Origin of the sequence: Bacillus sp. UNCCL81, assembly GCF_900112535.1 — a bacterium.
GTDB classification, from domain to species: Bacteria; Bacillota; Bacilli; order Bacillales; family Bacillaceae_G; genus Gottfriedia; species Gottfriedia luciferensis_B.
Map to the genome: position 1 here is coordinate 1 of NZ_FOMF01000015.1, position 57,671 is coordinate 57,671.

The following is a 57,671-nucleotide window of genomic DNA, read 5'->3' on the forward strand; positions in this document are numbered from 1 at the left end:
AAAAACAACCTTGTCAATTAAATTACCAAATTTCCGTAAAAGGCGTAGAATGATGTTGATTTCCATTACAGGATGCTCGCTTTCCATGGGGCGGGATTCTTTAGCCTCCTCGGCAAGCCTGCGGGGTCTCAGCCTTCCCGCTAATCCCATAGGAGTCGAGCACCCCTCCATTCCAATCAACTTTTTCATCAAAAAAAGTATGCAATAAATCCTAATCAAATAGCCTTTACTTAGAGTAATCTAGCAGTTTTAATTAATCAGTTTGTAGTTTTATTAAAATCGAACATTAAACTAAATTAATCAAATGAATTTGTTTTTCTAAGAATAAGCTCATAATTTTTTAACTTCTGAAAAAAGATGTCTATTGTTATTGGAATCATAAAATTGCTCGAACATATTAACATTTAAAACCATTAAAAGAACATCCAAGAAAATGATAATTTCATCATTATTAAATGTTCATTTAATGTCCGTTTTCCCTATTGACCATTTTATATTTCAACACTCTGCAAAAATCCTTCCATAAAGGAAGGATTTTTTGCCTTTTCTATTTGAGATCCAGTTTATTTATTTGCACAAAGTCTTTCATATACACTCTGTTTGGTCTTTCAAGCATAACTGCCATTTGTTCTGTCCATCGGTCTTTTCTTTTACCGCCGGTTCTTTGTTCATAATAACTTGAGACTACTTCATCGAACTCTTGTAACTGCTTTACATAGACTTCTTTATCTTGCTGATATTCGTTCTCATGGTAAATATGTTCGAACGGCAATCTCGGTTTGTGGTCTGTAATTTGTTTCGGATATCCCACTGCAATTCCAAACAAAGGTAAAACTCGCTCAGGCGTTTTTAACAATGTTTTCACTTCTTCAAGGTTATTTCGGATTCCTCCAATATAACAAATTCCCAGCCCCATGGATTCTGCTGCAATTGCAGCATTTTGTGCAGCTAAAGATGCATCGATCAATGCAACCATAAAATTCTCAGTGCTTTCTATTGATGGAAGGACATTTTTCTTTTCATTTTCTCCTATAACGGAATGGCGGTAAAGATCGGCGCAAAATACGAAAAAGTGACCATTTTTCTCAACATACTCCTGGTTACCAGCTAGCTCAGCTAACTTTTTCTTACAGAGTTTATCTTTTACACCGATGATTGAGTATGCCTGCATATAACTAGAAGTTGCGGCTGATTGAGCACAAGAAACAATCGTTTTTATTTGTTCATCCGATAGAGGCTTATCCTCAAAATAACGGATAGAACGGTGTTCAATTATTGTCGATATAACATCATTCATGGAATAATACTTCCTTTCTGATTTGAAAATGATTATTAAGTTAAGTTATCTATTTAAATCTTTCGACCATCATTAAACAGTAACTTTTTTCTAATATTTACTGATGCATCAGGTATTTCTTCCATTTGTATTCTTATGTCTTTTGTAAAACTCTAGATGTTTTCTGTAAAAATTCTGATGAGCAGGATAACTCCTTCCTTAATGCTTCATAAAATTGATCTACAGTTTCAATAAATACTTTTTCTTTATAAATTAGTAGTCTTGTGGGGTTATGCAAAAACACTGTTTACTGTGATTAATAAGATTAAAACAGTAATAGGTAGCTTTCTTCCTTGTTAGTTGGATATTCATAATCACCCCAGTATTAAACTATACCTCAAACTTTAATCAATAATTATAATAACTAATCTGTCCCAAACTACATTTTTTAATAACAGTTTGGTTCTCAATAGAAAGATTGTGACGAAATATACTTAAAATTTATTCTCAAAAATTAATCATATAAAATTACTAAAGTGAGTAATTTATATTTTAAACTACTTTAACAATTTTGGAGGTAACCACGTGGGATACTACGTTAATGTAGATCAAGGTGTGAATTTATATGTGGAGGATATAAATCCTGGGGGGAGCAAGACTATAGTATTTTTACATGGTTGGCCATTAAGCCATAAACAATTTGAATATCAGTTTAATGTTCTGCCCTCATTTGGATACCGTTGTATAGGAATAGACTGGAGAGGTTTTGGCAATTCGGATAAGCCATTTCACGGGTACACACTGGACCGACTGGCAGACGATATTCGCAATGTGATCGACGTACTTCAATTAAATAACTTTATACTTGCTGGGCATTCTACAGGAGGAGCAATAGCAATTAGATACATGGCTCGACACAACAGCTACGGAGTATCTAATCTTGTTCTTATAGACGCTGCAGCTCCCGTTGGTTTTGCGAATAAAGATCATGCTAATCAAATGCTTAATCAAGCATTAAATGACCGGCCAAAGCTGATGCGGGAAATAACAGAAACCTTTTTCTTTCAGTATATAACAAATCCATACTCAGACTGGTTTTTTCAATTGGGTTTACAGGCAGCAGGTTGGTCAACTGCTGCAATCGTAGTTATGCTAAGGGATGAGAATGTATATGATGACCTGCCGAAAATATCGGTTCCAACCTTAATCGTTCACGGAATACACGACAATGTGATTCCATTTTCGCAAGCTCAGGAAGTTAATCAAAAAATAAGAAATTCACAACTTGTCCCATTTCAAAACAGTGGTCATGGTTCATTTTGGGAAGAACGGGATAAATTTAATCAACTATTAAACCAATTTATTAGATAATAAACATTATTAATCCAAGTTTGAAAGTAGCTCGAGTGTCGTTAATCGAATTTTCTGACAGACTTATTAAATTTCGAAAACAATCAATTCAATCATCTTTTCGTATAGAAAAACTTATTAAGAAACATGCACTAGAAAAAATATAAATCATATATAGGTGATATCCCGTTTGAATGCTTGAGGAGGATATTATGAAACCTATGTTACCTAGTGAAAAATATTTCGGTAATTTAGAACTAGTTTATGCTTTTTATGGAGCTATGCCTACAGGTGTTACTGTTTCAGAAACCGGTCGTATTTTCATTTGCTTTCCGAAATGGGGAGACGATGTTAAATTTACGGTGGGGGAAATTGTAGAAAATAAATTGCAGCCTTATCCTAATTTACAAGCCAATTTGGTTAACCCCGAGAATATCACAATGACTTTCATCAGTGTCCAAAGTGTAGTTGCTGATGGAAGGGGAACACTTTGGATATTAGATACAGCGGCACCCAATTTTTCTGAACCAATTAAAGGAGGGGCAAAATTAGTCGCTGTAGATTTAGAAACTAATACAATTAGTAAAGTATATACCTTTACAGAAGAGGTTGTACTGCCTACAACTTATCTGAATGATGTCCGCTTTGATTTTCGTGTTGGAAAAGCAGGTTATGCTTATATAACGGATTCATCTTCAAGAGGACCAGGAGCTATTATCGTCGTAGATTTATCAAATGGAAACGCGTTTAGACGGTTAAATGGGGCAAATTCAACTTCACCTGATCCCTATTTTTTACCGAAAGTAGAAGGTCAAATTTTAATGAATCGAAACAAAGACGGTTCAACTTCTCCATTTAGATTGGCTTCTGATAGTCTTGCCATTTCTCCCGATGGAAAGATATTATTTTTTGCTCCACTAACCAGTCGTCACTTGTTCTCGATTTCAACAGAAACCCTGAGAGACAGAACGATACCGGACATGGATATATCTTATCATGTGAGGCATTGGGGAGAAAAAGGTGCATCTGATGGAATGATCACAGATGCAAAGGGAACTGTTTATGCTGGAGATTATGAAAACAACTGTATCCGTAAGATATTTCCAAATGGAATAATGGAAACTATCGCACATGATCCGAGAATTTTGTGGCCAGATACTTTTTCAATAGGTCCGGATCAATATTTGTATTTCATTGTAAACCAGTTACATCGACAGCCTAGATTTCATTATGGAGAAGACTTACGACAAAAACCTTATAGTTTACTTCGTATCAAAATTGATGAATTCCCTGCTCCGACATTTTCATAATAAAAATAGTGAATTAATTTGTAAAACAAGCACGAGTAAACATGAAGTATTAATTGTATTTACTTCTGCTAAATAAACACAAAATGAAAAATAGGAACAGTTTATTTGGTAAGTGTTTAACTGTTCCTGGAAACTTTTTATAATGTTGGTAAGTTCAATGCTGTATTGATATTATTTAAATCCAAACTGATCTGTTCGTTTGTATCCCATGCATAGTACCACCCTTTTTCTGCCATATATTTGGATATTTGTTCATGCATATCAAGAGCTTCTACTAAATGGCGAGTGAGCATATCCTTAATCTCCGGTGTTCCTGCCTCTGTAACTGCCATGGCATAATTTCTAATACCACTTTTAGCTGAAATGAGTAGATCCATTGCAACCACTTGATCCGTTATTGCGTCCATGCCAGTTAAAGTTTCAATAATTGGATTCATGTTTATTCATCTCCTAATTTACTTCTTAGCGTTGGAAAGGATTGAAGCATATTCTTGTAATTGTCTAGTAGATAGATCAATGTCTTGCTGCATAATATCTTTTAATAGCTGATCTGTGACTAACGCTTTCATCGTTTTGGATTTAGTTAAACAAGTGGTTTTAAATGCAGCTATCTCATGGACCTCAAGAACTTCATGTAAGGCGTAGTTCATTTTTATACCTCCTTCCTCAAGGTTTCAACAGGACTTTTATACAATTATCCATTTTTGTGTCAAAAATCTCATAGCCACGCTTTGCTTCACTAAGTGGCAGTACATGACTTACGACATCACCTGGGTCAATTTTCCCGGTCGTCACTAATTCAAACATATATGGCATATAATGAATCACAGGTGCTTGTCCGGATCGAATATTGACGTTTCGGTTCATAATATCTCCCATTGGGAATCCATTATATTTCCCACCGTAAACACCAGTAACTTGAATTGTCCCGCCTTTACGAACTGCTTGTGTAGCCGTGATAAACGCACCTAATGCTCCACCATGAAGTTTCAATCCGCTTGCCAGGAACTCTAAATCAGTCATTTTACCGTCCATTCCAACTGCATCTATGACAACATCAGCGCCGCCCTTTGTTATTTCTTTCAAATGCATTCCTACATTTTCAAAGTGTTCGAAATTTACAATCTCCACTTTGTTGGTACGTTTGGCGTGTTGCAAACGATAGTCTACATAATCTACGGCAATGACACGCTTCGCTCCTTTTAGCCAACAAAATTTTTGAGCAAAAAGACCAACTGGACCACAGCCAAGAACAATAACTGTATCTCCACCCTTTACGCCTGCATTGTCAACACTCCAAAAACCAGTAGTCATCGCATCGGCAATAACTGCTAACTTTTCATCTGGTTCTTCACAAGACTCTGGAATTTTGAAATGGGTAAAGTTGGCAAATGGAACTCTTAAATATTCGGCTTGCCCACCTGGATAGCCACCCGTCGTACCAGAATATCCGAAATAGGCACCCATATCACCATTATCATTAGAATTATCACATTGGCTTTCCAAATTTGTTTTACAGTAATGGCATTCACCGCACGCTATATTAAAAGGGATAATTACTCGATCTCCCTTTTTTAGGTTAGTCACACCTGGGCCTATTTCTTCTACGATTCCCATCGGTTCATGGCCTATAATATAATTTTCCTGCAGGTTAGGAATCATGCCATGAATTAGGTGAAGATCAGACCCACAAATAGCTGTACTTGTTACTTTTATAATCATGTCATCTGGTTTTTCAATCTTCGGATCTGGAACTTCTTTCACTTCTACATTTTTAATACCTTGATAAGTTACTGCCTTCATTGGTTACAAGCCTCCAGTGTTAATGTTCATCAGGTGTTCGGTCAAACAAGCCTTTTCTATTGTTATCAGCAGGAAATAGATCCATTTTGCCAATCATTAATGTATTGTTGGCAGACAGCTGATCTAATTGGTATTGTTCACTTAGTTCGTATGGATGGAACCATTTTTTACTAATCATTAGATCTGTAATTTCTTGGTGCATAGCAATCCCTTGCATTAAATGGCTTCGTAAGAGCGTTCTAACATCAGGTGATGCTGACTCTGTTAATGCGACCGCAATATTGCGAACACCTTCTTTAGCGCGAATAAGAAAATCCATCGCAAATGTGGTATCTGCTAGCTCAGGTACATGTAGCGAGTTTATTGGGTCTAAATAGTCATTATTCAATGAATTTGCCTCCTTTTAATCTATTATTGGTGTTGGGCGGTTTTGAGGAACAGGAGCTTCAAAAGGTGCACGTTGATAAATTGACTGTAATTCTCCTAGTGCTTGCATGGATTGTTCAACATCTTTTTGCATTAATGCTCTCAAATCATCATCAAATACCAATCCTTGCATTAGTTTTGATTTCGCTAAACAAAGGGTTTTAAAATTAATAACTTCATGTAAATCCAATGATTCATGATCGGCTAATTTTTGATTATCCATTTGGGTCCCACCTTTTTGATTAACTAAAGAAATACAAAGGTATTATTCCAAATATACAATGAATCATTCTTTAATCGTTTTTTTAAAGAGGTAGGAAAAACGATTAAATGGCTGGACTAATCATAATGTATTGAAAATTCATACATAAGTTATCGCTAATAAATATGTATATTTTGATTAAAAGGGCATAGCGTTAACCCATACAACTTAGGAAAAGAAAATGAAAACATCAAGTTGTATCTATTTAAAAGTGTCTATTATTGGGGTCCCGCCGACAAAACTGGTATATTATACGCTAAAACATTTTTGGGAAGGAAAAGCCGCTGATTTTCTTATGCTAAGCAGAAAAATCAGGGCTTTTTTTATGTTCTGAGTGCTTCATATCCATAAACGACCGTTTTCGGTGCTTATAAAAAAAATCAGTAGGTTATTTAGGTTAATGTAGAGAAAAAATAGTGGATAATTGAAACAAATATGCAGATTTAATCATTCTCGAAATGTTCCTATATTCTTTTTGACTCTTATTGTTGATTAACAACCTCCATCTAAGAAAAATCGTAAAATAAAAAAGTTCTTCTATTTTTTTTATTAATAAATGGAGGGGCGTTACCTATTGCATTTTTTATGGCAACGTAATGCTTGATGAAGTCATGGGGATGCTGAGTTTAACTCTATGTTTATGATGATTCAAGGAATACCTCTTATCTTACTTGCTATCAGCTTTTTATTAATATTGTTTAGTAAGCCAAATGATTCAGGTCAGTTACAAATAAACCTTTTTAAGTAAACAAACGTAAAGCAGCTCTTCCAACGATTTATCATATAACCGCTCACTATATAACTCATTATATATACAGTTTGAGCTACTACCACTTACAATTTAATTAGCACTAAAAAAAGAGAGTGTCCTTAAAAAGTCGCCCCTTTAAGACACCCTATGCTTAACCAAAAATTTCTTATCCAAGTCCTCGAACCGATAATCCACCGTCACTAGAAATGACTTCACCAGTAATCGCACGTGACTGATCAGATGCTAAAAGTACATATGCTGCAACATGATCTTCAGGCATTTGTGCTAATTGAAGAGGATTTCTTCTTTTTATATTGCTTGCTTTCGTATCATTATCAACAGATTTAGTAAAATTACGTAAAGGTGGGATGACAGTTAGTGCCGTTAAAGTCCCTCCTGGCGCTACTGCATTTACTCGTATATTTGGTGCTAGTTCAAAAGCAAGCTGACGCATTAAGCCGATTTGAGCATGCTTACTAGCCGTGTACCAAACTCCACCGCCGTCTGGGTAGAAGCTTGCGCCTGATACAGTAAAAATAATTTTAGTTATTGTAAAAATTTGGATAAATATGGTATTATATTGTAGTTTGGCTCAACGAACTAATTTTTCGTGCTTCAATATTTTTATTTTACAGGGGGAGAAATATATGATTTTTAAAAAAAATAAAACTACTATGCTATTAGCAGCTTTCACGCTTTTCGCCGTATTAATTGTTCAACCTTTTAATAACAATGTACAAGCAGCTAGTTCAGGATATGTAACAAAAGGCGGTGTAACAGCTGAAGTTTACACAGATCGTTCAGGTGATTATCCTTCTAGTGATACATATATAGGGGTTACAGGAGCAAAAACATCCGCTGGCGGAACAGTTTATTACAGTATGTTACTTGAGCAATATAAGAGTGGAAGTTGGTTGTTGGTTGATCATGAAGACGGATATTTCTCTAGTCAAAGTCCAATGAAAAAATTTTATATAGATAATCTTTTAGCTAAAGGTACTAGTGGTACTTTTAGGGTTGAGATGGTGCTTCGCAATGACCCTAATTCGGACTATGGTGAGCTAGGTAGTTGGTATACACCATCTTTCAAAGTTTACAATTAAATGTAGCTAAGGAACATTAACTTAGAAAAGATACATAAAATATAATTTATGTATCTTTCTATTTTTCTATTAACCTTTTTCTAAATTAAGATAACAAAGGACTAGTTTGGAGAAATTATTTAATAAAATAAGAGTGATTGTGTCATATGCTGCGGCGCGCCTCTCTCAAACGATTTTTCATATAACCACTATCTAATAATTCTTCAAATATACGGTTTGAACTACTACCACATACAATTTAATTAGCATTAATAAAAAAGAGAGTGTCCGTAAAAAGTAATCCCTTTAAGACACCCTATGCTTTATCATATATTTCTTATCCAAGTCCTCGAACCGATAATCCACCGTCACTAGAAATGACTTCACCAGTAATCGCACGTGACTGATCAGATGCTAAAAGTACATATGCTGCAACATGATCTTCAGGCATTTGTGCTAGTTGAAGTGGATTTCTTCTTTTTATATTGCTAGCTTTTGTATCATTATCCACGGATTTAGTAAATGTACGTAAAGGTGGAATGACAGTTAGTGCTGTTAAAGTCCCTCCTGGCGCTACTGCATTTACGCGTATAGTTGGTGCTAGTTCAAAAGCAAGTTGACGCATTAATCCGATTTGGGCATGCTTACTAGCCGTGTACCAAACTCCACCACCGTCTGGGTAGAAGCTTGCACCAGATACTGTAAAAATAATATTACCATTTGTTTTTTGTAATTCTTCTAAAGCTGCTTTTGCACCAAAAAATGATCCTTTTACGTTTATATTTAAAAGATAATCATATGCATCTGATAGGGCATCGGGTGTCACATCAGCGAATTTTGCAAATCCATCGAAAACGCCTGCATTCGCAATAAATACATCTAGTTTACCAAACTGTTCAACAGTCGCTTTTACAGCGCGCTCGTTGTCTTCATATTTGCTTACGTCACCTTGAATGATAAGGAGATTGTCATTAAATTCTTCTTTCATTTGTTCTAGTGTTTCAAGTGAGCGACCTATAATACTTACCTTTGCTCCTTCTTGAATGAATCGTCTTGTAACGGCCGCTCCTATTCCAGATGCGCCTCCTGTAATTAACACTACTTTATCTTTTAATAACATCACTTTGCCTCCTTTTTCTTCTATTAAACAAAGATTGCAAGATTTCTAGTATTAATTGTTGTTTGATCTACAATAAATACCCTCTTGGAAAGCTTCCACTTCCCATCTTCATATGTAAACTCGTCATGACGTTCTCCGGAAATTAGATCATGATGAATATCTGTGCTACGGCTACGATAGATTAGTAAATAACTATTAACTACTGCCTTCTCTTCTTTAACTAGCTCTTTTACGCTAATATTGCTTACAAAACGGCGGGTTCTTGAAGGAGGAATTTCAGCCCATGCATAATCGGTTTTCAATCGATCTACTCGAAGCTTTAATAATTCAATATCATCATTAAATGTAAACATTTCAGTAGAATAGTCTGGGCGCTCAGTTCCTTCTTTATTTACGCGTACAGGCATTTGATAGATTAAATTCGAATGCATTAAATTAAACCAATCATCAAACTCAATATCATCAAGTAATTTTGCTTCATCAATTAACCACTGTTCAAATTCTAACTTCGCTAATAATTTTTCAACGTTCATTTCCCTTCCTCCCCCCTTTATTAATTTGTCATTAATTCAAGCCAGTATTGATAGAAATTCCGTTGACTCGCTTCTGTAAATTTATCATCATAGGCTACCCCAGGTCCGATAAAATCGACGGGTTTACGATGTAGTCCCATTGTATAGTTATAAGTTAAATTCTTTTGAAATGGCATTGGACCTTGGGCTGCTTCCGTTATGTCTGTAAATACCTCAGTATCATCCTGCTCAAAAATACCAGATGGGCTAAATGTTAAGATAAAGGAATCTCTTGATCGATTCTTCCATTCCTGAGAAGCATTTTTTTCTACTAGTAACCATGCAATGACTTCCATTTTATTATGACTAAGTGGTCTCCACATTCTAATTGAAGTATTCGAAATTAATTCGCCCTTAATTTTTGTGTGAGATATTAAAAATGACATATTCGGAAAAGCATTCCCAATCATATTTTTTAAGTTTGATAGAACTTCATATTGTTCTTCTGACAAATTACTTTTATACTCATCCTTCAATTCTTCAGGAAAAGCAAAGTCTGGATTTGGTGTTCCAAGGTTTAATCCGTGTCCGTTTTCAGTGTGAATTTGAAAACCGCGCTTCGAATATGTTGCATTTGGGACCATGCCTAATTTTGCAATTGAACCGTGAGTAACCATCGTGTGGTATGAATCTCCTACAAAGTTATCAGAACCAACCTTCCAGTTTGATTTAACAATAAATCGTTGCGGAGCTCCAATTACTTCCATCTCAGCACGTCCTACTACGATATCTAAATACCACTTAAAATCACCGAGAAACTCTTCAAGAGGCTCTGCATTTTCGTCCCAATTTCCAAATAAAAGTCCTTTATATGATTCTAACTTTACTTTGTGAAGACCCATTTTAGTTCGGTCGAGTCGTTCCCCATAAATATCTTTTTGAAGCGGTACTCCAACAAGCTCACCTGTATTTTTAAAGTTAAATCCATGGTATGGACATGTAAATAAAGTTTTATTACCTTTATCGGCACGGCAAAGCTTCATACCACGGTGAGTACACATATTGTAAAATGCATTAATTTCTCCCATACTTTCGCGTGAGATAATGATTGAATATCCTGCAAGCTCACGAGTCATAAAGTCCCCTGGATTTGGAATTTCAGATTCATGTCCAAGAAAAACCCATGTTTTTAAAAATACTTTTTCATGCTCTAATTCGTAAACAGCCTTGTCGCCTAGAAGATATGCAGGGATGATTCCTTCATCTGGTTTGACTGTTTCGTTTAAGTAATTTACTAGTTGCTCTTTTGACAATTCATCTAACGTTTTTTCTGTTATAATCACACACGCACTCTCCCTTCATATTTTTAATTCTTTATCCAATCTGTACATATTTATCTTTGTTTTGTAAATTTGCCAAAACACTTAGCGCTGCTAAATAACTTGTTTTAGGATTATTTGGCATAGGATCATTTTCGATCTCAAGTTTAAGTTTCCCGAACGAGCCAGATGCTTCAATTGTATGGCTATTTTTTACGGCAATCGGATCAGCAATAATCTTCACTTTTGTATTGTTAGCACCGAGTCCAGCTAAGGATAATACAATCGCCACATTAATATTTCTTGGATATAGCTTGATTGCTTCAGCTGCTGAGCCTTCAAACAAAATCGTTTCTTTATCTAATCCTTCTCCCGATAATGCTCCAGGTGGTTTTCTAGTTGTAATAGAAACAGTCTCTAGACCATTCGCAGCTTTTGCTGATTTTAAAATATCTAATCCACCTATTGCTCCTGAAGGTAAGTAAATGTTTATACCATATCTTGTACATACCTCTCGAACTCTTTCTTCAAATGCAGAATCAGCCATGACCCCAATGCTGCTTAGCAATAAGTCTTTTCCACCTTCAAGAACTTTTATAGCGTACTCCTTTGCTGCTTCAACTGTTGCAGCTTCAATGACTAAATCTAGATCAGAAAGAAGGAGCGTTTCTACACTTTGATATGCTTCTGTTTCAAATTCTTTAGCAAGCTGAACGGCTGATTCTTCGCAACGCGTATAAATTGAAACAATCTTTCCACCTGGTAACATCCCATCTTTATTAATTGCTTGAAGAAGAAATTGACCAATATTACCGCAGCCGATTAGTCCTAGTTTCATACGTATTCACCATCCTTAATTTGCAAATCCATATGAGTCTGCAAAGAATTCCAATCCACAGTGTCTTGTTTCTCTTGAAACACCGCTCTCTTTTAAACCTGGAAAATCCAATGCTAAATCACTAAAGATGGTATGATTATTATAAAAAACTGCGCCTGCTTCTAATCGATCTGCCATTTCAACTGCTAATTCTTCATTTTCAGTCCAAACAGAAGCCCTTAAGCCAAATTCACTATCATTTGCTAGTTTGATAGCTTCGTCAATAGATGAAAAAGGTAGAATAGGAATTACTGGTCCGAATTGTTCTGCACGAACGATCTCACTTTGTTGATCAACACCTGTTACAATTGTTGGTAAGATGTAATATCCTTGATCCCACATTTCAGGATTCAGTTGAATTCCAGCTGTTATTACATTTGCACCTGCTTTTTCAGTTCGCTCAATTAATCCGTTAACATAGTCATACTGAGCTTTATTATTTAATGGGCCCATTGTTACATCAGGTTGAATACCATCACCTACAACAGTACGCTCAAATTCTTTCTTTAGTTTTTTTACTAATTCAACATATCTAGATTCTTGTACATATACGCGCTTAATCGCCGAACATACTTGGCCAGCCGCTTTTAAAATACTTATTCTTAATCGCTTAATAGCTTCTTCATCTAAGTTTGCATCTTCTAATATAATTGCTGGGTCATTCCCACCAAGCTCCATATATACTTTTTGAAGATTTCCTGAAGACTTTTTCATAATATCTTTACCTGTTTGTGTACTTCCTACAAAAGCAATTGTACGAACACGTGAATCAGAACAAAGCTTGTCACCAATCATTTTTCCTGATCCTGTTACAATATTGATTACGCCAGGCGGAAAATATTCAGCCACTACTTTTAAACAAGTCATAATGGTAAGTGGACAATTTGTCGCCGGTTTTACGACGACTGTATTTCCTGCTAAAACAGCCGGTATTACTCGCTTAAAGGTTAAGATCATAGGCGAATTCCAAGGAGTAATAACTGCAGTAACCCCTCTTGCTCTTCTTCTTACTTGAACTTTTTGATTTCCTTGAAGTAATTCAGGATTCCACCATTTAAGTAGTTCATCTGCTCCACCATTCATTACTTCCACACAGCGTAATAAGTCTTTTTTAGCTTCTACTAGTGTTTTTCCATTTTCACGAACAAATAATGAAACATTTTCTTCAATGATTTTAGAAAGTTCCCACGCCGCTGCTTTCATTCTTTCTACACGATCCTGAATCTCACTCTGTGACCAAAGTTTAAATGCATTGGCTGCAGCATTAATTGCTTCGTTTACGATTTCCTCAGTACATAATCCAACTTTGCCGATTACTTCCGACTTATTTGCAGGATTAATAATATTTGATGTTTCATTACTTTCTTTCCAATCACCATTTATGAGATATCTTCCTGATACAACTGGATATGTCGAAATCATATTGAATCTCCTTTATAATTTTTTTGGCTTAAAGCTTTCAGCTGCTCCTGGAGGTCCACCAAAAGGTTTTGCCATAGGTCCAACTGCTTCCATATCTACAACGATCATTGTTGGCTTTCTTCTTTCAGTTGCCTTCTTTAGTTCTGTAACAAATTCATCTCCAGATCCAATACGTGCTGATTCAAAATGCATTGACTCAGCTAATTTTACAAAGTCTGGACTTAATAAATTCACTGCTACTTGGCGTCCATATGCCGCTTCTTGAATATTACGAAGAACCCCATAGCCAGAATCATCAAATAACACAACAATAATTGGAAGATTTTCTTCAGCTGCAGTCACCATTTCACCTACATTAACCATAAACCCACCATCTCCAGCCATTAATACGACCGTTTGGTGAGGGCAACCCAATTGAGCACCTATAGCTGTAGGAAGACCTTGACCGATCCCGCCACCGGATGCGTGAATTGATGTTCTTGGTTCATAAATGTCGAATATTCTACTACCCCAGACATTTGCTTGTACTGTTACATCTCGAACTAAAATCGTATCCCTCGGTAAAATCTCTCTCATACCATCTACAAATTGTTCGAACGGACCAAGTGTTTTACGAAGTTGTCCTCGCACTTCATTTCTTAATGAACGTACTTCTTCTATATAAGAAGGTAAAACCGAAATAGACTTTTCATCAATTTTATTAATTAGAGCCGATAAAATATCTTTTGCATCTCCGACTAACCCAACTGTTGCTTTATAATTACGATTGATTGCATTAAAATCTGCATCAATTGAAATATGTTCTTCTGGTACAGGTACTTTCCAGTTAGAGGTTTCATTTCCTCTGAATCGTACACCTACACTAATCAATAAATCTGCATTTCTCAAAAACTCTTTTGTTGATTCGTTGGCTGCAAAATGACCGATACATTGCTCATGATCCTCTGGTATTGAGCCTTTTCCGGATTGGCTTGTAATGACAGCAGCACCAAGAATTTCTGCTAAATTTGTTAATTCTTTTGAGGCATTGGCAGAAATAACACCGCCACCGGCCCAAATAACTGGACGACGTGCTTCTGAAATTTTTGAAATTGCGATATCTGGTATAACAGTAGTTAGTTGCGGTTTAAAAATATCTACCTGTACTTTATCGATTGAAACGTCCTCAATAATTGCTGATTGAAAGTCTATTGGAATTTCTAAACTAACTGGTCCTGTTGGAGCAGTTAATGCTTCTTCAATCGCTTTTCTTACTACACCAGCTGTTTGTTCTGGTCTTCTAAGTCTTACAGCATTTTTACAAGCACCGCTCATCATTGACAGCTGGTCTTTGCATTCATGTATGTACCCTTTACCTGTACCAAGATAAGGTGATGCTACCTCTCCAGTTAGATGAAGTAGTGGAACTCCCGCTGCCCATGCTTCTACTAATGAACCAGCAGCGTTTCCAGCTCCTGTTCCTGTACTAGTAATCACAACACCTAATTTCCCTGTGGCACGTGCATAACCATCTGCCATATTGACTGCTCCACTTTCGCCACGTGAACAGATTAGCTTGATATTTCCATCCCTTAAAATCGCATCATAAATGGGCATATTATGAATACTTACAATTCCAAAAGCGACTTCTACGCCTGCTTGAACTAACTCTTTTACGACGGCATCCGCAGTAGTAAATACGATTTCTTCTTGAATTTTCATCTTAGTATCCTACCTTTTTCAAATAATTTATTTAAAGTGCTTTACCGATTGCACCTGCAGTTTCAATTGTAGAGCCAGCTACATAACTCGCTTTATCCGAAGCAAGAAAAACAATAACACTAGCCACTTCCTCCGCTTCACCTACACGACCTAGTGGAATATTTCTTTTTATCGCAAGATCTTTATAATATTCTTCTGGATCCATATCAGGAGCATTTTTCAATCTTCTTCGCTCCCATTGATCGGTTCGAATCAATCCAAGACTTACTGAATTTACTAAAATATTGTCGGATGCTAATTCTTGAGACAATGTTTTGCTTAAATTTAAAAGTCCTGCACGTGTCGCTGCTGTTGCTACCATATGACGCTCAGGCTCTTTCGCTAGGGTTGCATTTATATTAATAATTCGGCCCCCTCCTCTTTTCACTAAATAAGGATGAGCTGCACGAACTGCATAGATAATTGCGAAATACTTTAATTGAATTTGTTCCTGCCACTGTTCATCAGTAATATCGAAAAAATACCCCATAACACTTTGACCAGCTGCATTTACTAACGTATCAATTCCACCAAACTTTTCTGCTGTTTGTTGAATAAACGAATTAACTTCCTCTTTTGATGTAACATCACAGGTCGCAGCAAATAGATCTTCGCTTTTGCCATATGAGAGTAAATGCTTTAATGCTTTATCTGCACGCTCCTTGCTTCTGCCGCAAATGGCTACTTTAGCGCCTTCACCTAAAAATAATTCAGCTGTCTTCAGTCCAACACCAGAGGTACCACCCATAATTACTGCAACTTTTCCCTTTAATCCAAGATCCATCCTGTCACCCCTTATTAAAGCTTTCATGTTTCGTATTCCTTAAAGCAATTTTAGTTAAAATTTTTAACGTACATTAACACTTGTATCTACCCAGCCAATGTCCGCCTCTCCGCCCATCGCTTTACGAGCTTCTGGTTTTGGTGGACCAGCAATTCCCCATTGATCCATTAGATGTGGCACACGTTTCCAAACTCGCGCTCTCCATTCAGCTTCATCTTCAATTGTTTCAAGATAACATGTGTATTCCATGACAAATCCTCCGAGGTCTTGAAAATAACAAAAGATATTATTACCAGGACCATGTCGACCAGGACCCCATAACTCATTTAGTCCTGCTTTCCTAACATTACTAATGCCTCGCATTAGTTCATCCACCGAATCAACCTCGTAAGCAATATGATTAACTGAAGCGTGTACATCTTGGTTAAATGCAATCGAGTGATGTTTTCGATTACATCTTAAGAAGGACATTTGGTGCTCACTCCAATCAGTCACTTTGAATCCAAGTACATCAGTATAAAACTCCACGATCATATCTAAATCTTTTGTGTTCATAACTACATGGTTTAATTTCACGGGATCAACGTTTTTATTAGTCCAAATCGATGTTTGAACCTCTACCCAAGCGGAAAGTTCAATTACGCGGTTTTCTGGATCAACAAATCGAAGTCCATATCCTCCACCAGCTTCATCTAAATAACCTGGCTCTTCAACAATATGTACACCTTTTGAATGTAGGATTTCCGCTGCACGATCAACTGCATTTTTATCGACCATACCAAATGCGATATGATGCAAACCACATTTATCGCCCTTTCGAAGGCTTAGTATATGATGCTCCGGACCTGCCCCTCGAAAATATGCAATATTGTCATCTGAAACATTTACACGATCCAAACCCCAAACCTTTTCGTAAAAGTTCACTTGTTCGTCAAAGTTTGGTGTGATCAAACTTATATGTCTTAAATGAGTAATTCCTAGCACCAACAATCCCTCCCACTTATCTATTTAAAGCGCTTTCTTTTATTAACTCTATTGAAAAAGGCAGCTGCAATTTATTTAAAATGCAGCTGACCCTTTTTCATTTTTTTTAATTAACCTTTGATGATTGCTTCTCTTTCTTTAGCACGTTGTTTACGAAGTTCTTCAAGCTCGCTACCCTCTGGATAAGTTGGAAGGTTCGGTTTCACTGCTCCAAGCATAACTAACATACGTGCTTCAGTATCTCCATCATTTCGAATGCCTCGATGAACACCAGGAGGAGAACTGATACAATCTCTAGCATTTAATTTAATTTCATGTACTTCATCTTTACCAACTTCTTGAATTAAAGCAGTAACTTCTCCCTCAAGAATAAAAAATACTTCTTCTACATCATCGTGTAGATGTAAAGGTCCAATACAGCCAGGAGGTAGAACCATTGTACTTAATGTAAAATGTTCTGCTGTAATTACATTTGAATCATTATTCGCTGTCGCACCGCGTCCAATATAACGCATTTGAGCACGTTTATATCTCGGATCAATTTCCTCTTGAAACTTTAATACATTCCAATCTAGCGTACGGTCTTCTAAGCGAGCCACGTATTTTTTTTCAAATTCTTTAACTGAAAAAGTTTCATTTGTCATTTTAAAAATCCTCCCTGTATTGGTTTTCTTTTTTTAAACAAAATGTTTTGTATTTACCGTCGAATGCGTTTTATATACAAAACAGTGTTTTATCTATAAAATAATTCTAGGACGGATTGTTCTTTGTGTCAACATAGTTTTTAGAAAATTTTGATATGTCATAAAAGTTAAATATAAAAAAACATTGTATTTTCAAGGTTTATAACTAGTTTTTTTTGCAAAAAAAAATATGGATTCCCTTAGTTTGGGAACCCATATTTTTAACTTAGACTATTTTACTTGATTTGAAACTCTGCCATTGTAACCCATATAGTTCGATAGTAAAACAGAGACATCTAGAAGTTTAGGCAATGCAACTTTATTCATGAAGTCTTCCTGATAAGATAATTCAGTCGCTACGATATTCAGTGCTGCCAATACTTTTCCTGTTCTACCATAAATAGGTGCAGCGATTGAATGAATACCTTGGTGAAATTCTCCACTAGTCATTGAATAGCCATTTTGACGTATTTTTTCTAATTGATCCAAAAACTCTCCAGGCGTCGTTAACGTTTTATCTGTATAAGGTGTTAAATTTGTAACTTGGAACAGCTGCATAAGACTATCCTTTGGCTCGTATGCAAGCAGTAGCTTTCCATTTGCAGTTGCATGAGCTGGTAGTCTTAAACCAATATTGACATTAACTGCTGATACTCCTCTAACTGGAGCACTCCCTACATAAACTACTTCATGTCCATCTAAAATTGACAAATGACAAGAAGCACCTATTTCATCACGTAATGATTCCATATAAGGCTGCGCAATTTCAGGTATTTTCAAGCTATTTATATAACTAAAACCTAATTCAAGAACTTTCGGAGTTAACGAATATTGTTTTGTATTTTCATCCTGTGTTAAATACCCGATTGACTGCAATGTATAAAGTAATCGATAAGGTACTGTTCTGCTTACCCCTAACTTTTTTGCAATCTCGGAAAGTGACAAACTAGGATGTTCCTCATTAAAAAGCTTAATAATTTCTAAACCCCTAACTAAAGAATTGGCGCTATATTTTTCTTTTTCTACATTATCCATCGAGCAAACCTCTCCTAATACATAGATTCAATTCTACTTTTGACTTATCGGTTGGTTCTTTAAAAAGTTTAACACGGATTGATTAAATAGTTTAGGATCTTCTTGATAGCATAGATGTCCTGTATTTGGAACGATAACAAATTCCGAATTTGGAATCAACTCGTGAAATATTTGGGATTCACTTACTGGAGTTACTTGATCTAACTCCCCACACATAACAAGTGTTGGAACAGATAATGAAGACAGTATCTCCATTTGGTTTAAGTTCGATAATGAGTAGGAAACAGAACGGTAACCAGATAGACGTACTTGTGACATAATCCGTTCAGCCTCTTTTATAACCTCAGCCGATGCATTCGGAGCAAGTAATGCTTTGACTCTTTTTCTTGCTAGTTCAGTTGGATGTAGATTTTCAATGGAGTTTAATCTATTTTGAAGTTTTTTCTCGTTTTCTTCTCTACTTAATCCAGCTGCTCCACGTGTTGCATCTGAAATAATTAACGCATCGACCATATGTGGAAAACGACTCGTAAAATCAATTGCAATTGCCGATCCCATTGAATGACCTAGTAAATAGATAGAATCTAGCCCTAGACTATCTAAAAACTCTTTAAGAACATTAGCAAACTCAGAAAAATCCCGAAACTCCTCTTTTAGATCGGAACTTCCACCATAACCTGGAGCATCCCAAACGATTACTCTATACTGTTCCTTCAATTCATTTAATTGATGCTTCCATGACTGAGAATTGTTTCCCAATCCATGTAGAATGACAAGGGCTTGTCCTTCACCAGATTCTTGAAAATGAATCGATAACTCTTTTAAATGACTAATTGGCATCCATAGTACCTCCACTCTATTTTTTACACAAAATCTACAAACCTGACTATCACACAATACTTCAAAAACATCGTGTTTCATATAAAAAACAGTTTTTCAACTTGAATTATAGATTTGTCAGAATTTATTGTCAATAACTCTATTTTTCAATGGATAGACATATATAGATAATTGCATTTGAACATTAAACTGGAAAATTTTTCTGTAAAATCACAATTGACAAACTTTTCTAATTATTTTATCTTTAAAAGAGTTTCATTGTTAAAATATGAAACACCGTTTTATATTTAAAACATTTACACTTTTTTGAAAGGAGTGGTCGAACAATTTCATGCAAAATTAAAACGTGAAGTATCAAAACATTTTTTTGATCTTCATGTCTATTAGGTAAACGTAGTTTCTGCTTTTTCCTTCCAAATTTTAAACGCAATTACTTGATTTTAAAAGGAGAGAGAATTTTAATGCTACATAGACAAAAAAGATGGATTTTAATTGCTTTACCAATCTTTTTCTTTTGGTTCTTCGGACAAATTGATAAAGTTGGAATTTCTGTCATCCAAACGGATCCAGAGTTTTTGAAAGCACTCGGAATGACTGGCATTGACAAAAATGCAAAAATTGGTCTTCTTTCATTTGTTTTTACAATTGCTTATGGCGTTTCGAATCTATTTTGGGGATTCATTATTGATAAATTTGGTGCGAGAAAAACCGCTATAGCTGGATTAGTTGTTTGGTCTCTTACTATGTTTTCGTCTGGCCTCTCCACTACATATGAAGCATTTATTATTAGTCGAATTATTCTTGGATTTGGTGAAGGGATGATGATTCCTGTTTCAGGGAAATTTATTTCTGCTTGGTTCAACAAACGAGAATTAGGACGCGCTCAAGCTTCTTGGCTTACAGGTAATTATTTAGGTCCAGCAATTGGGGCAGTCATATTAGTACTTGTTATCTCATCACTTCATTGGCAAGCTGCTTTCTTTTTGCTTGCTGGATTTAACTTTTTAATCAATATCCCAATGTTTATTTTTCTTACTAGAAATAAACCTGAGGACCATCCGTGGGTTAGCAAGGAAGAGTTGGCTCTCATTCAAAGTCCAGTGGACTCAGTAGCACAACAAGTAAGTAGTACAAATGAGAATAAAAATTTTATCCAAGATTATCGTTTTTGGATTGTATGGTTTGGTATGTTAGTTTGTTCTTTCCTTTTCTTCGGAATAAGCATTTGGTTGCCAACGTACTTGATTGAAGCAAAAGGGTTTAATCGTGAAGGAATGACAAGCATAACTTCTCTATCGTGGTTATTTGCACTTGGGTTTGTTCTCGTATGTGGTTTTCTTGCCGATAAAACAAGACGCCCAAGTTTAATGGCATCCATATTATTTTCACTGACTGCTATATTTTTAACAACGGCGGTTCTTGTACCAAATCCAGTATTAGCAGGAATATGTATGGGACTTGCAATGGGATGTCAAGGTGGTGTCTTCCATCTTAGTAATATGTTTTTAGTAAAATATTCAACCCAAGAGACGGCTGGTCGTGCAGCAGGTTTAATCGGATTTACAAACTTAATGGGTGGCTTTTCTAGCTATATTATGGGCTGGCTACGTGATTCATCAGGAGGTAATTTCACTTCCTCAATTATTATGTTAATCATTACGGCTCTCTTAGGTTTGATTGCTTATTTATTTTCTATTAAAGAAGAAGCAACCGAACTACGCGCTGTTCCCCTACCTCCACAAAAAATAAATGCTTAATCTATTTTTTGAAAACGCTTTTATAAAAAGAAAGAGAGAGCTTATAACAGGCTCTCTCTTTGTGTAGACAAAGTAACTAAAAGCTCGATTTTTAGATTGATTGCAGCGCCTTTCAACAATTTAAGAAAATAAATAGACGATCACTATAGTAAAATGAATTTTCTACAGTGATCGTCTCTTCTTATTACTTATCTAAATCAATTTTAGTTCCAGGGCGGACAGTCCAGGAAGGATTTTTCCCTACTTTATCCCCTTCCTTTACTCCTTTAAGAATGGCAATATATTTCCCTTGTTTTTGGCCAGTTTTTACACTTTGTTTATAAATAGTTCCTTTTTTAAGTACATACACATATTTTGATTTTCCTGATCCTTTAACGCTCGTCTCAGGTATTGCTAACAATTCCTTTGATTTTACTACTACTTCAAGATTTGTTTCATAGCCAGGATAAAGATTCTCTTGTGAATCTAACGTTGCTCTAAAAGTGTAATATGGTATAACTTCTTTTTTGGAATTCTTATCTTGGTTGGTAGATTGATCACTCATAGGATAGTTACTTACCTCTGAAATGCTTCCTTTCCAGCTCTTATCGGTAACAACCTTTGAAGTGACTTTAATTGCTTGTCCTGGCTCTACTTTTGCTTTCTCTTTTTCTGTTAGCTTTCCTTCAATTTGAAACGGTTCATTTGAAGCAATTTGCATAATTGAGATTTGCTGTTTATCTGTAGCTTTATAACCTTGACCGATACTTTTGTTCAAATTAAGAACTACCCCATCATTATTACTGTTAACAGTTAATGATTCTTGTTGTGCTTTCAGCTTTTCAGCTTCTAGAGTATATTGTTCTACTTTTAGCTGTGCAGCATTAAGCTCTTCCTTTGCAGTATTAAGCTCAACTTGCAGCGATTGAATCTCTGGTGTATTTGTTGTATTTGTTGTATTTTTATCAGTATTATTTGCATCTGTTGTATTAGGTGTTGGTGTTAACACTGAAATAGCATTTTGAATGTCTTTCTCTATTGATGCAATTTGGTCATTTTTCTGCGTAACAGTTGTTTCCGCTAGCTTCTTATTTACTTCTGCTTGTCCTATTTCAGCTGCTATAGTTGTATCTTCATAAGAAAAAAGTTTTTGCCCTTTAGTGACAGTATCTCCTTCTTTAACAAATATCTCATTTATAGAACCTTTAGTTGGATTAACGTAAATTGTTTCAGTATGGCTTTGTACTACACGACCAGACACAGTTTCAGTTTTCGTAAAACTTTTTACCGTTGGACTGATAAACTGTAATGTTTTAGATTTACTTTTTTTAACTTCTACTACCGCTACGCTAAGAACCACAGAAACGATTAAAAGAACAATGATCCCCATTAAAATAAATTTCTTCTGACGTGGCGTAATTACTTTTACTTGTTCTTTTTCTTCGTCAATTCTTTTCGCCGTTTCCATAAAACTCTTGCCCCTTCCTTATCTTGCCAAAAACTTAATACGACTTCTCCTATATCTATTGTCTATTGTTTTAAAAAGCGTTTCAAGGAGATTTTTTAGAAAATGATAAATATTTGATATGTTTTTTTTAATAAACCATTTATTTGTCCTTTTGAACGGATTATTAGGTTGATTTGGGCAGATTTATATTATTTCAGAATATTCAAATTTTAATTTCAAAAAAATAATTTTATTGTTTATATTTTAATTTTTACCAGAAAAAACAAATAATTAGTGGCTACTAAAAAAGTCACAGAAACCTTTGATAAATCTATGTATTTTCGCACATACTTTCATTAATTTAGTTAAAATTTAGATTTTAATAGACTAAAGTATAATATTTAAAACATTCATACTATTATTGCTTAGTATTATTGAACTATGTTACAATACAAAAAATATCTTTGTAGAAAAGGATTTTTCTTCTACTAAAAGTATTTCTTATACGCATTGGAAAACGCTTACGATAATTTCGAGGAATTAAAAGTCTTTTTCTTTCAATTATGGGAATTGATACAACTCTCCCGTTACAAATTGATTAGTTACTACGCACTCTTTTAAGCAGTGTGTATTTATTTACTAAAAATACAGATTATTCATAAAAAGGGGGAGTCTTTGGATGAATGCTTTTTTCAGGAAAAAGTCGATTGAACAGCTTCAACAGGATGGGGCTAAAAATACCGGACTTAATCGCGTTCTAGGTTTATGGCAATTGACTGCCATTGGTTTAGGCGGGATTATAGGTGTAGGTATTTTCGTATTAACTGGTGTAGCAGCAGCTGAACACGCTGGTCCGGCAGTTCTTTTATCGTTTATTATTGCTGGTTTAGCTAGCGCAGCAGCAGCACTGTGTTATGCAGAGTTTGCTGGTTTAATACCGGTAGCCGGAAGTGCCTATACTTACAGTTATGCTGTTTTAGGAGAAGGTACAGCTTGGTTAATCGGGTGGGATTTGTTACTCGAGTACGCCCTAGTTGTTGCAGTAGTAGCCATTGGATGGTCTGGCTATATGCAAGAGTTTTTACTACAAATGGGTGTTCATATTCCTGTATGGGCACAAGGCGCGCCTGGTACTGGAGCAGGTCACAAAGTTGACTTAATTGCCGTTTTAGTTAGTCTTGGAATTGCAGGCTTACTTACATTAGGAACTGAAATGGGTTCTAAATTTAATTCATTAATGGTTATAATCAAATTAGGTATTATTCTTTTAGTTATTGCAGTTGGAAGTTTTCATATTAATTCAGCTAACTGGCATCCTTTCATGCCTTTTGGTTTTCATGGCGTAATGAGTGGAGCGGCTCTAGTATTCTTTGCAGTATTCGGATATGACACATTAACTACAGCAGCAGAAGAAGCAAAAAGACCGCAACGTGATTTACCACTTGCAGTTATCATCTCATTAGCTGTCGCTTTATGTTTGTATGTTGCTATGTCACTTATTATTACAGGTATGGCTCCGTATGAAACACTTAATAACGCAGCTCCTGTAGCAAAAGCCTTTAGTAATATCGGAATGAAATGGATTACAATCATCATTTCTGCAGCTGCTATTACAGGTATTCTATCAGTATTGTTCTCATTTATGCTTGCTGGATCACGTATTTGGTTCTCAATGAGTAGAGATGGTCTATTACCAAAATGGTTTACAAAATTACATCCTAAATATAAAACACCTTATCGTCCTACTTTATTAATTGGGTTAATTACGGCATTTGTAGCAGGTGTTACGCCAATTAACGAAGTCGCAGAATTAGTTAATATCGGAACGTTAACAGCATTTATTTTAATTTGTTCTTCTATTATTGTATTACGTGTAAAACGTCCTGACTTAAAAAGAGGATTCAAAACGCCATTAGTTCCAATTATTCCAATAATCGGGATTGGATTCTCGGCTTATCTAATTGCAAGTCTTCCAGGTATTACATTTATTCGTTTTATTGTCTGGATGGCTATAGGACTTGTTGTGTATGGTTTATATGGTAAGAAACGAAGTGTACTTGGGACTGCGGACAACAACAATAATAAAACTAAAATAAGCTAAGCCGCTAAAAAATTATAGAGACTATTAAAAAAGCCATTGCCACAAGGGAATTTATTTTCCTTGTGGTTTTTTTCGTTAAGACAAGTATCCCTTTCTTTCCTAATTTCCAATAAATCCTGTCAAAATAAAAAGCATGTATCCGATCTTAAATCGAATACATGCCCAAAATTTCTCGAATTCTAGTAAGCTATTAATTCAAAAGCTTACTTTCTTGCTCCGTCTTTACCTACTTTATATTTACCGATTGTAGTATTTACAGCCATTACGCCAGATTTGTTGAAGTAATAATATTTACCACTTATCTTTTTCCAGCCATTGCTAAACATTACTCCGTTTGGATCGAAGTAGTAGTGTTTAGAACCTAATACTAACCAACCAGTTTTCATTACTCCGTATTTATCAAAGTAATAGTGTTTATTACCTAATACTAACCAACTAGTTTTCATTACTCCATATTTATCAAAGTAATAATGTTTATTACCTAATACTAACCAACTAGTTTTCATTACTCCGTATTTATCAAAGTAATAGTGTTTAGTTCCTAATACTAACCAGCTAGTTTTCATTACTCCATACTTATCGAAGTAATACTTCTTGCCGTTATACGTTACCCAACTAGTTTTCATTACTCCACTATTATCGAAGTAATATTTTTTACCACCGATTGTTTGCATACCAGTTACTTTAACACCTTTGATATAGTAGTATTTTTTGCCATTTTCTACTACCCATCCAGATTTAACCGGAGCATCTGCACGATTTATTACTACTTCCTTCACTGTTTCATTACCAGCAAGGTCAGTCGCTCTTAACGTAATTTTATTTTGCCCTTCTTTTAATGGGACAGTTACTTCATAGTCTTTGTTTAGTGGTTTTACAACATCCACTGGACTGATTAATGGTACTTCAAATTCGTGGTTTTCACCAACGAAGAAGTTTAAGTAGCTATAGTTATCTTTTAAGTTTACTTTAAAAGTAACTTCATCTACCTTTTTATCCACTCGAGTAGGAGCATTTAGTACATTAATTTCTGACGCGTGAGTATCAACATAAATATGACGCGCAACTGAGAAGTTTTTGTTAGCATAATCTGTTGCTTCTACTTGAACAGTGAATGGTCCATCTTGGTCAAATGTTACAGTTGTTGAGTAGTTGTAATGTCCAGTCTTAGCATCAAAAGTAGTTGGAACTTCTTTTCCATTAACCTTAACTGTTTTAATACCGATATCATCTGTTACGAAACCTTTAACTGGAACTGTGTTATCACTGTAAGCTCCCCAAGGTTCTGGTGAGTTAGGAATATATTCGCCATTTTTATCTTTTGAGCCATCAGTGATATATACCAATGGAAGGTCTACGTCACCAATTGCAGCAATATCTTCTGACCCGTTACCTGCATAGTCCATAGCAACTACTTCTACTACAGCTTTAGCCGGAGCTTTAGAAAGATCAAAAGAAGATTTTGTATTATCAGTTCGGCCTTCTTCTTTTCCATTTACCCAAATACTATATAATTGGACTCCAGTTCCTTCATCTGAACCTTCCCAAGAAACAATTTTCTTATCAGGATCATAAGTTGCTTTAATTGTTGGAGCATGAGTATCAATATAAACTGGAATCTTCTTAGACTGCCACTTTGCATTATCGTAGCCAATTACAGATTTAATCTCGTAATTGTAAAAACCATCCGGCATTACTTCACCATTTACTTTACCATCCCAAATAGTTGACTCACTATCTTTAAACGGTGAAGCTTTACCATTGTCAAAAGCATTTTTTGTAACATCAGATTGAGCACTTAAACGGCGAAGGAATTTACCGTCTTTGTCAAGGATATTATATTGTACTTCTGATGCATTTCTTAAGAATGATGGAAGAGCATTAATATCATCACCACTGTTATCGCCGTTTGGTGAAAACGCGTAGTAATTCTTCCCATCCTTTCCAGGAGCAGCTTCTAAAAATGTAGTATCGTCATCAGTTGTCATGTCATGCGCTTCAGTTGTACCAAAATATCTTTGTAAATCAAAATAACGAGTTTCACCAAGATCTTTGAATCCGTCAACGATTGGTAAACTTTCCCACTTGCCGTAGAAACCTACATATGGAGCTGTTAAATTTGGATGACCATCTGTACTGATAAGATTTACAGATCCTTCAACAAAAATATTGTCTTGAAGATTTGCTAAAATTTTCTTATCATCTTTATCGAATCCAGGGATTTTTGCATTTGTTAAATCAATTTTCACAGTAAAATCAACCGATTGACCAGCTGGAACTTTGATTGTTTCAGGAGCATCAATTTTTGCACCATCTAATGCACCTGTTTGAAGCGCATTACGATCAACACTAGCAGTTTGATAGAATTCATCTGTTAAAGCATTTGTATCAACTTTATATTCAGCATCTTTATCAGAAATATTTTTAGCTGTGAAAGTCATTGAAACTTGCTTAGATTGGAAATCCTTCAATTCGTATTTCGCTTCACCTGTTGTCTTATTATAGAAGTAAACTGGTGTTGTAACAGCATTTTCAATTTGCATCATACCTGCACCTTGACGACGTGGTGAGAATGGGTGACCATCTAAGTCATTAATAACTTTCGCAGTATTCATTAATAATACTTTTGCTAAGTGAGTACGTTGACTTAAGCTTAACGAACTGAAACGTTTATCATTTTTTAAATATTCTTGTACTAATGCAGAACCACCTGCTACGTGTGGAGCTGCCATAGAAGTACCACTCATTACTTCATATTGATCGTTATTAACAGTTGAGTAGATATTTCCACCAGGGGCTGTAATTTCAGGCTTTAACTCTAGGCTAGGCGTAACTCCCCATGAAGTGAAGCCGGTCATTCGACCCATTTCAGGACTTTCATTTTTAGCCGTTTGGTTAACATGAATTGTTCCTGAACCATTAATCGAATTAAATAATGCTTCACCATCTGCTTTTGAGTTAACAAGCATCATTGGAACATCCCATCCGCCTTGGTCAGGGTATTGAGTACCGTTGTTTGCATTCCATACGATAATACCAGCTGCACCAGCTTGAGCAGCATATTTCGTTTTATCAGCGAAAGTATATGTACCACGAGCTACTAATACGATTTTCCCTTTAACATCTACACCGTTATAATCATCCGGTGCACCTAGTTTGTATGTTCCGTCAGCTTTTTTACCTAGATTTACAACTGGAATATTCCCACCAAATTTATCTGATAGATTTTTCCAAGCATCAATCCCTTTACCAACAACGCTAAGACTATTATTACCATCAACAGTGATCGCATGTTCATATAGATAAGCTTCATTTCCAGAAGCAGCTACTGAGATTGTGTCTTTATTAAGACCTGGAGCTCCAGTTACACCAATATCAGGGTTTTGTGATAGAGGGTCTCCCCATCCATAACCAATATGGTTCGAGTTACCAGAAGAAACAGCACACACAATACCATTGTCAACTGCACGAGTAATTGCAAGATCTTCTGCGCTATTTGGCTCATAAGAAGATGCTACAGAACCAAGGCTCATGTTTAGTACATCTGCACCTAGTTTAATAGAATCGTCGATTGCTGCAAGATAAATATCAGACCATGTAGATGGGTAGCTTGGGTCATTACTGAATACTTTCATCGCAAGAACTTGCGCTTCTGGTGCAACCCCTTTAATACCACCGTTTGCTTCGTCACCGTTTGCAGCCGTAATACCTGCTACGTGCATACCATGCATTGAAGCACCAGGTCCAAGGTCCGTTACGATACTGTTTTGGTCATAATAGTTATAACCATAAGGAACTTTATCAGTGTAGAATTTACCTGGTAAAGCTTTATCTTTTACAATTTGAGCTACTGAATCTTTTGTTAAGTCCTCTTTTGAAGGATCCGTTAATTTAAAATCACGGTGTGTAGGGTCAATCCCTGTATCGATAATGGAGATAACCATACCTTTTCCATCAAATCCAGTGTCTTTCCAAGTTTCTTTAGACTGGATAAATTGATGACTCTTCGTCATATCTGGAGTAGATGGTTCAGCTGTAGGGCGGTTGTACTCATTTGCTAAATAGACATTTTTGACACCAGAAGTAGCTTCAATTTTTGCTACATCTCCAAATTGAACTTCACCACTGAAACCGTTAAATGCAGTTGTAAATTGTTTTTTATAATTAATGTTGATTCCTTTTGATTGTAACTTTGATTTTACCGAACTTTGTTGACTATCTACTTTTGCATAAAGACTAGACTTTTGACTTTCAGATAAGTCTTTAAACAATTTACCTTGTTTTGTTGCGTATTCAATTGGTGATTGTCCATCCAATTCTACGATGACACGCACTTTATCTGAAGCTTTTAAGTTTGCTTTCGCATCAGATAAGTTGTTTTTATTTTGTAGTTCTTTTGTTTCCTGTGATTGTTTAATTTGTTCCAACTTTGATGCTAAGTCACCTGGTCGGTAAGATTCAGCTGAAGTTGGTGAAACAAATGCTAAATTAGAAAGAGCAAGAGCAGACGCTAAAGCGTATGTAGTTATTTTACGATTTTTTTTGTTAGTCATTTCTCAGTTCCTCTCCAGAAATTTTATATAAAATAAATTAGTACAAACTTTCTTAAAAAACTTCCCCTGTTTTTTAATTAGTAATTCGAGGAATATCGACAGATTCATTGAAAAAACTTCTCAATCAAAAACATGTCAAATTACCTCTGAAAATCTTTTCCAGATAACCCCCTAATATCTCCTTTCACCGTTATTGATCCTATTAATACCTATACTTTTTAATATTTTTTTAATAAAGTTTCTAAGGAATAATAGATAAATTAAATAATTCTTTTTTTGAGTCAAAATTCCTTTATAAAATTCCTAATATTTTAAAAATTTTTAAAGTTTTTTTGTATTTTTAATAAAAATATGTAAATTCATGTAAAAATTTATCATTTTGGAGTATTTTTTATAGTTTTAAAGTACTAGACATATTCAATTTTCTAGATATATACTCATAGAATTTTTTGAACATAATGAAGGCTTTACTAAGTCTATTGAAGTGTTTGTTCGACAAATAATCAGTTTAGGTAATGGTTCTGTTCTATTAAAGCAGCAAAATATCTTTATTAAAAAAAGCTAAAAAAATAAAAAGGCAGCACATCCCAATGGATTTACTGCCCTAAACATTTGTTTTATTTAAAAAACCTTGGTAAATATTCTTTATGCGCTTCTAGCATTTCGTCAACGATCGCTACAGCTACTTTATCATTTGCTACAAGTGGATTAATCGTTAATGCAAGAATTGCTTTTTCGCGACTTCCTTCAACCGCTGCCTCAATTGCTGTTTGTTCGAACGATTTAATCGTTTGAATTAATCCTCGAACTGGAACTGGTAATTCCCCAATTGTCAGTGGAATTGGACCATCTTTTGTAATGACACAACTAACTTCTACTGCTCCGTCATACGGTAAGCCTGAAATAGCTCCCTTGTTCATTGTGTTTAATGGTTGGATATCTCTCGTATCATTATAGATAGATGAAATTAAACGACAAGCCGCATCAGAATAGTAAGCTCCACCACGTTTTTCTAGCTCAGGTGGTTTTATATCTAGCGCTTCATCTTTATATTTTTCAAAAAGAGATGCTTCAATTTTTTGTACGACTTCTGCACGCGTTTCATTCGATTCAAAATCTTTTAATGCTCGTTCAAGCATTTCAGATGTTTTGTAATAGTAATGGTGATAAGAACAAGGAATGACATTGACTGCTTTTAGGAATTCAGGTGCCCATTCTTCAGCATCGATATTTTTTACAAAACTAGCATTAGCAGGATCCATAATCATTTCAAGTACTTGCTCTTTTACACTAACTCCGTCTAAATAAACCTCTGTACCATATACCATATGATTTAGACCTGCAAAATCAATACGAACACGCGAATGATCTACATTTAATAGTTTTGCAACACCCATTTCCATTCCGATCGGTATATTGCAAAGACCAATGAATCTCTTAATATTTGAATATCTTAATGCTGCTTCTGTAACCATACCAGCAGGGTTTGTAAAGTTTAGGATCCAAGCATTTGGACATAGCTCCCCAACTTCTTTACAAATATCCAAAATAACAGGAATTGTACGTAAGGCTTTAAACAATCCACCTGCACCGTTTGTTTCTTGTCCGATTACGCCATGTTTAAGTGGAATTCTTTCATCAAGTGCTCGTGCAGCTAGTTGTCCAACACGAAGCTGTGTTGTAACAAAATCAGCATCTTTAAGGGCCTCACGACGATCATACGAAAGATGAATCTCCATTGGTACGCCTGCTTTTTTGACCATACGTTTTGCTAGTGCACCAACTGTTTCTAATTTTTCACGTCCAGTTTCGACATCAACAAGCCACAGCTCAGTTACTGGGATTTGTTCATAGCGCTTAATAATTCCTTCAACCAATTCTGGTGTATAACTTGAGCCCCCACCTATTGTCACGATTTTGAATTTCTTTGACATTATTTTTGGCCCCTTTCATACATGTCAACGAACTCTTTTGCCAAGTCTTTTACAGTCATTGCATTCATTAAGTGATCTTGAGCATGAATCATTAAAAGTGAAATCTCAGTTGGAGTGCCACTAATCTCTGATTGAATAAGCGTTGTTTGGATATGGTGTGCCTCATTTAATGCATCACCTGATTCTTTCAATTTCTTGCGAGCTAAATCGAAGTCTTGTTTTTTTGCTGCTTGAATCGCTTCCATTGCAGCACTTCGACCATTTCCCCCATGAAGAATCAGTGTGAAAATTTCCGTTTCATTTTTTACCATAAAACTGACCTCCTCTCTTTATTAATAAAGTTTTTTATCGTCATAACCCCACGGTTACTAATTTTACCTTTAAGGTATTCATCGTATTTTTCTTGAGCAAAGATCAGAAAAGTCATTTCTCAACAATTACTACTTGTTTTCAATTAAACTGATAGCTTGTTCTAAAATCGCTTCACCATCGCACATGCCGTAATTCATCATATTAATTACTTCAACTGGAATGTTTTTCTCTTCACAGATTTCTTCCATTTCTTCTAAAAGGAAACGTACTTGTGGACCTAACAATAACACATCAGCTTCATCGATTTCTGAGCGAACAACTGATTCAGAAACTGCCCAAATGTGTGCTGAAATCCCTTTTGACTCAGCAACTTTTTCCATTTTAGAAACGATTAGACTTGTTGACATGCCTGCAGCACAGCAAAGTAAGATATTCATGATGATTTCCTCTTTCTTTAGTAAGTTTTTTTATATTTCATTCTTATTAATAACGACAAATCGACCGATTCGATCGTGCACAGCTAATGACTTTTTATTAGCAAACATGCTAATAACTGATAAAAAGAACGGAAGACCTTGAAAAATAAACATCGTCAAAAATTTAAAGAAACTTCTAACAATCACTAGTAATACATAAGGAAGTATTCCCTTTTTATTATTGATGCGTGTTAACTTCAATCGAAAGATCTTCTTTCCAATTGTCGATCCTCTTAACAATAAGGTTGTTAAGACGTCATAACAAAAATAGATTATAAGCGATTGGAGAAATGCTTCATTAAAAAGAGCCATTACCTTTACTGCTGCATCTTGACTAGCAGTTGATTTTTGAAGTTCAATCATATTTGCTAGAACTCCTGGAAAGTTTGGAAGTCCCGTGATTCGATACACAATTGACAAGATGATTGAAACAATTATTGCATCAATGGCAAAGGCACCGATTCTTTTCAATCGAAACGAAGTTATAATTTTTTGTCGATTTTCCATAAGTTTTAGTCCCTTCTTCTAATCAATTATCTATCTATTTGCTTGGGAGAATTATTTACTAGCTTTCTCCATTTCTAAATTTTTCTTATCCCAAATTCGAATGAATGGGAACCAAATGATCGAAGCCACTGCAAAAGCTACCAATTGCATAACTACACCCATAATCTTACCACCCGTCATTAGATAACCACTTATGAAATATGGGGTTGTCCAAGGGATGATTGTTCCAGTTGTATGTGGGAAAATTCCCATTGCCGTACCAAAGTACGTTACTGTTAATACTGCTACTGGAGCTAGAATATAAGGGATCATTAAAAATGGATTTAAAACAATCGGAACACCAAACATAATTGGCTCATTAACGTTAAAGATAGATGGCCCAATTGCTAGACGTCCTACCTTCTTAAGGAGTTTTGACTTCGCTAAAAATGTCATATAGATTGCAACTGGTAAAGTAGCACCAGAACCACCCATCCAAATTCCATTCTCATAGAATGTATACGTAATGATATGTGGTAATGTTTTACCTGCTTTAAGTGCTTCTAAGTTTGCATCTGCATTTGTAATCCATATTGGTTCCATAACAGACGTGATGATTGATGAACCGTGGATACCAAAACTCCACAAAAGGTGTTCCATTAAACATGCGACAAGTGTACCAACATAAGTTGATCCTAAAATTGTAAATGGCTGTGTCACAACTTTATGAACAAACGTTGCAAAATCTCCCCAACCAGTATGACTAAATCCGTATCGAACTAGTAAGAAGAAAAGGATAATCACAAAGCCAGGAATAAGAGCCGTAAATGAACGTGAAACTGTAGGCGGCACAGTATCTGGTAAAGTGATGATGATCTTCTTTTGTAAGAAGTAACGATAAATTTCAGCAGTAATAATTGCAATGATTAATCCAACAAACAAGTATTGTGCACCAAAAAGATCAGGTGACCATGCTGAAACAGTTTCCTTACCATCTTTGAAAGTGCTCATAATATTAACAATTAAATAACTTGCTAATGCTAATACCCCAGCTGGAACTCCATCTATATTCTTTTTATCGACCTTATAACTACTTGCTAAGGAATACGCTACGCCAAATACTGCAACTAATGCGATAATCCCCATTGAACCGTTATAAACGATATCTCCAAATGCATTCCAATTTTCACCAAATACTTTTGACATGAAGTTTTGATACCAATCTGCTTCTAACCAAGCTACGATAATGAAAAATGAACCAATGATCATTAGTGGCATGGCAAACATAATACCGTCACGCAAAGCAAGTAAGTGTCTTTGATTACCTATTTTCGAAGCGATCGGTAAGAATTTTTTTTCAAAAAAGCTGCTGTTCATTACGTTATCCCCTCTCTAAGGAATTAGGATCTTGGTAAATCAGTAATTCCCCATATACCAAGATCCCTTTTAGAATTTATTTCTTTTTTAATATTTAAGATTTAAAGTTTGAATTGAATAACAGTTGTGTAACTACCGTAAACTTTAACTTTTCCATCAAGAGTGAAAGCACGAACTTTAAAGTAGTACGTTTTACCTTTAACTAATCCTGTTGCATTAAATGTTCCAGTTGTAGTTGTTTTTGTTATTTGGTCAGAGAAATCGCTTTTAGTAGCACGAACGATTTCATAACCAGATACACCACTTACTCCAGTCCAATTTACTTTAATTGAAGTAGTACTTGCTTTTGTTGCTTTTAGTCCTGTTGCTTTAGCAACATCCCATTTTGCGTATAGTGTTGTATTTTCTTTTACCTTATCAGTTGCAAAGTTCCATGCAGTTTTAAGTCCAGCATCTTTGTACCATCCAGCAAAGACAAATCCTTTTTTCGTTGGATTAGCTGGTTTCGCAATGATAGAATCATAGTTTCCTGTTATAGGAGCTACATTAGATCCACCTTTACTGTTAAATGTAACTGTGTATTTGCCAATACCCCATTTAGCGTAAAGTGTAGTAGATGCTGTTACTTTATCAGTTGCAAAGTTCCAAGCTTGAGTACATGAAGCATCTTTATACCAACCAAGGAATGTATATCCTGTTTTTGTTGGTGTTGGAGAAGTAATTGCTTCATTGTAAGTTGCAGTGATTGGATCTACTGCAGATCCACCTTGTGAATCAAATGATACTGTTTGTTTTGCATCTTTAGAAACTGTGCGTACAAAAGTCATCACGTGGCTATCATTTGCAAATTGTGGATCTCCGTTCAATGTCATTCCAGAGTATACAACCGTTGCAGTAATGTTTGCTGGTTTATCAGTGTTGTATGTTACTTTTCCATCCGCATCAACAGCAACATCGTCTGGTGAAGATGATTCGTAACTAACTTCTACATATTTGTTTCCATCTGTATTAAGCCCTTTTTCAGCCATTGCATCTTTTAACCAAGTTGGATATGCAAATGCGTTCTTGTCAAGCTCAGTCGGAGCAATTTTTTCAGCTGACTTCATTGGATCAACAACTTTGATTGTGTAAGTGATTTTTTTCGGTGTTCTAAAGAATCCGTCGATCACATAGCCCGTAACTGTACTAGTTCCTGGTCTTAAAGCAGTTGCGTATGAACCATAGTGCACACCATCTACACTAATTCCTGTTGCACTTACATTACCAACTTCACCGTAAGCTGCTAAAGTTCTTAAATCAAGAACTTGAGATACATTTGAATCAGCATTGATTTGCGTTGGTAATCCATTGTTATATCCAGCTAAATCCCAAGAATTCGTTAACCAAGATACATTGTTAGTATATCCTGTTGTTTTAGCATCCAATTTAACAGAGTCACCAACATTAATCGTAAATGTATGTGTGTCTTCGTTATATTTAGCATTTGGATTCATAGCTGCTACATTCGTTGGATAATTAATACTTTCTGTTCCATTATTTACTGGCGCAGTAACTTTTGAACCTAAACCTTCTACATATACAGCATCCTCAGGGTTTTGAGTTAACCAATAAGGCATAGATGTTACAGTTGATGATTCCATTGATAAGCTGTTACCAGAATCAATTGTTCTACGATCCATTGTTCCGAAAATATTTGTATTGTATTTAGACATCATCACTTCATCACGTGGAATTAATTGATCAACCATTAAATCAGGTGTCACGTGCGTTACGTCATTTCTGTTTGCAGAAAGAATATCCCAGTTCATGAAGTTATTTGGAATACGTGTCATTTGCCATGTTGAACCTGCAAGGTCAACCGTTGAACTTCCTATACTAAATCCTTTTTCTTTCAATGCACCTAGAGAAGCTGCGTAGAAAGTTGACATAAATGGATTTTTCTCTCTCTTTTCATTGAACCACCATTGGTTCATACCATCTAAGATCCCTTTAGCGTTCTCTTTCTCAGCATGATGAGATAATGTGTAGTATGATAGTGCAGCTTCTTCTTCATCAGAATAGTTCATGTATGACTCGTAAGATACACCACTTACGCCAATATCGTCTCCGTTATGAGCAGAAATACCAAAGTATCTAGAGTGGTACTGTAATGACATATCAAGTAATGAAGTTGAGTTATAAGACTTTGGATATCTTGTTTCATAATCATTGTGCTCTGAAGCTGTTGTAGACGCTTTGACACCATTCATTACTTTGTATTCGTTTGCAAAATCAAGTGGAGAAATTACTGCAACACCTTGTGCTTCAAGTGCAGCTTTTTCTTCTGGCGTATAACCGCCCATATCTCTTGCAGCTACAAGCATTTGTAATGCTAATGTTGCATTTAATGGACCATCTTCATAGTCATTTCTACCCCATGCATTTGATACACCGTCAAGGAATTCTGGATTTAAATTAGCCCATTTAGTTGGTGCTGAAGGAGCATTTAATCCATTTCCAGGAGCTGTTCCATTGAAACGAGATTCAATTGGGTTCTCCCCAGTAACACTTACTTGATAATAGTTGTTTAAAACCATTGCATTTGTATGATTAATTAAATCATTTTTCACAAGAGCCGCTAATTCAGGATCACTATCTTTAAACGTGTTATAAGCTAGGTCTAATGTGAAGTAATGACCTACCAATTCGTCCGTAGACGTTGTTGCTTTATAATAAACTTTGTTTGAGTCTAAAGCTTTTGTTGCATCATCTAAATTAGGATTTTGCTCATTTACAATATTCGTTAAACGTTTTGGTACAGCAACAGTGTCATACGCTTTGATTCCAGCAGTCCCTCCACTGATTTTACCTGGAACAGAATATTTAACTGTATTTCCGTTTACATCAGTCGTAGTTCCTGCACTTTTTTGCAGCCAAGCTTGGTCCCATGATTTGCTTTCTGCAGTCGTAGAACCATTGTTGCTGCCCTCTACTTTATATGATCTAGCAAAGAAGCCAGCAGAAGCAGGTTTTCCTGTTGTGTCTAACGTATACTTCCCATCATTGTCAACGAATACTGGTTTACCTTCGTTATCTGCAAGCCATTTTTTTCCTTCGTCAATTGTCTTTACGTTTCCACCAAGTGAGTTAACAACATAAACAACATCGTTAACATTGTCTTTTGAAGGTACCTTTAACTGCGTTCCAGATACATAACCAAGCGTTACGATGGCTTCAACAGCACGAATAGCAGAAGCTTTTGCATCTATTGTTCTAGCATCTTTTTCACCAAAATTTTCTTTCATGTAGTTGTATCTCCAAATTTCACCTGAAGCGTACATTGTTGTCCATAAACCATCATTATCTGTATCAGAAATTGAGCTTATAGCATCTTTATCTGCAGTCATAAGAGCTTTAATCATATTATCCTTATTAGCAAAACTCATAGAACCAGATTGGAATCCAAATCGATCTGCGTAGTTTCTAGAAATTTCTTCTTGAACTAATGATTTGCCCATTAGGGACATTTGCTTTCTTACAATATGAGTAGCATTTCCTTTTTCGCCTAGAATCCAAAGACCATTATTTCCATCAGACATAATGTTTGTAATTACTTCTTTGGCGTTATATTGAGTCGGGTTTCCGTTTTTATCGACTCCTGAACCTGAATTTTCACCAGTTTGAGGAATATATCTTCCACCTTGTAAATATTGAATTTGATCAGCTGGAGCTAAGTTTGGATCATATAGTGTAATTGCATCGGATACGATACCAGTAGTGACAGGATGATCTTTTTCTTCACCAAAATTAACGTTGCCATTTGACTTAATTAAAGTATCCTTTGAAACTAACCATTTTACGCCATTTTCTCCATTAACATAGCCAACATAGTTTTTAGACGGAAACTTAGTTCCTGATGGAGCAGTTGGAATATTTGTTGTTTGCAAATTAGATGATGAAAGAGCAGCAGGAATTTTCGAATCTCCCGCATTGTAATAGTAAACTACCTTTTCAAGATTAGTAGATGCCTGCGTCTCAATTACAGAAACCGTAATATTCACAGTTGCTGCATTACCACTTAAATCTACTCCAGTACCTGTGATAATTGCAGATCCACCAGATACACCTAAAATCTTTCCACTATAATCACCTTTTGCGTTACCAATCGTATCAACATATGCAACGTAAGGATCAGAAGTTGTCCATTTTACTGGCTTGGTTGTATCTAATCCACTTGGTTTTGCATGAGTGATTTGTGTAGTATTCATAAAAATCTTAGTGCCAGTTGAGATTGGCGCTACTGATTGAGTAGTAATAGTTGGTGCAGCTTTTGCAACAACGCCACTAAATGGAGTTGCAAACATTGATGCCGCTAGTACAGAAGCTGGAAGTGCTCTACCTAAAAACCATTTATTTCTTTTCATTTATCTTCCTCCAAAATAATTTATTTAATTAATTTTCTAATCGAAGAACACCTTTTTTAATAAGTAACCGTTTTCAAGATTATCTAAAAAGGACAAATGATAGCATGAAGTTGATTCGTTTCTATTAGCGATCATCCTACTTACTTTGATTGTTAGAATGATCGCTAAACTGCTACGAACCATATTGAAACAAGATTTTTGAAATTTCATACTGAAAATCGTTAAAATTATTTGATTTTAATACTTTCTGCTTCGTCTCGGGGTGGTCCATTAAATGTAAAAATAATCGACTTAACTCTTTGTGTAAAAACAAGTCTCCGGCACGAAGATTAATCAAAAATAAGATTTGTACAACTTTTCCATCGATTGTTGGCGGATTTTTAAATATCACCACACTGATCGAATCCTGTATCGCAACCATTTTTAATGCATGTGGCGCAGCAATTCCATTTTGCAGTATCGTCGATATTTTTTCTTCACGGTCGACAACTAAAGCTGGATAGTTAGGTGCTGCAAATCCTAGTTCAACAACGCTTTTTGCCTTTTCTTTAATAAATGCTTTGTAGTCAAACGACTCTTTGCTTTCTTCTATATAAAACAAATCTGGATGAAATAAAGATAAAAGTGTCGGTACATCTTCTTTAACTTTATTAGCCGGGTATCTAGTAAGCGTTCGACGAATTCTTTGAACATCCGTTTCAGTTAGTATTGGTGCTACTTGAATATACGGAATCGAAATATTATCAAATGGAATCGAAGTCGATGAAACTAATAAGTCATAATCTTCTAACTTTAATAATTGAAGCTCACTATACAAAACGACGTCAATTTTTGCCCCTTGGAAAAGTGTCTCAAGTTTCATTTTCATTAAATCAGCCGACCCTGCTCCTAATCCGTAAGATAGTAGAATTTTTTTGTAAGAACTTAATTGTTTTTGCTTCTCCCTTTCCACATGAGCTGCTAAATGCATTGTAATATAGCCCATTTCGTCACTAGAAAGTTCAAATCCCCATATTTCCTTTATCATTTCAGAAAAATTTAATGCAATCATAAACACATCCGAATACCTACTATAAACATCATCTATTAAAGGATTCGTAAGCTTTAAATTGAAATATAATCTTCTTAACAGTGGATACATGTGCATAATCATCGTATTTAAAAGTTGCTGATCACCTGAAAACTGAGTTAAGAATGTTTGATCTAATCTTTCTAAACAATTCTTTAGTTTTTGTTTTAAGTCATTTTTTTCATGTTCCTCAATATCGTCTACACTCGATTTACCACTTATATGAGCAGCTAAATAGATTATTTCACTCTCTGGTAATACGACATGATATAGTTCAGAAAGAATTTCACAAATTCTCTTTGCTATATTCATAAACGACGGTTTAATTAGAGAAACATCTAACTTTTTTTCTTGATTAGGCAAGATAAAGTTGTGTTGAGTTACTCGAAACGAGAGTACTTGGATATGCACTAAAATATTCTCAAGTGCAAAATAACTTAATTTCAATTGATTATTCTGTACTTCTTCACTCAAAACAGCTCGAATTTCCTCAAACGGAAACGCTTTCTCAAAAGTTTGATAATTTGACTTCTTTAATAACCCTGTTTCTTTTTGGCTTAGAAAGTAGGAAAACGCTCTTCTAAAATTCGTTTCATCCCCAAGTAAACGAACTCCGTAACGTGATTTTGTTTCTACTTTTAAATCAAAAATCCTTACTTGCTTTTCAACTTCAATCATGTCGGTAAAAACTGTCGATCTGCTAATCATTAGACTATCAGCAAACAGATCGATCGTTTGAAACTCAGTCGTTTGAAGCAAAAGCATAATAATATTATTCACTCGAACACGAGGTAAATCTGGTGCTAATGCCCCGTCTATTTCTTTCATATATGTTTGGACCAACTCTTGGTTTTCTATATGAAGTAAATAGCCCTCACCACGTTTTTTCTGAATCACAAATCCAGACTTTTCTCCAATCGCGTTTAATTCTTTCAATTCATTTCGTAATGTACGATTTGAAATAGCGAATTCTGATTCAAGTTCCTGTGAAGTTAGTGATTTTCCTTTTTGATACAAATATTGCAAAATTAAATCTCTTCGCATACATTACCTCACCACCCTAGATGCCTAATCTAGTATTTTAAGTTTACTTTCCAGTAAATCTATTTAACAGTTTGAATTTTTCCAATATAGTTCGCAATTTAAAACAAACCAGCGTAGTTCATATGTCATATATACTTACAATGCTATGATACGACCTAAGCCCTACTACAAAATACAGGAACATTTTACTAGCACCAATCGTTTCTAATTCTTTTGTATACAAAAAAAATCCTTATCTTAGCATAAAAGCACTAAGATCAAGGAATTTGGCTTTTTATTGTTTTAAGCATTTCTTAACGTTGTATTAGAAATTCTGTAAGACGAGGTTAACACTTTATGACCATTCAAACGTGAAAAAGCGCTCCCATAAACTGAGAACGCAAAAGCGAGCTAATAAGTAAGATCAATCTTTTAGCTATTCGATTAATTATTAAACACCATAATACTTAGCAAACAACTCTTTATTCCATTCATCTCCACCATCTACATTCGAACTTTTAAACACAGGTGGTTTTAATCCAGCTTGATGATATTTTTTTGCTATTAATATAGAAATGGATTGAGCAACAAAAGCTCCAGCCATTGTGGAAGTTGCACCCATACCTGTATTTGCTTCTTCTACATAAAAGGCAGCATCCCCAAGACCGGTACAATTATCTATAACTACATCACTAAATTCGCAAAGATATTTTCCACTACTATGTCTTGATTTTGAGCCTTCTGGATGATTTGGATTTGTAAAAGCAATTACCTTTGCACCGCATTCCTGTGTCATTTTTGCAAGTTCAACCGTCATTCCATTTCTCCCCGAATTGGAAGCAATCACAAGAATATCCTTTGAGCTTATTTTGTATAAATCAAAAATTACCTTTGCATAAGCTTCTATTCGTTCGATTACAGTACTTTTTAATGGATGGTCATGTAAAAAAAACTCATTCGGCAAAATTGGAGAGACATCCGCAAATCCACCTGCTCTTACATAAAATTCTTCTGCAAACATATGTGAATGACCCGAACCCGTAACAAGAAAGCGGCCACCATTTTGAATGGCATCAAAAATACAAGTTGCTGCATGGTCAATGTTTTGATTTTGTGTCGTATAGAGTTTTTCGAGATTTGCCATCACATACTTAAAATAATTCTCCATAAATAAATACCTTCTTTGATTTAATAAATTTACCAACCATACTTCTTTTCACTCCATTTTTTTATAACTAAATCTTGTTTTACGAAAACAAGACTATTTTGTTCAATATCTTTATCGATGATTGCACCTGCTCCTAATACACTATAAGCCCCTATTTTACATCCTGGCATAATAATCGTATTCACACCAGTTCTACAATAATCACCAAGATAAGCTGCATTTGAAAAATGTAAAGGTATTTCTTTCCGTCCATTTACTGAGTGCTCAGTTTCACCGTCATCAAAGCGTAATGTCCCACAAACCGTTGCTGCACCAATGTCCGTATGACTGCCTATTGCGCCATAAAACTCGCCATAGTGGTAAAGATATACTTTATCCATTACCATTCCGCCAAGGAACTCTGCACAGTGGTCGAAAATACAATGTGATCCAATTGCAACTCCATCATAAATCATACAATAATTACGAATGGCAGTATGATCGCCAATAACAGCATTGCCATTGAAAATTGCACCGTTATCGATGATTGTATTATCACCTACAATTAGGTTACCGTGAATAACAACCCGATCACCAATTGAGGAATTCTTACCAAGCTTTACGTGACCATGAATGGTTGCATTTTTAGAAATCGTCGCGCCTTCTGCTAGTTCGTTTTCTTTTATTGCATTACAAAAATGATGCACCATATATTCATTCGCTTCTAACATATGCCAAGGCTTATCGATATCAAAGAAATAGCCATTACACTCAATCACTTGTAATTTTGTTTTCTCAAGTGATTTTAGAAGAGCAGCTTCGACGTATCGTTCTTTCGGAACACCCACTCCTACTTTGACATTCGGAAAATAGTCGGGCGTTCTTCTCGCATCATCTAGTAATGACTCATCAAAAAGAAATCCCGCGAATTGATGGGTAATACTGTCACCACGGTAATGAGCACCGATTGACTGAACAAATCCATCCTTTATACTCGCACCAATCCAATTCCTTGATGATTCTTCTAATTTTTTCAACAAAACAGTAGGTTTGTTCGAATTAGCCAATTGCTCAAGATCCTTTTGTTCGACGATTGTATCACCGTAAAGAACAAGAAACTCCTTAGTACTTGAAAGTTTCTCAACTCCCATAACTAAGCTTTCTGCACTTCCTAAATTTGATTGATCAACTACAAATTTAACATTATCCATGTCGAATAGAAGATTCTCAATCTCTCTTTGATGTTCCTCATTAACGACAACAACAATCTCTTCTATCCCCATTGCTACAATGGATTCAATATTAAAACGTATTAATGGTTTACCAGCGATTTTTATTGCTGTTTTGGAGCGAACTGCGTTGAAAGGATTTAGTTTACTCCCTTTGCCTGCCGCAAGAATTACTGCACTTTTTACCATTCTAATACCTCGACTATAAAAATTTTTTACTTATATTCAACTAATCGAAATTTATTTTTGCCTGCTAATAAATAAGGCATTAAATCGTATGCAAAAGGATGAATAAATCCAATGACATTATGTTCAACAGATTGTCCTAAATCTTTTAATGAAATTTGTACCTCTCCCTCATATTGTGCACTTCGATTATTTAAAATAGAAACTGTATATTTCTTTCTTGGAGCACAGTAGCAATGAGGTACTTCCATTCCCCTTGTATCAGTTGCACGAATGAGATTTGCTGGTTGATCTACTCTTGAAATAAGAACCTGCTCGCTAATTTTCACCTTTGTCTGTTCGGGAACAAACTGATTAAAAACAACTGGAATTTCTATATAATCTTGTTTGTAACATCTAGCCATTTCATTGAGCTCTGAAAGATCTGCAAATGAGTCTCCAATTAACACATCATTAAAACAATTTGCAAATAACTCTAGCATGGCAATATGACTAGGCAAGAAGCGGTGTTTTTCAATTGTACAAACTCCATGACCTAAATGGTGTAAATCTTTAGGAGAAAGCTGCGAAGCAACAAACCCTCCGACTGGCACACCGAATAAAGCAAACATATTGTTAATGGAGCGTATGTCTTCTAAAGACAATGCTGTATCTGGTAGAGGAAAAAAATTATGACAAGCTGTTAGTTGTCCGATATTTCCTTCTCGTTCGATTGTTTCTAAAAACTCACGACATTCGCGTAAAGCGTTTCCATTTTGATTATTAGAAGAAGACATTGAAGCATTTACTTCTATTTGAATTCCCTGTTTATTTTTTGAAAGGAGCGCAACTTCTTCACTCGTGAACCCTCCATCGATGCGGAGCCTTGTGATGCCCATATTCTGTAAAGCTGTAAGGTCAGTTAATGTACAACCTAATTCACTGAAAACTTCATCATTCATATCAGCTGACACAGTCATATTTAGTTTATTACAATAACTAAATAATTCATTCCAAGTGTCCGCATTTACATTTATTGCACCTTCAAAACCATGATTATTTAAAATCAGTGAAACAAATACCTTTTTAAAGCCTAATGATTGTGCCTTTTCTAAATAATCTTTGATTTGATCTAAAGGATAAAAGTTGGGATATACACTAATTCCTATTTCACGCATATTCGATCGCCATTCCTTTATTTTTATTTTGAATTACTTGTATTTCTCACCAATAATGATGGCACCGAAAACTGGATCATAAAGAGGTGCAGAAAGTTCAACTTGGGGTAAAGCCACACTTAACTTATCCTTTAGTGTATCGAAATACTCAGCTGATTTCGTCAGCAAACTTCCTGCCACAGATAGGCGAAAATTAATTGAACCCATTTGTCGGCTGATTCCAATGACTAAACGAACCAACTTATCTAGTTCTCCTTCAACAATTGTACGAGCAGCATCGTCACCTTTTACCCATGCCTCTAAAACGATTGGGGTACATGAAGCTACCTTATCTACGGGAATTGTATCTTCCAAGTATAATAAATCCATAAAATCTTCCGGAGAATCCAACTTAAAATGAGCGAGCAATTTTTCGGTAAATGAAGTAGGAGCAATTACTTTGTCGTACTCATTCATAACAGCCGCGATTGCAAGTAAACCAATCTGGAAACCTCCACCCTCATCACTTATTAATCCGCCCCATCCGCCTGAGCGTATTGTATTTCCTTTTGAGTCTACTCCCATAACAATGGAGCCTGTTCCAGCAATCATCAAAGCATCTTTTCGATCTCCGTTCCCACCAACAAGAGCAATTTCTGCATCATTCACTACTTCTAACTGACAAGTAAAACCACTTTCTTTTAATGCATTCAAATAGATATCAATATCTTTCGGTCGATCTACCCCCGCAGAGCCTAATACAAGAATCGCATTTTGTATGCGCTCTCCAAAATAAGAAACAAGCGATTCATATATTTCACTAAATACTGGTCTAAGCCCTTCTACGCCGATGTTGTTATAATTGGACATTCCAAAATTTTTATCAAATAATGTTTCTCCGTTTAAGCGTTCTTTGACCACCACTCTCGTTTTCGTTCCTCCGCCGTCCATTCCGATTATCAATCTATTCATTATGTGTTGATCCACCCTTTCGTTAAGCTAATAAGTTATCGTACCAATCTACTTTTACATGTAGCTTTAAATTCATTCTTCTTCGTTTCTTATTTCATCTAAATTTTCAAATTTGTTATGGATGTATAGTTGCATTAATTGTAAAATAAACATTTCTCATTTACTAGGTGGATATTTTCTTCATGTAAAGGAAAAAAACCACTTATTCTATGTGAACAACTCGTCAAGGTTTAGAATTGGAGATTATATAAATGAAAACAAAAAAAGTACCCTATAGTTAGACCTTTAAGTGTCTACTCTAAAGAGTACTTTTTATCTGTATTTATATGTGCAGACTGTAATTGACAACACTAGGGCTGACAATTTTACAGTTCCAATATTCCATCAAGATACTTTGACTCAAAGTTATCAAGCATTGCACGTACTTCATCTGTTGATGATGTACTCATTAATTGATTTCTTAATTCACTTGCCCCTCTAAACCCACGGACATATATCTTAAAAAAGCGATGAAGAGCCTTGAACGAACGGAGCTCTAAATGTGAATATTTATCATGAAGATCCATATGCAATCTTAAGAGATCAAGTAGTTCCTTACTGCTATGTTCTGTCGGCTCCTTTTCAAAAGCAAACGGATTATGGAAAATACCGCGGCCAATCATAATCCCATCAATACCGTATTGATCAGCGAGCTTTAAACCAATTTGACGGTCAGTAATATCCCCATTGATCGTTAAGAGTGTATCTGGTGCCACTTCGTCACGAAGTTTCTTTATCTCCGGTATTAATTCCCAATGTGCATCCACTTTGCTCATTTCATCTCTTGTACGAAGATGGATTGACAGATTGGCAATGTCTTGTTTCAAAATGTGAGTTAGCCAGTCGCGCCATTCGTCTACCTCAGAGAAACCAAGCCTTGTCTTCACACTTACAGGTAATCCTCCTGCTTTTGCTGCTTGTATTAATTCTGCTGCAACTTCTGGACGGCGTATCAGGCCGCTTCCCTTTCCGTGCCCTGCCACATTAGGTACAGGACAGCCCATATTGATATCCACACCTTTAAACCCAAGTTCTGCCATACCAATACTCATTTGTCGGAAAAATTCAGGTTTATCACCCCATATATGAGCTACCATCGGCTGTTCATCCTCTGTAAAAGCCAAACGCCCACGCACACTTTTGTTTCCTTCTGGGTGACAATAACTCTCACTATTTGTAAACTCTGTGAAAAACACATCTGGTCTGGCTGCTTCACTTACAACGTGACGAAATACAACATCCGTTACTTCTTCCATTGGTGCCAGTATAAAAAACGGTCGCGGTAAATCGCGCCAAAAATTATCTTTCATATTAAATTTCAAATCCTCTCATTATGGGATTCCAGTCCATTCTCCTATCCCAAAATTAAAAAGCAAGAAGCCCTTGCTTACACTTGTATCTTCATTCCCTTATTATCTCCACGCCATCAAATAGCAATCCAGTGATCCAAGTTAATAAAGGTTTTGCTACAAAACTGAAGAACTTTAGAAGGACATCAGGTTCAAAAACTTAGTGTCTGTTCCCTTAATTTAGTACTAATTTTGCGACAGCTTCCACGTGACTAGTATGTGGGAACATATCCACTGGCTGTATTTCTACTGTTTTATAACCACCGTCTTCAAGTACTCGTAAATCTCTTGCTAATGTAGCAGGATTACATGATACATAAACTACTTTGCCTGGCTTCATATCAATGATTGTATTTAATAAAGCCTCGTCACAACCTTTTCTTGGAGGATCTACAACTAATACTTCAGCTGTAATACCTTGCTTGTACCAATTAGGTATAACTTCTTCAGCTTTCCCTACTTCAAATTCAACATTTGTCATCTCATTAATCATAGCATTTCGTTTCGCATCTTCAATTGCCTCTGGTACAATTTCAACACCATAAACCTTTTTAGCCTTTTGAGCTAAAAATAAAGATATTGAACCGATTCCACAGTATGCATCAATAACTGTTTCACTACCGTTTAAGTTTGTATACTCGAGTGTTTTATCATATAAAACCTTAGTTTGTGTAGGGTTTACTTGATAAAATGATCGAGCTGATATTTCAAAAGTGATATCACCAATTTTATCTTTGATTGTTTCACTTCCGTATAATACAATTGTTTGATTTCCAAGAATCACATTTGTTTTTTCATTATTTACGTTTTGAATAATACTTGTAATTGTTGGATATTTTTCAACAATTCTAGCTATTAATTCGTCTTTTTGAGCAAAGTTCACTTTATTAGTAACAAGAACTAGCATTGATTCATTTGTATAGTAACCATAGCGTGCCATAATATGACGCAATTGTCCTTTGTGGCCAACTTCATCGTATGGCTCGATTTTTAATTCTTCACAAAGATCCTTCACAGTTTGGATCATTTCATCATTTTCTTTTCCTTGAATGTAGCATTCATTCATTGGAATAATTTCATGGCTTCTCTTTTGATAGAAACCAACAACTAATCCACCTTCTAGTTCCCCTACAGGAACTTGTGCTTTGTTACGATAACTCCATGGGTTTTCCATGCCTAACACTGGGTGGATTACTACGTCATCAAGTTTTCCAATTCTTTTTACAACCTCTACTACTTGTTTATGTTTCGCCTCAAGTTGGCCTTCATAGCTCATATGTTGAGTTTGACAACCACCACATTGATTGTAAATCGAACAAATCGGTTCTACTCGAACATCACTTTCTTTTTGGAATTCAATGATTTTACCGAACCCAAAGCCTTTACTTGTTTTTAGCACCTTAATTTGTGCTTTTTCACCAGGGAGTGCATTTGGTACAAAAATCGGATATCCATCCACCTTTGCAACTCCATGTCCCTCATGAGTTAAATCGATAAATTCAACATCTATTAATTGATTCTTTTCTACAGGTAACACTCTTTTCGACAAGTCCCTTACCTACCTTTCAACCTTTTATTAAACCATTTCATTATACAAAATAAATAACCACGTTAACTACCGTGGTTACTTTTTCTAGTATTTACTACTATTTCACTTATTATGGTACATAGATTTCTAGGTGGTTGTAAAGCATATCGACAGTACATGGTGTTTCTCCACCGTACTCACCATCAATATTTAATAGTAGTTTATCATCAGACATAATTTTCAAATGGCTTGCTCTAGTATAAAGAACATGTTCATTTTGTACATGCTGGCCACTTAATAGCTGAGCACATACTCTGATGATTTCAGCTATATTTGATTTCTTTAAGACTAATAAGTCAAATTGTCCATCATTAATACTTGCTTCAGGTGCAATTTTTTCAAATCCACCAACAGAATTTGTATTCGATAATAAGAACAAAAATGCTTCTTCATCAAATACTTTTCCATCATACTCAATTTTTAATCGTGTAGGCTTAACTCTTGGTAACATTTCAATACCTTTTAAATAATATGCTAGCTGTCCTAACATTGTTTTTAGTTTACTAGGTACTTCATATGTTAATTCTGTAATTTTACCGGCAGCTAAAATATTTACAAAATATTTATCATCAACTCTTCCAATATCAAGAGGCACAGTTTGCCCATTTGTTATGACTTCAGCCGCTTCCATAATTGAAACATTCACACCAATTGCTCTAGCAAAATCATTTGTTGTCCCAACTGGGATTAATCCTAACTTTGGTCGATATTCTTGTTCTGCCATACCACTAATGACTTCATTAAGTGTTCCATCTCCACCGCAAGCTACAACTAAATCAAATTTTCGTTCACATGCTTCTCTTGCTGCCATTGTCGCATCACCTGCACCAGTTGTTGCATGACAAGAGGTTTCATAACCCGCTTGCTCGAACAATTGCAACACATCGGGAAGCTTTTTCTTAAAAATTTCACGACCAGAAGTAGGGTTGTAGATAATTCTTGCACGTTTCATCATTAACCATCCTACTTATTTATTTAAGTTCTCTAACTTATATCCTAACCTAAAAAGATTTTGTAGTAAACTTTTTCCATTTACTTATCTATTTTTACCTTTCTAAAGCATGTTCAAACCCATATTGAAAAGCAATATTATATTATATTAAATTTATATTACATTCGTTTCTTTGCTATATTTTTCTACCGTTTTGAACAACTTAATCATTATAGTACATATTGATGATAAAAACATTAAAGTAGAATTAAGGATTGATAATGAGATGGATAACAAACCGTTCGTGAATGTAGAGTATTTTGCTCTAAAAAAGTTAAAAATTTATCGAGATAGTGTTTTGCGTTTTTTATTAAGAGCAATAATGGCTAGTATGTTTATAGGCTTCGGGGTTATCGTAGCATTTAAATCAAGTAATTTCTTTCATGCTACGTATACACCTTTTGCCTACCCAATGGCTGCTATAACAATTACTGTCGCCATTCTTCTTATTGCATACGGTGGAGCTGATCTATTTATAGGAAACATATTTTATTTTGCCTATACTGCCATAAGAGGAAGAATGAATTGGCTTGAGGTGCTAAATTTGTGGCTTATAACTTACATTGGAAATATACTAGGTGCTGGCTGTTTTTCTTTATTAATTCATGTAACAGGATTATATAACGATCCAACAGTAAAGTGGATATCCTTTTGTATGCACCAACAAGCCAACCATATTATTGAGTCATTTTGACTTTAAATGTACAAAAAAACTACGGAGCTTATAGTCCGTAGTTTTTTGTATTGAAAATCTTATCTTTTTTGAATTTCTTCCATTAAGATCTTATTTAATAGTGGTGGATTCGCTTGGCCTTTAGTCGCTTTCATCATTTGACCAACAAGGAAGCCAATAGCTCGGTCCTTACCATTTTTAAAGTCTTCAATTGATTGTGGGTTAGCATCAAGAGTTTCGATAACGATTTTACGAAGAGCGCCTTCATCAGATAATTGTACTAAACCTTTCGCTTTTACAATTTCATTTGCGTCTCCACCGTTTTCGATTAACTCAGTGAATACTTTTTTCGCAATCTTAGAAGAGATCGTACCGTCTGTAATTAACTTAAGCATACTAGATAAGTTTTCAGGCGTTAAAGCAACTTCATGTAGTTCTTTTTGTGATTTATTTAAGTACGCTGAAACTTCACCCATTAACCAGTTAGATGCTAATTTTGCATCTGCACCATTGTTTACTGTTTCATCGAAGAAATCAGACATTTCTTTTGTTAAAGTTAATACCATTGCATCGTATGCTGGTAAACCTAATTGGTCTACATAGCGTTTTTGACGAGCATCTGGAAGCTCCGGAATACTTTGGCGAACACGTTCTTTCCACTCATCATCAATGTATAGTTCAACTAAGTCTGGCTCTGGGAAGTAACGGTAATCATCCGATCCTTCTTTTACACGCATTAAGATTGTAGTCTTTGTAGCTTCATCGTAACGACGCGTTTCTTGTTGGATTACTCCGCCAGATAATAATACTTTTTCTTGGCGAACTTGTTCGTGCTCTAGTCCTTTTTGAACGAAAGCAAATGAGTTTAAGTTCTTTAATTCTGCTTTTGTACCGAATTCTTCTTGTCCAAATGGACGTAAAGATATATTAGCATCACAACGAAGTGATCCTTCTTCCATTTTTACATCTGATACACCGCTGAATTGAATAATTGACTTAAGTTTTTCTAAATATGCATAAGCCTCTTCAGGAGTTCTCATATCCGGCTCAGAAACGATTTCAATTAATGGAGTTCCTTGACGGTTAAAGTCTACTAATGAATAACCTTCATCTGTATGATTTAACTTTCCAGCATCCTCTTCTAAATGAACGCGCGTAATACCGATACGTTTCTTTTTGCCACCAACTTCAATTTCAATCCATCCATTTTCACCAATCGGCTTATCAAATTGAGAGATTTGGTAAGCTTTTGGATTATCAGGATAGAAGTAGTTTTTACGGTCAAACTTTGTTTCAGTTGCAATTTCACAATTTAACGCCATTGCTGCCCTCATACCAAAGTTTACAGCTTCTTCATTTAATACTGGTAACACACCTGGGTAACCTAAATCAATTACACCAGTGTTTGTATTTGGTTCTGCACCAAACGCATTAGGGCTTGGTGAGAAGATTTTTGATTTTGTTTTTAATTCTACGTGTACTTCTAAACCGATTATCGTTTCAAAATTCATCTTTCCCGCGCCTCCTTATAGTTGTGGTCTTTGTTTTGTAAAGTCAGTTGCTTGCTCGTATGCATGGGCAACTCTGTAAATTGTAGACTCATCAAAATGTTTACCGATAATTTGTAATCCTAATGGAAGACCATTATGGAAACCACAAGGAACAGAAATCGCAGGTACACCCGCTAAGTTAATAGGAATCGTTAAAATATCATTTGCGTACATTGTCATTGGATCACTTACTTTTTCGCCTACTTTAAATGCAGGAGTTGGTGTAGTTGGGCCAATAATAACATCATAGTTTTCAAATACTTTCTCGAAATCTTCTTTTATTAATGTACGAACTTGTTGAGCTTTTTTATAGTAAGCATCATAGTAACCAGAACTTAATGCATAAGTACCTAACATGATACGACGTTTTACTTCGTCTCCAAAGCCTTCAGCTCTAGTTTTCTTATAAAGATCAATTAAGTTTTCTACATCAGCTGCACGGTGACCGTAGCGAATACCATCGAAACGAGCTAAGTTAGCAGATGCTTCAGATGAAGAAATTAAATAATATGTAGCTAATGCGTATTTAGAATGTGGTAATGAAACCTCTTCCCAAGTAGCACCTAGGCTTTCTAATAAATTTAAAGCAGCCATAACAGATGCACGAGCTTCTTCACCAACGCCTTCTCCTAAATATTCTTTAGGTACAGCGATACGAAGACCTTTTACATCACCTGTTAACGCCTTAGCAAATGAAGGAACTTCTACATTAGCTGAAGTTGAGTCACTTGCATCTAATCCTGAAATTGCTTGTAATAACAATGCATTATCTTCTACATTTCTAGTAATTGGTCCAATTTGGTCTAGTGAAGAAGCAAATGCTACTAAACCAGAACGAGATACACGACCATATGTAGGTTTTAAACCAACAACTCCACAAAATGAAGCTGGTTGACGGATTGATCCACCTGTATCAGAACCTAAAGAGAATAATACTTCTCCAGCAGCTACTGAAGCTGCAGACCCACCGCTACTTCCGCCTGGTACGTATTCAGTATTCCAAGGGTTACGAGTACCACCGAACGCAGAATTTTCATTAGATGAACCCATTGCAAATTCATCCATATTTAATTTTCCGATCGTAATGCTTTCAGCTTGAGCTAATTTCGTTACAACTGTCGCATCATAAATTGGATTGAAGTTCTCAAGAATTTTACTCGCACAAGTAGTACGAAGACCCTTTGTAACGATATTATCTTTTACACCAATAGGCATACCAGCAAGGATTCCACGAGACTCATCCCAAGGCTTTTCATCAAGTGCTTTAGCTTGTAGACGCGCTTGCTCTTCATTTAAAGTTAAAAATGATTTTACTTCACCATCAACTGCAGAGATTCGCTCATAAGATTCATTTACTAATTCTTCTACCTTAATCTCTTTTGATTTTAATTTGCTATGTAATTCTGAAACTGTATATTCAAATAATGACATTCTAATTTCCCCCCTTAATCCAATATTGACGGTACTTTAACTTGTCCATCTTTGTGGTCTGGTGCATTTTTCAGTACCTCTTCAATTGGTAAACCTTTACCTGGCTCATCTTTACGTAATACATTACGCATTTTCAGGACATGTGTAGTTGGTTTCACATTTGTTGTATCAAGTTCACCTAACTGCTCAGCAAAATCTAAAATTGCTCCAAGTTGTTTTGAAAACTTCTCTGCTTCTTCCTCAGTCACCGCTAAACGCGCTAAATGAGCAACGTGCTTAACTTGCTCCATTGTAATTTTTGACATTTATATGCACCTCCATATTATTCGCACAACATACAATATACTGATAATACCAAATTTCCCATGTGTCGGGCAACATTCCACTTAAATACAAGCAAAATAATTACAGACTGTCCGCCAAACGGTCTCTTTCTTCGTTACTTACCTAACTGAAGCTCATTATCGTATAGGATAACTCCGCTCCTCATTAGGCTAAACGAACCTCAAAAGACATTCGCTTCCAAACAGTCTGTACATCAAATTCTTACATATACAATTAATCAAACGTTTGTTTAAATTTGGACTAAAGTTTATTCAGCAGGGATTCTTGTTAGTTCAATTCCATATTTTTTAAAATACTCAATTGAATAATCATCCGGATACCCTACATTATATACAACTCTAGTAATCCCCGCTCCATTTATCATTTTTGCACAAGCTCGACACGGTGCAGTTGTACAATAGATTGTCCAATTATCACCTTTCGTTTTTTGAATTCCTGATTGTACTAGTTGATAAATTGCATTTTCTTCAGCATGGAAAGCATCACAAGGATACTGATCTGAGTATTTACCACTATCTAATAACCCTTCTTGACGAGCAGCAAAGCGTGGACATCCCCCATCGATACAATGCTTAGCTCCTTTCGGATATCCATTATATCCAGAAGCAATTATTCTATTATCACTTACAATAACTGCTCCAACCCTTCTACTTCCGCAAGTTGAACGAAGAGAAGTTATAAATGCCTGTCCTAAAAAATAAGAGTCCCAATCATCACGAGTTCCTAATGGAATTGAATCTACTAATTGAATAATTCTCTGTAAAATTTGCATGATATCCCTTCTCTCTGTTCACTATCATTTATATAAAATTATAGCATAATAATATGGGGAAGGGCTTTGCTTGGAAATATTTATGTTATGTCTTCTCCAATAATGTGAACCATTTCTGATTACGTTCGATTATACATTTTTTCCTAACATTTAAAAAATATAAAAAGAAACCCACAAAGAAATTTCTTCGTGGGTTTACTCTTTTATAGGTTGTCCATAAGACAAGCCATTTCTAATCTATTAAAGCATTTCTGAAGTTGTTTTACCTTGCATGTGAAGAACTAGGTAGTCTGGTCCGCCTGCTTTTGAGTCAGTACCTGACATGTTGAATCCACCAAATGGTTGGTAACCAACGATTGCACCAGTACATCCACGGTTGAAGTATAAGTTACCAGCGTGGAAGTCTTCACGTGCTTTTTCGATGTTTGCACGGTTGTTAGAGATAACAGCACCTGTTAAACCGTATTCAGTATTGTTAGCAATTTCTAAAGCGTGATCAAAATCTTTAGCTTTGCAGAATGCTACAACTGGTCCAAAGATTTCTTCTTTCATTAAACGAGCATCTTCAGCAACGTCAGCAACGATTGTTGGTTTGATGAACCAACCAGTAGAGTCGTCTCCTTCTCCACCTGTTACTACACGGCCTTCTTCACGTCCGATTTGTACGTAGCTCATTACTTTATTGAAAGCAGCTTGGTCATTAACTGGACCCATGTAAGTTGAACGGTCTTCTGGGTTTCCAACAGTTAATTCGTTTGTTAATTCGATTGCACGAGCAAGAACTTGATCATACACATCTTGGTGAATTACTGCACGAGAACATGCTGAACATTTTTGACCAGAGAATCCGAATGCAGATGAAACGATTGATTTAGCAGCTAATTCTAAATCAGCTTCTTTATCAACTACCATTGTGTCTTTACCGCCCATTTCAGCGATAACACGTTTTAACCAGATTTGACCTGGGTTTACTTTTGCAGCACGCTCATAGATACGAATACCTACTTCTTTAGAACCAGTAAAGCTGATGAAACGAGTGCGTGGGTGATCAACTAAGTAATCTCCTACTTCAGCACCACTACCTGGTACGAAGTTTACTACTCCTGCAGGTAATCCAGCTTCTTCTAATACTTCTAAGAATTTGTAAGCAACTACTGGAGTTGTACTTGCTGGTTTTAATAGAACAGTGTTACCTGTTACTACAGCAGCTACAGTTGTTCCAGCCATTATTGCAAATGGGAAGTTCCAAGGAGAAATTACAACGCCAACTCCTAATGGAATGTAGTTGAAACGGTTATATTCACCAGGACGGCTTTCAACAGGAATTCCGTCTTTTAATTGTAACATTTGACGAGCATAGAACTCTAAGAAATCAATTGCTTCAGCTGTATCAGCATCAGCTTCATTCCAAGGTTTACCAGCTTCTTTAGTTAATAAAGCTGAGAATTCGTGTTTACGACGACGAATAATTGCAGCCGCACGGAATAAGATGTCAGCACGAACTTCAGGTTTAACTTTTTTCCATGTATTAAAAGTTGTATCAGCAATTTGCATAGCTTTTTCAGCTAAGTCACGACTTGCTTTAGATACAGAACCAATAACTTCTTTATGATTTGAAGGATTTACAGATACGATCTGTTCTTCTGTAAAGATACGCTCTCCACCAATGATTAGTGGATATTTTTCACCTAAATAAGATGAAACTTTTGCTAATCCTTGATTGTATTGTTCTTGATTTTCCTCTAAGCCAAAGTTAGTAAATGGCTCATGTTTGTAAGGTATAACCATTGAATAAATCCCCCTTTAGTTTGAAAATAGCAACAACTGTAACCGTTTTTCATTCAGTTTTTTCAGTCAATTGCTAGTAGAATAACTACTCTATAAAAAACTCACATATACATAATACAATATTCCTATATATTCTTCAAATATGAAACGCTTACAGATTCTTCCCTTATATTAAAAAAAAGGAAGAGTAGTCCTCTTCCTTTTAGTTATAAATATGCACACTTGGTTCCTTAGCATCTACCTCTTTTACGATGAGTGCTTCCTGTCCATTTGATGAGAATATATTCGTCTCAACCTTTAAGTATGAAGGGAAATGGTCCATCATAAGTCCCGCTACATACTGAGTAAAAGCTATGACTTCTGCCTTACCATAAAATTGCATAGGTATATCAATTTTTAGTTGTATTAATTCATTATCCTTATAAAAACCAGTGCCTACAACACCAGTATAATTCGGAAAATAATTTTCTATATCTGATTTAAAATTAACCATTTTCATTGCATCATCTCGGTAATCTGCAGTTGCAGCAGCTGAAGGGAATAAATAGTATTTCTCATTTATTTTATCCCAATTGCTAATTGAGAAGTCATTTCCAGAAACTGATGTCATTGCAACATAGTTTCCAGGTACTACAGATGATTGGCTTTGCTGACGGAAAATAGCAAATGTAATTGGTATATCTTTAAATTCGTCCATTTTTCGCACTCGCGTCAAAATTTCTTGAGCGATCGCTTTACCTTGTTTAATCATTTCATCTTGAGGAATTTTAAGCTCTCTTGGGTAGCCGTGCTCCTCTTGATAATAATAAACAGAGTTCATTGCTAAACCAATTGCTACACCCTCAACTTTAACTTCTTTTCCGTCCTTTTTTAGATAATCCTGTTCTAAAATAGAATTTAAAAATATCGGAGCTTGTTTAGCCTTTTGATCTTCCGTAAGATTTTTTGTATCCGTTTGAATTGGATTCAATCCATCATTTGTAATTGAACTTGGCTTTAAATTTGCGCTCTTAAGTGCATCTTGTTTTTGTTTAAATTGTGAAGGAGTATACTTCCTTTTTAGCCAAGATTCCACTGTTTTTTTACTTAATAATTGTCCTTCTTGATACAAGTAATCTTTTGTTGAATATTGCTCTTGTACAATTCGCATTAAACCTAATTCAAATTCACTAATATCAAGTCTATTATCGATATTTGCAACGACAGCACCTCTTGTTTTACTTGGTTTAAATGGAAGTATTGTCTTGTAGTAGTCATTTGAAATTGAATAGCGGGGTATGATTGCGTCTTCCCCTTTTTTATTATTGCTCTCTTGTACAACCTTATCTTCATTCTTTATTGATAATGAACAGCCAGATAAGATGAGCGAAAGACAACATAGGAGCATTCCTATACGTTTTTTCATCTAACTCACACCTTCTACTTATTAAGTGAACGAACCACTACCTCATTAATCCGCCCTCTTGTTGATTGAACTATTATTGTGGTTGAAGCTCTTTAATCATTCTTTCTTCATCCCAAATCTCGATATTTAATTTACGTGCTGCATCTAATTTCGATCCAGCAGCCTCACCTGCAATGACTAAATCAGTACTCTTACTAACACTTCCTGCTACTTTTGCGCCGAGTGCTTCTAATTGCTTTTTAGCCTCACTTCTAGTCATCTGTTCTAGCTTACCAGTTAATACTACTGTTTTACCAGCAAAAAGAGAATCCATATTCATATTTTCTACTTGAATCCCTTTATACTCAGTATTTACTCCAACCGTTTGAAACGTTGAAATAAGTTCTTTTACTTCGTCTTGTGAAAAATAATCATTAATTGACTGGGCCATTTTAGAACCAATTTCATTAATTCCGGTAATTTCCTCAACCGCTGCTTCCATCAGTCGATCAATTGTTTGGAAATGCTGGGCTAATGTTTTTGCTGCTTTAGCTCCAACATGACGAATACCTAAACCAAATAATAATTTTTCAAGTGA

47 protein-coding genes (1 of these 47 running past the window's edge) are annotated in these 57,671 nt (G+C 35.5%); 6 read left to right on the top strand and 41 right to left on the bottom strand.

The genetic code is table 11. The features are described 5' to 3' along the window. Nucleotides 1-547 precede the first annotated feature (547 nt). Nucleotides 548-1,297 (bottom strand): oxygen-insensitive NADPH nitroreductase, encoded by a 750-nt coding sequence (gene nfsA / locus BM319_RS21865; RefSeq protein ID WP_069032689.1) that lies wholly within the window; start codon nt 1,295-1,297, stop codon nt 548-550. Nucleotides 1,298-1,861: 564 nt separating this feature from the next. On the opposite strand from nfsA, the gene BM319_RS21870 reads away from it, so the two are divergent. Both BM319_RS21870 and BM319_RS21875 read left to right on the top strand, forming a co-directional pair. Next, nucleotides 1,862-2,647, top strand: a complete 786-nt coding sequence (locus tag BM319_RS21870) for an alpha/beta fold hydrolase (protein ID WP_069032688.1) — start codon at nt 1,862-1,864, stop codon at nt 2,645-2,647. Between the two features lie 191 nt (nt 2,648-2,838). Next, nucleotides 2,839-3,936 (top strand): L-dopachrome tautomerase-related protein, encoded by a 1,098-nt coding sequence (locus tag BM319_RS21875; RefSeq protein ID WP_091024688.1) that lies wholly within the window; start codon nt 2,839-2,841, stop codon nt 3,934-3,936. A gap of 137 nt (nt 3,937-4,073) precedes the next feature. Here BM319_RS21875 and BM319_RS21880 read toward each other — a convergent pair whose 3' ends face one another. The 6 genes from BM319_RS21880 to BM319_RS21905 form a co-directional block, all read right to left on the bottom strand. Continuing rightward, nucleotides 4,074-4,373: a spore coat protein gene (locus BM319_RS21880; RefSeq protein ID WP_091024690.1), complete on the bottom strand. Its 300-nt coding sequence runs from the start codon at nt 4,371-4,373 to the stop codon at nt 4,074-4,076. A gap of 18 nt (nt 4,374-4,391) precedes the next feature. Further along, on the bottom strand, nt 4,392-4,586 hold the full coding sequence (locus BM319_RS21885) for a hypothetical protein (RefSeq protein WP_069032685.1): 195 nt from the start codon (nt 4,584-4,586) through the stop codon (nt 4,392-4,394). Between the two features lie 16 nt (nt 4,587-4,602). Then, on the bottom strand, nt 4,603-5,739 hold the full coding sequence (locus tag BM319_RS21890) for a zinc-dependent alcohol dehydrogenase (protein WP_069032684.1): 1,137 nt from the start codon (nt 5,737-5,739) through the stop codon (nt 4,603-4,605). A gap of 19 nt (nt 5,740-5,758) precedes the next feature. Continuing rightward, nucleotides 5,759-6,127, bottom strand: coding sequence for a spore coat protein (locus tag BM319_RS21895; RefSeq protein WP_091024691.1), 369 nt, complete (start codon nt 6,125-6,127; stop codon nt 5,759-5,761). A 15-nt stretch (nt 6,128-6,142) separates the two neighbouring features. Next, on the bottom strand, nt 6,143-6,388 hold the full coding sequence (locus tag BM319_RS21900; protein WP_069032682.1) for a spore gernimation protein GerQ: 246 nt from the start codon (nt 6,386-6,388) through the stop codon (nt 6,143-6,145). A 956-nt stretch (nt 6,389-7,344) separates the two neighbouring features. Then, nucleotides 7,345-7,749: an SDR family oxidoreductase gene (locus BM319_RS21905; RefSeq protein ID WP_353615550.1), complete on the bottom strand. Its 405-nt coding sequence runs from the start codon at nt 7,747-7,749 to the stop codon at nt 7,345-7,347. A 76-nt stretch (nt 7,750-7,825) separates the two neighbouring features. On the opposite strand from BM319_RS21905, the gene yqgA reads away from it, so the two are divergent. Next, nucleotides 7,826-8,281, top strand: a complete 456-nt coding sequence (gene yqgA, locus BM319_RS21910; RefSeq protein WP_091024693.1) for a cell wall-binding protein YqgA — start codon at nt 7,826-7,828, stop codon at nt 8,279-8,281. Nucleotides 8,282-8,597: 316 nt separating this feature from the next. Here yqgA and BM319_RS21915 read toward each other — a convergent pair whose 3' ends face one another. The 11 genes from BM319_RS21915 to BM319_RS21965 all read right to left on the bottom strand — a co-directional run bounded on the left by BM319_RS21915 (nt 8,598) and on the right by BM319_RS21965 (nt 19,576). After that, a complete protein-coding gene (locus tag BM319_RS21915) occupies nt 8,598-9,380 on the bottom strand; it encodes an SDR family NAD(P)-dependent oxidoreductase (protein WP_069032681.1) in 783 nt (260 codons plus the stop codon). A gap of 23 nt (nt 9,381-9,403) precedes the next feature. Then, a complete protein-coding gene (locus BM319_RS21920) occupies nt 9,404-9,913 on the bottom strand; it encodes an aromatic-ring-hydroxylating dioxygenase subunit beta (protein ID WP_069032680.1) in 510 nt (169 codons plus the stop codon). Nucleotides 9,914-9,933: 20 nt separating this feature from the next. Further along, the gene (locus BM319_RS21925; protein ID WP_091024695.1) at nt 9,934-11,235 is read right to left on the bottom strand and encodes an aromatic ring-hydroxylating oxygenase subunit alpha; all 1,302 of its coding nucleotides are present in this window, start codon (nt 11,233-11,235) and stop codon (nt 9,934-9,936) included. Between the two features lie 31 nt (nt 11,236-11,266). Then, on the bottom strand, nt 11,267-12,049 hold the full coding sequence (gene nadX / locus BM319_RS21930; RefSeq protein WP_069032679.1) for an aspartate dehydrogenase: 783 nt from the start codon (nt 12,047-12,049) through the stop codon (nt 11,267-11,269). Nucleotides 12,050-12,064: 15 nt separating this feature from the next. Continuing rightward, nucleotides 12,065-13,510: an aldehyde dehydrogenase family protein gene (locus BM319_RS21935; protein ID WP_069032678.1), complete on the bottom strand. Its 1,446-nt coding sequence runs from the start codon at nt 13,508-13,510 to the stop codon at nt 12,065-12,067. Nucleotides 13,511-13,522: 12 nt separating this feature from the next. Continuing rightward, nucleotides 13,523-15,211, bottom strand: coding sequence for a thiamine pyrophosphate-binding protein (locus BM319_RS21940; RefSeq protein WP_091024697.1), 1,689 nt, complete (start codon nt 15,209-15,211; stop codon nt 13,523-13,525). Between the two features lie 31 nt (nt 15,212-15,242). Further along, nucleotides 15,243-16,034 (bottom strand): SDR family oxidoreductase, encoded by a 792-nt coding sequence (locus BM319_RS21945; protein ID WP_069032676.1) that lies wholly within the window; start codon nt 16,032-16,034, stop codon nt 15,243-15,245. Nucleotides 16,035-16,097: 63 nt separating this feature from the next. After that, entirely contained in the window at nt 16,098-17,018 is a 921-nt protein-coding gene (locus BM319_RS21950) for a VOC family protein (RefSeq protein ID WP_069032675.1), read from the bottom strand. A 110-nt stretch (nt 17,019-17,128) separates the two neighbouring features. After that, nucleotides 17,129-17,662 carry a cupin domain-containing protein gene (locus BM319_RS21955; RefSeq protein ID WP_091024698.1) on the bottom strand — a complete coding sequence of 178 codons (534 nt, stop codon included), beginning with the start codon at nt 17,660-17,662 and terminating at the stop codon, nt 17,129-17,131. Between the two features lie 270 nt (nt 17,663-17,932). Next, the gene (locus BM319_RS21960) at nt 17,933-18,736 is read right to left on the bottom strand and encodes an IclR family transcriptional regulator (protein WP_069032673.1); all 804 of its coding nucleotides are present in this window, start codon (nt 18,734-18,736) and stop codon (nt 17,933-17,935) included. A 33-nt stretch (nt 18,737-18,769) separates the two neighbouring features. Then, a complete protein-coding gene (locus BM319_RS21965) occupies nt 18,770-19,576 on the bottom strand; it encodes an alpha/beta fold hydrolase (RefSeq protein WP_069032672.1) in 807 nt (268 codons plus the stop codon). A gap of 461 nt (nt 19,577-20,037) precedes the next feature. Here BM319_RS21965 and BM319_RS21970 point away from each other — a divergent pair, with 461 nt between their 5' ends. After that, nucleotides 20,038-21,333, top strand: a complete 1,296-nt coding sequence (locus BM319_RS21970) for an MFS transporter (protein ID WP_091024699.1) — start codon at nt 20,038-20,040, stop codon at nt 21,331-21,333. A 184-nt stretch (nt 21,334-21,517) separates the two neighbouring features. Here the strand turns inward: BM319_RS21970 and BM319_RS21975 are convergent, their stop codons facing one another. Then, on the bottom strand, nt 21,518-22,780 hold the full coding sequence (locus BM319_RS21975) for an efflux RND transporter periplasmic adaptor subunit (RefSeq protein ID WP_091024700.1): 1,263 nt from the start codon (nt 22,778-22,780) through the stop codon (nt 21,518-21,520). Between the two features lie 658 nt (nt 22,781-23,438). Between BM319_RS21975 and BM319_RS21980 the strand changes: the two genes are divergently transcribed. Then, nucleotides 23,439-24,860 carry an amino acid permease gene (locus BM319_RS21980; protein WP_091024701.1) on the top strand — a complete coding sequence of 474 codons (1,422 nt, stop codon included), beginning with the start codon at nt 23,439-23,441 and terminating at the stop codon, nt 24,858-24,860. Between the two features lie 203 nt (nt 24,861-25,063). Here the strand turns inward: BM319_RS21980 and BM319_RS21985 are convergent, their stop codons facing one another. From BM319_RS21985 to BM319_RS22055, 15 genes are all read right to left on the bottom strand, one after another. Further along, nucleotides 25,064-29,413, bottom strand: coding sequence for a S8 family serine peptidase (locus BM319_RS21985; RefSeq protein ID WP_091024702.1), 4,350 nt, complete (start codon nt 29,411-29,413; stop codon nt 25,064-25,066). Nucleotides 29,414-30,030: 617 nt separating this feature from the next. Beyond that, nucleotides 30,031-31,347, bottom strand: a complete 1,317-nt coding sequence (locus BM319_RS21990) for a 6-phospho-beta-glucosidase (protein ID WP_091024705.1) — start codon at nt 31,345-31,347, stop codon at nt 30,031-30,033. Next, nucleotides 31,347-31,658, bottom strand: coding sequence for a PTS lactose/cellobiose transporter subunit IIA (locus BM319_RS21995; protein ID WP_091024707.1), 312 nt, complete (start codon nt 31,656-31,658; stop codon nt 31,347-31,349). The genes BM319_RS21990 and BM319_RS21995 overlap by 1 nt, the downstream gene beginning before the upstream one ends. Nucleotides 31,659-31,787: 129 nt before the next feature. Next, nucleotides 31,788-32,096, bottom strand: a complete 309-nt coding sequence (locus BM319_RS22000; protein ID WP_025568867.1) for a PTS sugar transporter subunit IIB — start codon at nt 32,094-32,096, stop codon at nt 31,788-31,790. Between the two features lie 30 nt (nt 32,097-32,126). After that, entirely contained in the window at nt 32,127-32,642 is a 516-nt protein-coding gene (locus BM319_RS22005; protein WP_025568868.1) for an RDD family protein, read from the bottom strand. A gap of 51 nt (nt 32,643-32,693) precedes the next feature. Next, nucleotides 32,694-33,998, bottom strand: a complete 1,305-nt coding sequence (gene celB, locus BM319_RS22010; RefSeq protein WP_025568869.1) for a PTS cellobiose transporter subunit IIC — start codon at nt 33,996-33,998, stop codon at nt 32,694-32,696. A gap of 101 nt (nt 33,999-34,099) precedes the next feature. After that, a complete protein-coding gene (locus tag BM319_RS22015; RefSeq protein WP_091024709.1) occupies nt 34,100-38,401 on the bottom strand; it encodes an InlB B-repeat-containing protein in 4,302 nt (1,433 codons plus the stop codon). A 172-nt stretch (nt 38,402-38,573) separates the two neighbouring features. Next, nucleotides 38,574-40,514 carry a BglG family transcription antiterminator gene (locus tag BM319_RS22020; RefSeq protein WP_025568872.1) on the bottom strand — a complete coding sequence of 647 codons (1,941 nt, stop codon included), beginning with the start codon at nt 40,512-40,514 and terminating at the stop codon, nt 38,574-38,576. A gap of 430 nt (nt 40,515-40,944) precedes the next feature. Beyond that, complete coding sequence (locus BM319_RS22025) at nt 40,945-41,661, bottom strand: SIS domain-containing protein (RefSeq protein WP_091024712.1); 717 nt, start codon at nt 41,659-41,661, stop codon at nt 40,945-40,947. Between the two features lie 29 nt (nt 41,662-41,690). Further along, nucleotides 41,691-43,058 carry a nucleotidyltransferase family protein gene (locus tag BM319_RS22030; protein WP_217648356.1) on the bottom strand — a complete coding sequence of 456 codons (1,368 nt, stop codon included), beginning with the start codon at nt 43,056-43,058 and terminating at the stop codon, nt 41,691-41,693. A gap of 26 nt (nt 43,059-43,084) precedes the next feature. Then, nucleotides 43,085-44,212: a MupG family TIM beta-alpha barrel fold protein gene (locus BM319_RS22035; protein ID WP_025568876.1), complete on the bottom strand. Its 1,128-nt coding sequence runs from the start codon at nt 44,210-44,212 to the stop codon at nt 43,085-43,087. A 33-nt stretch (nt 44,213-44,245) separates the two neighbouring features. Beyond that, complete coding sequence (locus BM319_RS22040) at nt 44,246-45,163, bottom strand: N-acetylglucosamine kinase (RefSeq protein WP_069032663.1); 918 nt, start codon at nt 45,161-45,163, stop codon at nt 44,246-44,248. A 365-nt stretch (nt 45,164-45,528) separates the two neighbouring features. Then, entirely contained in the window at nt 45,529-46,512 is a 984-nt protein-coding gene (locus BM319_RS22045; RefSeq protein ID WP_025569119.1) for a tRNA dihydrouridine synthase, read from the bottom strand. A gap of 214 nt (nt 46,513-46,726) precedes the next feature. Next, nucleotides 46,727-48,100, bottom strand: a complete 1,374-nt coding sequence (gene rlmD / locus BM319_RS22050) for a 23S rRNA (uracil(1939)-C(5))-methyltransferase RlmD (protein WP_025569120.1) — start codon at nt 48,098-48,100, stop codon at nt 46,727-46,729. 109 nt (nt 48,101-48,209) lie between these two features. After that, nucleotides 48,210-49,094, bottom strand: a complete 885-nt coding sequence (locus BM319_RS22055; RefSeq protein WP_025569121.1) for a diacylglycerol kinase — start codon at nt 49,092-49,094, stop codon at nt 48,210-48,212. Between the two features lie 262 nt (nt 49,095-49,356). Between BM319_RS22055 and BM319_RS22060 the strand changes: the two genes are divergently transcribed. Beyond that, nucleotides 49,357-49,824 (top strand): formate/nitrite transporter family protein, encoded by a 468-nt coding sequence (locus BM319_RS22060; protein ID WP_025569123.1) that lies wholly within the window; start codon nt 49,357-49,359, stop codon nt 49,822-49,824. Nucleotides 49,825-49,883: 59 nt separating this feature from the next. On the opposite strand, the gene gatB is transcribed toward BM319_RS22060, so the two are convergent. The 7 genes from gatB to ligA form a co-directional block, all read right to left on the bottom strand. Beyond that, nucleotides 49,884-51,314, bottom strand: a complete 1,431-nt coding sequence (gatB, locus tag BM319_RS22065) for an Asp-tRNA(Asn)/Glu-tRNA(Gln) amidotransferase subunit GatB (protein WP_069032661.1) — start codon at nt 51,312-51,314, stop codon at nt 49,884-49,886. A 15-nt stretch (nt 51,315-51,329) separates the two neighbouring features. Further along, the gene (gatA, locus tag BM319_RS22070) at nt 51,330-52,784 is read right to left on the bottom strand and encodes an Asp-tRNA(Asn)/Glu-tRNA(Gln) amidotransferase subunit GatA (protein WP_069032660.1); all 1,455 of its coding nucleotides are present in this window, start codon (nt 52,782-52,784) and stop codon (nt 51,330-51,332) included. Between the two features lie 14 nt (nt 52,785-52,798). After that, complete coding sequence (gatC, locus tag BM319_RS22075; RefSeq protein WP_069032659.1) at nt 52,799-53,089, bottom strand: Asp-tRNA(Asn)/Glu-tRNA(Gln) amidotransferase subunit GatC; 291 nt, start codon at nt 53,087-53,089, stop codon at nt 52,799-52,801. Between the two features lie 287 nt (nt 53,090-53,376). Continuing rightward, the gene (locus tag BM319_RS22080) at nt 53,377-53,901 is read right to left on the bottom strand and encodes a deoxycytidylate deaminase (RefSeq protein ID WP_069032658.1); all 525 of its coding nucleotides are present in this window, start codon (nt 53,899-53,901) and stop codon (nt 53,377-53,379) included. Nucleotides 53,902-54,141: 240 nt separating this feature from the next. Next, on the bottom strand, nt 54,142-55,689 hold the full coding sequence (pruA, locus tag BM319_RS22085) for an L-glutamate gamma-semialdehyde dehydrogenase (RefSeq protein WP_069032657.1): 1,548 nt from the start codon (nt 55,687-55,689) through the stop codon (nt 54,142-54,144). Nucleotides 55,690-55,891: 202 nt separating this feature from the next. Further along, complete coding sequence (locus BM319_RS22090; RefSeq protein ID WP_069032656.1) at nt 55,892-57,094, bottom strand: CamS family sex pheromone protein; 1,203 nt, start codon at nt 57,092-57,094, stop codon at nt 55,892-55,894. 73 nt (nt 57,095-57,167) lie between these two features. Next, nucleotides 57,168-57,671, bottom strand: the final stretch of a protein-coding gene (gene ligA / locus BM319_RS22095) for an NAD-dependent DNA ligase LigA (protein ID WP_069032655.1). Its footprint extends 1,497 nt past the window's final position; the window shows 504 of its 2,001 coding nt (coding positions 1,498-2,001); the start codon falls outside the window, past its right edge — the gene reads right to left on this strand; it ends in the stop codon at nt 57,168-57,170.

Coding starts and splice junctions, on each gene's coding strand:
- gatB (WP_069032661.1), bottom strand. CDS start 51,314: ATGAATTTTGAAACGATAATCGGTTTAGAAGTACACGTAGAATTAAAA.
- BM319_RS22005 (WP_025568868.1), bottom strand. CDS start 32,642: ATGGAAAATCGACAAAAAATTATAACTTCGTTTCGATTGAAAAGAATC.
- yqgA (WP_091024693.1), top strand. CDS start 7,826: ATGATTTTTAAAAAAAATAAAACTACTATGCTATTAGCAGCTTTCACG.
- BM319_RS22090 (WP_069032656.1), bottom strand. CDS start 57,094: ATGAAAAAACGTATAGGAATGCTCCTATGTTGTCTTTCGCTCATCTTA.
- BM319_RS21945 (WP_069032676.1), bottom strand. CDS start 16,034: ATGGATCTTGGATTAAAGGGAAAAGTTGCAGTAATTATGGGTGGTACC.
- BM319_RS21980 (WP_091024701.1), top strand. CDS start 23,439: ATGAATGCTTTTTTCAGGAAAAAGTCGATTGAACAGCTTCAACAGGAT.
- BM319_RS21965 (WP_069032672.1), bottom strand. CDS start 19,576: ATGCCAATTAGTCATTTAAAAGAGTTATCGATTCATTTTCAAGAATCT.
- BM319_RS21920 (WP_069032680.1), bottom strand. CDS start 9,913: ATGAACGTTGAAAAATTATTAGCGAAGTTAGAATTTGAACAGTGGTTA.
- BM319_RS21935 (WP_069032678.1), bottom strand. CDS start 13,510: ATGATTTCGACATATCCAGTTGTATCAGGAAGATATCTCATAAATGGT.
- BM319_RS22060 (WP_025569123.1), top strand. CDS start 49,357: ATGGATAACAAACCGTTCGTGAATGTAGAGTATTTTGCTCTAAAAAAG.
- BM319_RS21975 (WP_091024700.1), bottom strand. CDS start 22,780: ATGGAAACGGCGAAAAGAATTGACGAAGAAAAAGAACAAGTAAAAGTA.
- BM319_RS21940 (WP_091024697.1), bottom strand. CDS start 15,211: ATGAAAATTCAAGAAGAAATCGTATTTACTACTGCGGATGCCGTCGTA.
- BM319_RS21970 (WP_091024699.1), top strand. CDS start 20,038: ATGCTACATAGACAAAAAAGATGGATTTTAATTGCTTTACCAATCTTT.
- BM319_RS21985 (WP_091024702.1), bottom strand. CDS start 29,413: ATGACTAACAAAAAAAATCGTAAAATAACTACATACGCTTTAGCGTCT.
- BM319_RS22015 (WP_091024709.1), bottom strand. CDS start 38,401: ATGAAAAGAAATAAATGGTTTTTAGGTAGAGCACTTCCAGCTTCTGTA.
- BM319_RS22080 (WP_069032658.1), bottom strand. CDS start 53,901: ATGCAAATTTTACAGAGAATTATTCAATTAGTAGATTCAATTCCATTA.
- BM319_RS21995 (WP_091024707.1), bottom strand. CDS start 31,658: ATGGTAAAAAATGAAACGGAAATTTTCACACTGATTCTTCATGGGGGA.
- BM319_RS21875 (WP_091024688.1), top strand. CDS start 2,839: ATGAAACCTATGTTACCTAGTGAAAAATATTTCGGTAATTTAGAACTA.
- BM319_RS21955 (WP_091024698.1), bottom strand. CDS start 17,662: ATGACAAATGAAACTTTTTCAGTTAAAGAATTTGAAAAAAAATACGTG.
- gatC (WP_069032659.1), bottom strand. CDS start 53,089: ATGTCAAAAATTACAATGGAGCAAGTTAAGCACGTTGCTCATTTAGCG.
- BM319_RS21960 (WP_069032673.1), bottom strand. CDS start 18,736: ATGGATAATGTAGAAAAAGAAAAATATAGCGCCAATTCTTTAGTTAGG.
- BM319_RS21890 (WP_069032684.1), bottom strand. CDS start 5,739: ATGAAGGCAGTAACTTATCAAGGTATTAAAAATGTAGAAGTGAAAGAA.
- BM319_RS22040 (WP_069032663.1), bottom strand. CDS start 45,163: ATGAATAGATTGATAATCGGAATGGACGGCGGAGGAACGAAAACGAGA.
- BM319_RS22025 (WP_091024712.1), bottom strand. CDS start 41,661: ATGGAGAATTATTTTAAGTATGTGATGGCAAATCTCGAAAAACTCTAT.
- BM319_RS22000 (WP_025568867.1), bottom strand. CDS start 32,096: ATGAATATCTTACTTTGCTGTGCTGCAGGCATGTCAACAAGTCTAATC.
- nadX (WP_069032679.1), bottom strand. CDS start 12,049: ATGAAACTAGGACTAATCGGCTGCGGTAATATTGGTCAATTTCTTCTT.
- BM319_RS22030 (WP_217648356.1), bottom strand. CDS start 43,058: ATGGTAAAAAGTGCAGTAATTCTTGCGGCAGGCAAAGGGAGTAAACTA.
- BM319_RS22045 (WP_025569119.1), bottom strand. CDS start 46,512: ATGAAAGATAATTTTTGGCGCGATTTACCGCGACCGTTTTTTATACTG.
- nfsA (WP_069032689.1), bottom strand. CDS start 1,297: ATGAATGATGTTATATCGACAATAATTGAACACCGTTCTATCCGTTAT.
- pruA (WP_069032657.1), bottom strand. CDS start 55,689: ATGGTTATACCTTACAAACATGAGCCATTTACTAACTTTGGCTTAGAG.
- BM319_RS22055 (WP_025569121.1), bottom strand. CDS start 49,094: ATGATGAAACGTGCAAGAATTATCTACAACCCTACTTCTGGTCGTGAA.
- BM319_RS21990 (WP_091024705.1), bottom strand. CDS start 31,347: ATGTCAAAGAAATTCAAAATCGTGACAATAGGTGGGGGCTCAAGTTAT.
- BM319_RS21880 (WP_091024690.1), bottom strand. CDS start 4,373: ATGAATCCAATTATTGAAACTTTAACTGGCATGGACGCAATAACGGAT.
- BM319_RS22035 (WP_025568876.1), bottom strand. CDS start 44,212: ATGCGTGAAATAGGAATTAGTGTATATCCCAACTTTTATCCTTTAGAT.
- BM319_RS21900 (WP_069032682.1), bottom strand. CDS start 6,388: ATGGATAATCAAAAATTAGCCGATCATGAATCATTGGATTTACATGAA.
- BM319_RS21885 (WP_069032685.1), bottom strand. CDS start 4,586: ATGAACTACGCCTTACATGAAGTTCTTGAGGTCCATGAGATAGCTGCA.
- celB (WP_025568869.1), bottom strand. CDS start 33,998: ATGAACAGCAGCTTTTTTGAAAAAAAATTCTTACCGATCGCTTCGAAA.
- gatA (WP_069032660.1), bottom strand. CDS start 52,784: ATGTCATTATTTGAATATACAGTTTCAGAATTACATAGCAAATTAAAA.
- BM319_RS21915 (WP_069032681.1), bottom strand. CDS start 9,380: ATGTTATTAAAAGATAAAGTAGTGTTAATTACAGGAGGCGCATCTGGA.
- BM319_RS22020 (WP_025568872.1), bottom strand. CDS start 40,514: ATGCGAAGAGATTTAATTTTGCAATATTTGTATCAAAAAGGAAAATCA.